The following is a 42,568-nucleotide window of genomic DNA, read 5'->3' as shown; positions in this document are numbered from 1 at the left end:
CATCACGTCCTGCGGGCTGACCGCCATCTCATCGGCTAACCGCGCACAGAGCCGACGATAAAGCCTCTGTTTCTGCGCCCGGCTGCGCGGTTTTCCGGCGAAAATATGAAACAGCACGAAGTAATAGCTAACTGAGATATTTTTAATCGGGCAGGGTGCGAGTGAATTTAAACAAAAAAGAGTAAAGTCAATATTACTATCAAGACCATCTTTTTATAAGTACATTGAAAGGCCAGATGATCATAAGAAATATATGCAGGAACAATGAATAATCTAATAAAGGAAGGGTCTGATTATGTATTATAGGGATTTCATTATTACCTCTATCGAGGCAGAGCGTATTCTGGCCATGAAATTTGATGAAGTATTAGTTCCTTATTTAAATCCGATGATTATTTCTGATGATGAACTTGCTGAATTACTTATTAAATTAATGAGGTGAATGGATGGGTTTCTTGAAAAGATGGTTAAAGGAAGAATTCATTCTTTTTTTATGGGGGTGGGGCATTGTATTATTAATCATTGTATTTAGCATGATTGCAGTCTCTCTTTTCCCTGACATTGCCATTAACTTAATAGGACTTTTTATTTTATTAATCATTGGGTTTCACGTTGTTGTTTGGTTTAAAGTTAAAAACTGATATGAAAGAGGAGGGGTAATGTCAAATCCAGCATATTTATGGTTAACTGATGAGAATGATTCGCCTATTATAGGTTCTTGCCTGATGCCCACACGTACAGGTTCCATCGAATTGCGCGCAGTGAATCATCATGTTTGGTTACCTACCGATAATAATTCAGGAAAGCTGACGGGAACCCGTCTTCATACACCGGTTAAAATTCAAAAAGAGTTTGACAGAACAACCCCTTTGTTATTTAGGGCTCTTTGTGAAGGTCGAACCTTAAAATCGGCAACGCTAAAAATGTACAGAATAAATGAGGCGGGACTGGAAATTGAATATTTTAACATAGCGATGGCGAATATTAAGATTACGGCAATCACACCAAATTTACATCCGGCCGGAATGACAAGTACTCACCTTGAAGACATTGATTTCCGTTATGAGACGATCACCTGGAGATACACAGAAGGGAACATCATGTATCGTGATTCATGGAACGATCGCTGTTGTGCCTGGTAGCAAATAATATAGTGCTGAAACGCGGCGCCTCATGCGGCGCCGCCGGCGTTATTCATCCGCCATCTTCCCTGCGCTAAAACTCCAGTCCTCCCGCTGGTTAAACTGGATAACCACCATCACGTCCTGCGGGCTGACCGCCATCTCATCGTCTAACCGCGCACAGAGCCGACGATAAAGCCCCTGTTTCTGCGCCCGGCTGCGCGGTTTACCGGCGAAAATATGAAACAGCACGAAGCGGGTGCTGCGTCCGTCGCTGAGGTAGTTCGGGTCGTAAATGCGCTGCTCGTCGGCGGCCTGCTCGATAAACTGAAATTTATCTGCTGACGGCACGTCGAACTCTGCCACCAGACACTCATGAAAGAGCGCCGACAATTGAGCAAACTCCGTGGGACGCCAGGCCGTGCCAAGCGATATGCGGGTCAGGGGCATGGTGTCTCCTGCTCATTCAGACAGGTCAGGGCGCTGGCCGCCGCCGGCCAGCCGGCATAGAACGCCAGATGGGTGAACAGCTCGACGATTTCGGCCTGGCTCAGGCCATTTTGATAGCCGAGAGCAATATGCCACGGCAGTTGCTGGGTTTTACCCAGCGCCGTCAGGGCAGAAAGGGTGATCAGGCTCCGTTCGCGGGGCGACAGATCGCGGCGAGCCCAGATATCACCAAACAGTACCGTTTCGGTCAGTTCGGCCAGTTTTGGCGCAATGGCGGCCAGGGTGTTGCGATTAACAGCGCTATTTTCCACAGTGACTCCCGTTATTGAGTGTTGAGATGGCAATCACTGTCGCATGCCGGGAAAGAGGTTGAATATCGCAATGTTCAGGATATTTCGTCCTGATAAACAGGATGATTTTTCACCCTGTTCTCCTTATTCATTGCCACGCTTAAGCGCTCATTCCGGTTAGACGTCGATTTTTCGCGCCACGATAAACAACCTGGGGAATCGCAGGAGCACCTTTCCGTTACACTGTAACGGATAGTGTTCGGCCAGTAGTTCGACATAGCGTGTCAGAAATGCGTTTCTGGACTGCTCGTCCAGGCCGGCCAGATAGGGACGCAATCCGGTCCCCTGCAACCAGTCGCTTATCGCCTGATGGGAAGCGAGGGGATGAAAATAGGTGGTGCGCCAGATATCAACTTCACAACCCTGACGGGTCAGCATGTCATACCAGGCGTCCGGCGGGAGTAAGGGCTGGCGCCCGCGGTCCGGTAATCCCTGCTCGTCGGCGACCTGGCGCATCAGGGTATGCGAAGGTTCCTGCCAGTTATCCGGCATTTGCACGGCCAGCGTTCCGTTGACGGCCAGCTGCGCCACCAGATGTGGAAACAGCGTCTCATGATCCGCCAGCCACTGCAGAGAGGCGTTCGCATAGATCACGTCTACCGGTTGCGCAGGCCGCCAGCGGGCAATATCGGCGTCGATGAACTCACAGTCGGGTAAGGCCTGTGCCGCCTGAGCCAGCATGGCCGGGGAGTTATCGATACCGGTGATTGCCGCCAGCGGCCAGGCGGCGCGCAGCAGGCGGGTGCTGTTTCCCGGCCCGCAGCCAAGGTCGACAACGTGCTCAACCTGCAGATGGGCAATACGCGAGAGCAGGTCGGCCGCGGGGCGGGTACGTTCAGCGTCAAATTGCAAATACAAAGAAGGGTTCCAGTCAGCCATAGCGCGGTCCTGTGTGAGGGAAGACTGGGCAAAGCATAGAACGCCACAGGCAGCCTGTCAGCCGCCGAATGTTACCAGCGGTAACCCACTTCGTGACAGTGTCACAAAAAGAATAAACATCAGTGGGGTTTTCGCGTCTGGTCGGTACGCTCAGGGAAGCGGTGGGATGGACAGACACTGCGCCCGCTACGGGCGCAGTGTCTTATTCGGCGTTCTTGAGCGCTTCAGCGCGGCTGGCGGTGGCGTAAACAAAATCCAGCATCGGTTCGAGATCGGTGTCGTAACCGGCCTGAATGATTTTACCTCGCAGCCATTCAATTTCGCTGGTGATATCGGGCGGGAAGATGTTGTTATCCTGCGCCCGGCGCAGCCATTTCAGCAGAAAGTTATTCTTTCCTCTGATACCGCCCGATTTTTTCGACTTTCCGTGCATCTTCAGCGCGACCAGGACGCAGTAATAGAAATGAACGCGCTGATTAAAACTTTGGTGCATGTCTGTGTTTCCCGCCAGAATCAGGAATTCACCGTGTGGGTCAGTGATTCGGATTGGACTACGGCGCCGGGCTGGATCGTTGTGCGATCTCTGTTGTTCTCCGCTACCGTCCTTGCATCTGTTGTCAGACGCTGAGGAGGATGTTGGCATGGAAGCCGAATCGTCGTCAATTGCCGATTCGTTTTTTGCCTGCGGCGATCCGCGGGCCAGGCCTGACTACGTTCCTGAGACGGCTCGCTGTTGTCGCTGGACGCGTAAAATGAGCAGGAAAGCGAACACCACGACAATCGCCGCCAACAGATATAGCGTGGCGAGGTCGTAGAAGCCGGCGACCCATCCGGCCAGCGGCCCGGTGAGTCCCAGCGCCAGGTCAAGAAACGCCGAGTAGGTGCCGAGGGCGGTCCCCTGGTTTTGCTCTTCCACCTGTTTGACTGCCTCGACCCCTAGCGCCGGGAAGACCAGGGAAAAACCCGAGCCGGTGAGAAAGGCGCCGACGCCAGCCACCCAGGCTGACGGCGCCAGCCAGATCAGCAGCAGGCCGAGACACTCGATCACAAAGCAGACCAGCGAGACCGGGACCCCGCCATAGCGGGTAATGGTATTTCCCAGCACCAGGCGGACGCAGATAAAGCCGACGCTGAACAGGGAGAGGGTAAACGCCGCGCCCTGCCAGCTGTGCGCCGCAAAATAGAGGGTGATGAAGGTGGCGATAACGCCGAAGCCAACGGTACCAAAGGCCAGCCCCAGGCCATAAGGCCAAATTTTTCGTACCACTGCGTGAAAGGGCGCTCTGACACCGGCAGTCACGCTGACATCCTGGCGGGTGCGGGCAAACAGCAGGCCGATGGCGGCCACCACCACTACCACCGTGGCAAATCCGCTAATGCCGAAATAGTGGTTAAGAGTGACCCCCAGCGGCGCCCCGATCGCCATGGCGACATAGGTCGCCACGCCATTCCAGGAGATCACCCGCGAGGTATGGATCGCGCCGACGGTTTTGATCCCCCAGAGCGTGGCGCCGGTCGCGGTAAAGCTCTCGCCGACACCAAGAAACACCCGGCCCGCCAGCAGCGCGGCGATGGCCAGCATCGGCGTCGCCTGCAAAAGCACCGCCAGCAGGGTGAATGCTCCGCTCAGCAGACAGCAGATGATCCCGAGACTGACCACTTTTTTCGGGCCCCAGATATCGGTATAGCGCCCGGCGTGCGGTCGACTGATCAGCGTTGAGATGTATTGCAGGCTGATCACAATCCCGGCGACAAAGGTGCTGTAGCCCAGCTGATAGTGAATGTATCCCGGCAGTACGGCCAGCGGCAGGCCGATGGAGAGATAGCAGATACAGGTGAAGACAACGATCGAAATGATGCGCAAATTGAGTTGCGTGGTGCTGACGGAAGTGCTCATAGGGATAAGTGATTAATACAAGGGATGTTTAGCATAGCGCGCCGCGAGGACGCTGGCGAGTCGCGAGGGCGTTTTATCTGTCACCGATGAAGTCGCCGTCTGTCCGAAGGGGCGCAACGGTCTGTACCGTCGATGATGTTGTGCATGCGCCCGCCATTAATCGGGTTTGCCGCTGGCGCCTGCGTACGGGCATGATGGCGTTAGCTTACCACCGCGTTCAGGAGAGAACATGTCCCACGATTTCGCTGATATTGACGTTTTGTTCATTGCGGGCTTCGGTCCCATCACCCGCAGCACGTCGCAAAGCCGTGACTTCTATTGTCAGGCGTTGGGTTTGCCGCTAAAGCCGATGCCGGGTAACGAGGCGTATCTCCTCAGCGAGCAGGATGCCATCGGCGGGGTGAAACATTTCGCGCTGTGGCCGCTGGCGCAGGCGGCGCAGTCCTGTTTTGGTCAGGACCAGTGGCCGGAGACGGAGCCGGTGCCGCAGGCATGGATTGAGTTTGAGGTCCGCGACCTGGCTGCGGCGACGGCGCGGCTGCAGCAGCAAGGATACCGCCTGCTCGTCGCGGCGCGCGACGAACCGTGGGGACAGACGGTCACCCGTCTGCTCAGTCCGGAAGGGCTGCTGGCCGGACTCACGGTGACGCCGTGGCTGCGGGCGGAAGAGCCATAGCGCCCGCGCCGGACGCGGCGCAGGGCATATAGGGGAGGTCATTGATTCTCCTCGTGATGGGAAGCGCTTCGTACTTCCCCCCAGGCGCGGTTTTGCAACACGGTGCGATAGCCGTCGCGGTCGACGAAAGTGACGCCATTGACCTCCCAGTAAGGGTTAAACGCCGTGACCCGCAGAAACCCGGCGGCGTCCATGGCGGCGCACTGTGCTTGCCATTCCGCCTGCTGTGGGTAATACAGCACCAGCAAATCTTCATCTCCTGGCGAGGGAGTGACGGGATGGTGGCGACAGTGGGTGAATTCCAGATGCCAGCCCGCGTCGGGCGCGCCGAGCATAATCCCGCTGAATCCTTCATGATCGGTAAAGCTGCCGAGCTGCTGAAGCCCCAGCCCGGCGCAATACATGCTGGCGGTGGCGTCCAGTTCACTGACCGGTCTGGCAATACGCATATGGCTGAACAACATAATGGCTCCCGTAAGCAAAAGCTCAAGTTGATACTGTACCGGTAAATCGGCCCGGCGTGTGTTAAGACGTGCCCGGGCGCCATTTTCTCTCTGTCAATACCATAGCGGATTAACGTCCGCCTTGCGCCGACATTCTCTCTTACTCATAATAAAAAAAGAATTATAAAATACTATTGTTCTTAATATGAGAATCATTGTGAGGTGGTGGATGAATAACAGATCGCGCCAGGCCATATGGCTGGCACTGGCTGGGTCGATAGTACTGATGATCGGCATGGGCTACGGGCGCTTTGCCTTCACCGGCGTGCTGCCGCTGATGCTTAATGAAGGTCTGTTGACCCTGCACCAGGGCAATCTCGCCGCGTCGGCCAATTACGCTGGTTATCTGGTCGGCGCGTTGCTGCTGGCGCGGGTGCAGCCTGGGGCCGCCAGCCGACTGAGCATTATCTCCGCCGGGTTGACCATCGCCAGCCTGGCGCTGCTGGCCTGGGTGAGCTCGCCGTGGACCATTATTGCGCTGCGCGCCGTCGCCGGCGCGCTGAGCGCGATAACGCTGATTGCCGGTTCGCTGTGGCTGCTGGAACATATGGGCCATCATCACGGGGCGCCGTTGCTGTATGCCGGGGTGGGGCTGGGGATATTTTTCTCTGCGGAGGGGATCGCCCTTGGACATGCCCTGAGCCTCACCAGCCAGCAGATCTGGCTGCTCTGCGCATTATGCGCCGGTCTGCTGCTGGCGCTGGCGATCCGTTGGCTGCTGACTCCGCCGGCTGCACTGGTGAGGGTTTCCCATGTTGAGACCTCCTTGCCTGAGGCCGGGAGCGATACGCGTCGCGCGGCGTGGCGACTATTGATGGTTTACGGCCTGGCGGGTTTCGGCTATATCATCACCGCCACTTATCTGCCGTTGTTTCTGTCCGGTTCGCTGCAGAGCGTTGACCCGGTCCATCTGTGGGCGCTGTTTGGTCTGGCGGCCGCGCCGTCCTGCCTTATCTGGCATAAGCTGGTGCTAAAGTGGGGGTACCGGCAGGCGCTGACCCGCAACCTGATCGTCCAGGCGCTTGGCGTGATCCTTCCAGCCTGCAGCGCTTCACTGCTGTTTTGCGTGCTAAGCGCGCTATTGGTGGGCTTTACCTTTATGGGCACCGTCACCATTGCGCTGCCGAAGGCAAAAAGTCTCAGCCATCAGGTGAGCTTCAATATGATTGCCGCGATGACTGCACTGTACGGCGTGGGACAGATTGCCGGGCCGCTTATCGCCGGCGCGCTGTATCAGATCGCGGCTTCATTTAACCCGGCGCTCTATGCCGCGGCGCTGGCGCTGCTGATTGCCGCAGGGCTGGTCTTTACCGAACGCCGGGCTTAGCCAATCGCCACGCTTTGCAGCAGCTTGCGCCACTCGTTAAGCGCGGGGGCGTTCAAGCCGCTGCGCCAGATAAGCTGGGTGGTCGCCTCGCACAGCGGTTCGCTAAGGCAGTTTTCGGGAAGCGTCATCTGCGACAGCACGCTCTGCGGCAGCAGGCAGGCGTAGCGTCCGGAAGCCACGCAGGCGAGCATGCTGTGATAGGAGTTGACCTCATGCACCTCGACGGCCGCCTGCTGCTCCGCCAGCCAGCGTTCGCCCAGCGCGCGGTAGCTGCAGCCGCTGGCGAATGCCGCGAACCGCAGCGGGCCCGGGGTCTGCGGACGGACCAGCATCAGCGTTTCATAAAACACCGGGGTGCATGCCAGCTCGGCGGGACAGGCCGGTTGACCATCGGCCCCAGGCGGCAGGCAGACCAGCGCGGCATCGAGGGCGGCGGTTAACACTCCCTCGGTTAACTGGCGGGTCGGTTGGGTGATAAGGGTGATATCCACCTGCGGGCACCGTTGTTGAAAGCGGGTAAGCAGCGGCGGCAGCCGGCTGGCGGCGGTCGCCTCCATCGCGCCCAGACGCAGACTGCCGCCTGGGGTTGTCGGATGCAGAGCCTGCTTTGCCTCTTCCGCCAGGCTCAGGATCCGCCGGGCATAGCTGAGAAACTGCACGCCTGCCGGGGACAACACCATTTTTTTGTTGCCGCGAACGAAGAGCTCAACGGCAAGTTCCTCTTCCAGCTGCTGAATGCGGGTCGTGATATTGGACTGTGCGCGGCCCAGCCGTTTTGCTGCCTGGGTGACGCTCTGCGTTTCTGCCACCTGAATGAAGATCTCTAGTGTGCTGTGGTTCATATTTTTCTTCTCAATACGATAATGATGTTGATCTTACCATCTTTAAAGGAGATGGTAAGCCTCCGACACCGCTAATGCATGAGGAAACCATGAGCAACCCGCTGCTTTCGCTTATTGATATTGATTATCCCCTGATTCAGGCCCCGATGGCGGGCGTCTCCACCCCCGCGCTGGCTGCCGCGGTAAGTCATGCCGGCGCGCTGGGCTCACTGGGGCTGGGTGCTTCAACCGTTACCCAGGCGGAAGCGATGATAGTCGCCACCCGCCAGCTGACGGACCGTCCGTTCAATGTCAATCTGTTCTGCCATGCGCCCCCCCGGCGCGACGCCCGGCGGGAAGCCGACTGGGCAACAACTTTACGACCCCATTTTGCCCGCTATGGCAGTACGCCACCGGATTCGTTAAGCGAGATCTACCAGACATTTATCGGTCATGCGCCGATGCTGGAGCTGCTTCTCGACCTGTCGCCAGCGGTGGTGAGTTTTCATTTTGGTCTTCCTGAACGTGAGACGATCCAGCGTCTGCGACAGCAGGGGATTGTCACCCTGGCGACGGCAACCTCGCTCCAGGAGGCGCTGCTGATTGAACAGCAGGGGATCGACGTAGTGGTCGCTCAGGGCTATGAGGCGGGCGGGCACCGGGGGATCTTTGCTCCGCAGGAGCCTGATGCCCAGCTGAGCACGTTCACCCTGGTGCAACTTCTGCGGCGTCGGCTAACCATTCCGGTGGTAGCCGCCGGGGGCATCATGGACGGGGCGGGGATCACCAGCGTAATGCAGTTGGGGGCGCAGGGCGTTCAGCTCGGTACAGCGTTTTTATTGTGTCCGGAATCGGCCGCCGACGCCGGTTATCGCGCGGCGATCAACAACAGCATTGACGGACGTACGGTGCTGACCTCCGCGATATCCGGGCGTCCGGCACGCTGTCTGGCGAATGCCTTCTGTGCGCTGGGGGAAGCCTGTCCGGCGAGCGCCGTGCCGGATTATCCGCTGGCGTATGATATCGGCAAAGCGCTGGCCGCCGCCGCGAAAGCCCAGGGCGTTCATGAGTATGGCGCCCACTGGGCCGGGCAGGGTGTGGGGTTGATCCGCGAGTGTGACGCCGCCAGTCTGGTTCGTCAGCTGGCGGCAGAGTGCGGCTGGAACTAGTGTCTGACGGTTAGCGACGGTGGGCCAGGCTGCGCACCAGCCGATCGCCGGCCATTTGCACGCCCTGCACCATCGCCACCAGGATCAGCACCGTGCCAAACATGACTTCATTATTAAACCGCTGATAGCCGTAGCGGATGGCGAGGTCGCCGAGTCCACCGCCGCCGATCACACCGGCCATGGAGGAGAAACCAATCAGCATCACGATGGTCAGCGTGATCCCGGCCAGCAGCGTTGGCAGGGCTTCCGGCAGCAGGGATTTAAAAATCACGTGCCAGACGTTACCGCCCATCGACAGAATGGCTTCGATTCTCCCGTAGTCCACCTCGTCGAGCGCGTTTTCCGTCAGACGGGCAAAGAACGGAAAGGCGCCGATGGTCACCGGCACGATGGCGGCGGTGCTGCCCAGCGTGGTGCCGACGATCAGGCGGGTAAAGGGGATCAGGGCGATCAGCAGCACGATAAACGGCAGCGACCTGCCGATGTTGATCACCGCGCCTAACAGCGCGTTCAGTTTCGGCATCGGCGCCAGCCCGTTGGCGCGGGAAATAAATAACAGCACGCCGGTGGGCAGCCCGATCAGCACGGTAAACAGGGCCGCCAGGCCCACCATATAAAGCGTATCCAGCGTGCCGTCGAGTAATAACGGCCACAAATCTTCCCAGCTCATGCTACTCCGCATAATGGCCTCCCCTGAACGCCGTGACGGGTAAGAAAATCTTGTTCAGCCTGCGGGTCGTGCAGCAACGACTGGCGCAGCCGCGACCATGGGGTCACCAGCAGGTCGGCGAGTTTACCGCTCTCGACAATCTCGCCCTGTTCCAGCAGCGCCGCGTGGTCACAAATGGTTTTCACCACCTCCAGCTGGTGCGTAATCAACACGATGGTCAGATTGAGGCGCTGGTTAATATCCGCCAGCAGGGCCAGCACCGAGGCGGTGGTCTCGGGATCCAGCGCACTGGTCGCCTCATCGCACAGCAACACTTCCGGCCGGGCGGCCAGCGCCCGGGCGATGCCGACGCGCTGTTTTTGCCCACCGGAAAGCTGCGACGGGAAGGCGGCGGCCTTTTCGCTGAGATCCACCAGCTCCAGCAGTTCGCGCACCCTGGCCTCGCGAGCGGCCCTCGGCACTCCGGCAATCTCCAGCGGCACCGCGATGTTGTCAGCGACGGTGCGGGCATGCAGCAGATTGAAGTGCTGGAAAATCATCCCGGTGCGCAGGCGATAATCCCGCAGCGCCGCCTTGTTCAACTGGGTAATATCCTGTCCGTTCACCAGAATGCGGCCCGAGGTGGGCCGCTCCAGTAAATTGAGACAGCGGATGAGCGTACTTTTGCCGGCGCCACTGCGCCCGAGAATGCCGTATATTGCCCCTTTCGGTATCTGCAACGCGATATCGTTCAGCGCCGGTCGGCCGGTTCCGGCGTAGGTTTTGCTCAGCCCTTCGATGGTTATCATGACTGAGGGGCCACCGGGATCACCGAGCCGTTGTAGGTTTTACGGATAAACTCCGCCACCTGCGGTGACGTCAGATCTTTCGCCAGCGCCTTAATGCGCGGGTCATTCGCCAGGGCTGGGGTGGTCACCAGAATATTGGCGTACGGATTATGCTCGGCGCTTTCCAGCCCCAGGGCATCTTTCGCTGGCACCAGGCCGGCTTCCAGCGCGTAGTTACCGTTAATCACCGCCAGGTCGACATCGTCGAGGGAACGCGGGATCTGCGGTGATTCAATCTCCAGAATCTTCAGGTGTTTCGGGTTCTCGACAATATCCTTCGGCGTCGCCAGGGTGGTGGCCGGGTCGGTAAATTTGGGATCCAGCTTAATAAGCTTCTGCGCCTGCAGCAGGAACAGCGCCCGGCTCAGGTTGGTGGTGTTATTCGGCACCGCCACGGTGGCGTTTTCCGGCAGTGATGAGAAATCTTTATGCTTATGCGAGTAAATTCCCAGCGGCTCAATATGCACGGTGGCCGCGACGGCAAAGGTTTTACCCAGCGCTTTTTCCTGATCCTTCAGATAGGGAACATGCTGGAAGTAGTTGGCATCCACATCGCCACTGGCCAGCAGTTCATTGGCGTTGACCCCGCTGGTCAGCTCCACCACCTTCAGATCGAGGCTGGGATCGATTTTTTTGATGTAGTTGAGGATCTCCGCGTGGGGAACCGGGTCCGCGGCGACGCGCAGCGCGGCAGCCTGGGCAGACGTCCATGCCAGAGAAAGAGACAGTGCGACCCCTGCCAGTTTAAAAGCGGCATATTTCATGGTGTGTTCCTTTTTAGTTATGGTTAAACGATCAATTGCTCGGCGCGTTCGCGAAACACGTCCTGATAGTAGCGTTCCGCCACGTCCGGATGGGAACGCAGACGGCCCTTGAGATAATTCCAGCCGACATCGCGTAGCAGCGGATTGTGCGGGTCGCTGTCCGGACCTCGCGCTTCACGCGCCAGTTCGGGCGGCAGGGTGTAAACCGGCACCACCGCGTCAAGCTGGGCGCCGAGGAAGAAAGCGATGGAGAGGCGCTGCTGCTGCGCCGGCGGCGACACCACGCGATGGACGGTGGCGCGCAAATACCCGTTGGTCGCCAGCTCCAGCAGTTCGCCAATATTGACCACAAAGCTGCCGGCCAGCGGCACGGCGTCGATCCATTGTCCAGGCGCGACCTCTACCTGCAGTCCTTTCTGTTCGTCCTGCAGCAGGAAGCTGAGGAAACCGGAATCTTTATGGGCGCCGACGCCCTGGCTGCTTTGGGTCTCCTGCTGGCCGGGATAGCGGATCAGTTTGATATGCTCGTTGGGTTTCTCGCCGTAGAGCCGGTCAAAGGCATTCTCCGGGAGCTGCAGGGCTTCGGCAAAAGCGCGCAGCAGGCGGATGCCCACCTGGGTCATCTGCTGTTGCCAGTGAAGTAACACCGGTTTAAGCGACGGCAGGGCGGCAGGCCACAGATTCGGACCCTGCAGGCGCTGCCAGCGCGGGGCGTCGTCGCTGAGGGTCAGCGCCGGACGTTCGGCGCCGATATCAAACTGCTCTCGCCAGTCAGGCTGGCCGCGCGTCAGCTCTGAGGCCGCGCGGTTATAGCCGCGAAAATGGGGGGAGTGGATCATTGCCACCTGCTGTTTCTGCGCCTCATCGAGAGCAAAAAAGCGTTGAGACTGGCGCTGAACTTCATACTGAAGCGCGTCGTCCACACCGTGGTTGATCAAATAGAAGAAGCCGATGTCGCGGGCGGCGTGACGCAGGTCGGCCAGGAAGGCCGCTTTATTCGCGGGGTCCGCGTAGCGGGCCAGGTCGAGAATCGGCAGGGTGGTCGCGTTCATTGTGTTCTCCGAAAACGGGGTAATAAGTTATGGGTTGATTCAGGTTCAGGGTTCGGGCACAACAGCAGCGCATGGTGATTTCCTCTGTCCGGGGCTGAACACAGCTTGCCTCAAGGCCAAATAAGCAACCAATAACGTTATTTTCTAATTTATGACCGCGCGGGGTTCAGTGCTTTTGCGTTAAATAGATATAGGCGCAAAGCGCGTAATGAAGCCGGTTGCGCCCGTCGGTCAGAGCCAGTAAGGTAGGCGCACTTTTTTAATGCGGAACGGACGTATCGTAATGCACAGCTCGAAAGATCCCCTGCACGGCGTGACGCTGGAAGCGCTGCTCAATGCCCTGGTGGCGCGCTATGGCTGGGCGGAAATGGCCCGCCAGGTCAACATTAACTGCTTTAAAAGCGATCCCAGCATTAAGTCCAGCCTCAAATTTCTCCGCCGGACGCCGTGGGCGCGCAAAGAGGTGGAGGCCATGTATCTCGCCTCCCTTGATGATGACGCGCCGGTGGAGAAAGCGGATCCCTGGGCAAACTGGCAGAAAAAATAACCCTTACCACAGGACACCATCATGCAGAGCTGGAGCAGTAAAGATTTCACCGCCGACCGCGCGTGGGGCGCGCTGGATATCGCCAATTTTTCCGGGACCACCGTGCGTCTGCACTGGACCGACCAACCCTATATCTGGCACATCAACGATGGTCAGGAGGTGTTTGCCGTGATGGATGGTCAGGTGGCGATGCATGTGAAAGTCGACGGCGAGGAACAGGTCATCATGCTGAACGCCGGCGATATCTTCTACGCCGGGGTGGGATGCGAGCATGTCGCCCATCCGCAGGGGGCGGCGCGTATTCTGGTGATCGAGAAAGAAGGGTCGGTCTGATCCCTCCGGCGGGCGGTTCTTAGCCCGCCGTTTCATCACCGGTTAGACTCAACATACCGCGTTGATATAAATCACTTATCCAGCTTTCGATATATTTAATTCTTGTTTGCCATTCCCTTCACCCCAGCACTATCTTTTGCCGCAGGCGCCTGAACAGGCACAATCGCGGGAGAGATCATGGCAACCTTGCAGTGGGACCACGCAGTACAGTTTGTGAATCAGCCGGAAGCGGCCATTCAGACCTTTGCCGACCAGCAGCTGCGGGCGGTGGCCGGAGGGCGACATCCGGGGTGGGGAACCCGCAATGCGCTGAGCTATTTTGGCCTGACCTATATCGAATTCCTCGCCATTTCCGACCCGGACGAACTGCGCGCCGCGACGGACAGGTTCCTGCTTTCGCGGGATGCCGAGCGGTTGCTGCCGGAGAACGAAGCGCTGTTTCGGGTGGCGCTGCGCAGCGACGACATCGAGGCCACTCATGACCAGTTGCGTCGCAAGGGGTTGGCGGTATCACCGATTGTCGATGGTCAGCGCAACGATCCGCAGGGCAATATCATCCGCTGGCGGATCTTCACCATCGATGGCGACACTGACGGGCTGGTCTATCCATTTGTGCTGCAGTGGGGAGAAGACGATACCACCCGGCTGGCGCGGCTGCGCGCTCAGGAACTGGACGTGCCGCACCCGCTGGGCGACATTGCGCTTGAGCAGGCGGTGTTCGAGGTGGTCAATCCGCAGGCGGTACGCGATCGCTGGCAGGCGCTGCTGGGCTTCCCGCCACAGGGGGAGCAGGGACTGGACGTGGGCGGCCAGTGGTTTACTTTCCGCGAAGGACCCGCTAACCAGCTGACCGAACTGGTGTTTCGCGTCGCCAACCCGGCGCTTAAGGGGCAGCGCTTTCGCGTCGGCAACGGCGTGTATCGCTTTACATAAAAGCTGAATCTAGCGTGCTGTGGCGCGCAGGGCCCCCGGCGGATGGCCGGTGATGCGTTTGAAGGCCCGGCTGAAGGCCGCCAGCGATTGATACCCGAGGCTGAAGGCGACCGTTTCCAGCGCCTGGCCTTCGTGGGTGATGTACTGCACCGCCAGCCGCATACGCAGCTCGGTCAGATAGCGGGCGGGGGTGGTGTCTGTCGCGGCGAGAAAACGTTCCGCGAACAGCGAGCGTGAAAGCCCCGCCTCCCGCGCCAGATCTTCCACTTTCCAGTTGACCCCCGGGCGCTGATGCATGGCATAGATCGCTTTTGCCAGCCGGGGATCGCGCAGGACCTGTACCCAACCGGTGGCGTTGCCACATCCGCACTCTACCCAGCCGCGGACAATCAGCGCGGCCACCACGTCCGCCAGCCGGGCGAGGATCCCGGCATAGCCTACCTGGCGGGTGAGGGATTCCCGCTCCATCGCTACCAACAGCGGCTGGATCTCCGGCCAGGTGTTTAGCAGGCTGCTGACCCGCATCACCTCGGGCATGGCCTTCACCAGCGGCTGCATGCCGCCGAGCTCAAAATCCATACAACCGCTGAAAATGACGGCGCGCTCCGGGCAGTCCGGGCGGCCGCCGGCGTTGATACAGCTTACCGTGCTGCACACCGTTTCGCTGGGCAGCTGGGCCACATTGACCACCGTGGCCTGCGGATCAGAAAGCAGGGCGTGCCCGTCGCCGTTGGGAATAAACAGTGCATCGCCGCTCTCGAGGGTGAACTGTTCTCCGCTGGCCATGCGCAGCAGCACCGGCCCGCGGCTGATGAAATGGAACTGGGCTTTACCCGCCACGGCGCTAAAGCCGACGCCGAACGGGCGTGCGGTTTCGATGCGCCGGTAGTTAACGCCGGAGAGGCGCATCCCGCGCAACAGTTCGCTGGTCAGGTCGATGCCAGGCTGGCTCATGGTAATTCCGGACGAATAATCAATAACTGAAGAGTATGCATCATATATCGTCCGAAAGTAAGGCCCTAAGATGACCAGGATGTTAATAAACCTGGAGAGTTGTATATGAGTTCCTGCATAGCTGCTGACGCGAGCCTGTCACCCGCCAAACCTGCCTGGCGCGCCGTCTATGCCCTGGCCCTCGGGGTGTTCGGCCTGATCGTGGCCGAGTTTCTGCCCGCCAGCCTGTTAACGCCGATGGCCAGCAGCCTCGGCGTCAGTGAAGGGATGGCCGGACAGGCGGTCACCGCGACGGCGCTGGTGGCGTTAGTCACCGGCCTGCTGATCGCCACCGCCACCCGCAATATTGATCGCCGCTGGGTGCTGATGTTCTTTTCCGTGCTGCAGATAGTCTCCAGCCTGATGGTCGCTTTTGCCGATTCGCTGGCGTTTCTCCTGCTGGGCCGTCTGCTGCTGGGGGTCGCCATCGGCGGCTTCTGGGCGATGTCCACTGCCACGGCGATGCGTCTGGTGCCGGCGGCCCATGTGCCGAAGGCGCTGGCGATCATCTTTTCCGCGGTGTCTGTCGCTACGGTGGTAGCCGCGCCGCTCGGCAGCTATCTTGGCGAGCTGATCGGCTGGCGCAACGTATTTATTCTCTGTGCGATACCCAGCCTGCTGGCGCTGCTCTGGCAACTGTGGGTGCTGCCCTCCATGCGTCCGGAGAGCGTCGGGACTTTCTCCACGCTGTTCAGGGTGCTGCGCCGTCCCGGTATGCTGGGCGGCATGCTGGCGACAATCCTGATTTTTAGCGGCCATTTCGCCTTCTTTACCTACCTGCGGCCGTTCCTTGAGACCGTGGCGCAGGCCAGTGTCGAAGGGGTCTCGCTGATATTGCTCGGCTTCGGTATCGCTAACTTTATCGGCACCTCGGTGGCGAGCTATCTGCTGAGCCGTAGCCTGCGCCTGACCCTGGCGCTGGTGCCGTTGATGATGAGCGTTCTGGCGCTGCTGATGGTGACGTTTGGCCATCTGACCATGCTGGACGGGCTGCTGGTCGCCCTGTGGGGATTTGCCTTCGGTCTGGTGCCGGTGGCCTGGTCCACCTGGCTTGCCACCACCGTGCCGGATGAAGCAGAAAGCGCGGGCGGTCTGCTGGTCGCCTCTATTCAGCTGGCCATCAGCGCCGGGGCCGCCGGCGGCGGGGCGGTGTTTGATTTGCACGGCGCCAGCGGCGTCTTCACCGGCAGCGGTCTGCTGCTGTTGAGTGCGATGGTGATTGTCTTCGCCGCCGTGCGGGTGAAACCGGTCGCCAGCGCTGACCAGCCGGAGACGGGCCGCTTATCCCGCGAGATCGATAACTAAATTGGCCGACAGGCTGCGGGAGCAGCACAGCGCAATATGCTGCTCTGCGGCCTGTTTTTCCGCCTCCGACTGCACGGTATCCCGGTGGTCGACGGTTCCCTCCCGCACCGGCGTCAGGCAGGCGCCGCAGATCCCCATCTCGCAGGAGAGCGGCACCGCGACGCCATGCTCCTGTAGCACCTGGGCGATGGTTTTGTTCCCCGGGACCGGCCAGCGTTCCCCGGTGGAGGCGAGGGTGATGGTGAAGGTTCCGTCCGCCGCCGACGCTGCCGTCGGGGCGGGCGGCTGGAACGCTTCGCTGTGCAATTGCGCCTCCTCCCATCCGGCCGCCCGCGCGGTATCGCGAACCCGGGCCATAAATCCGGGCGGACCGCAGAAGTAGACCCGGGTGTCGGCGTGCGGAGCCCCCAGATCCTGCGCCAGCCGCTGGCGCGGACTCTGCCCCTCGTCTGAGCAGTGGATCTGGCAGATTCCACCGGTTAGCTGGCGGGCGATCTCGGTGGCGAAGGCGGCCTCCTGCGCACGGCTAACGTAATAGTGCAGCGTAAAGCTGGCGCCGGACGCCGCCCGGGCGTGGGCCATAGCCAGCAGTGGCGTAATGCCGATCCCGGCGGCGAGAAGCACCACATGGCCGCCCTCGTGCAGCGGAAAGTGGTTGCGCGGGGCAGAGATCATCAGCGGTTGTCCCGGGCGCAGGGTGTCGTGGACATAGCCTGAGCCACCGCGGGACTGCGCCTCGCGGGCGATGCAGAGCAGATAGTGATCCCGTTCGGCCGGGCTGCCGGTCAGGGAGTACTGGCGGATCAGCCCGCAGGGAAGATGGAGATCGATATGGGCGCCGGGTGTCCACGCCGGCAGCGGTTGCCCCTCGGCGCTCACCAGACGAACGGCCAGATTTTTCGCGCCCTGACGCCACAGGCCATCGACCACCACGGGGAATATGTCGCGCATATGACCTCCACTCATACCAGAAAGAAATCGCCAAAACCCATCTTCTTCAGCCCGCGCCGGTAGGCGATGGAGCTACGGTCTGCCGGAATATGCGCCTCAAGGGTCAGATCCAGCGGCAGCCGCTCCGGACGCTGGGTTTCTACCATCAGGCGGTCCTCTTCGAACACTCGCAGGTTGAACGCATGTACGTCTTCCACCGGCACGTGCAGGTCGAAATTGCGGGCAATAGGGGCAAACATCCGCGTCACCCGTGACGACACCGGCGAGGCGGCGTTCATGATCACCAGCCTGGCGTCGGCGGGAAAATGGATGGTCAGCGTAGCGGTGAACGGCAGATGCATTTCAAAGTGACGCAGCCACTGGAATCCTTCCGGCGCGCGGAAATCGGAGCTGGCCGGGTAATTGCCCACCGAGCTCCAGTAGTCGGCAACAAAGCCGAACGGCGTCTCCTGCGGGGTGTAGTCCGGCACCTGCTGGTTGTCCGGATCGGCGAAGGTGTCGGTGTGGATCCACGCGAAGTGGGCGACATCGAGAAAGCCTTCGACCTGGCGGCCGGCAAATCCCTTCACCTCGAAGGCCGGGCAGTTGATTTGCTGAAATCCCGCGTCGTCCCAGTGCGGCATGGTCGGTAACGGCGGCGGATTGTCCGGATCGCAGGCCAGGCAGGTCCAGATCAGCCCGTAGCGCTCCTCCACGGCGAAGCTGGTGAGATGCAGTTTGGCCGGAATGGGTTGCCCCGGACTGGAGGGGATACGGTTGCAGCGGCCATCCTCGCCAAAGCGCAGGCCATGATAGGGGCAGACGATACCTTCCTCTTCATGAAACCCCAGGGTCAGCGGCACCCCGCGGTGCGGGCAGACGTCGCGGGCGACCACCACCTGGCCTTTAATACGGTAGATAACCAGCTGTTCGTCCAGCAGGGTGGCTTTCACCGGGGCGCCGGTAATATCGCAGGCGCGGGCCACCGGGTGCCAGCAGCGGGCCAGCCGCAGCCAGTCCTCTGGATCAAAGGTGCAATGGGCGGGGGGCGTGGGGGTGATTGTCTTCATGATTTCTCTTCCTGCTCACATCGGTGATTGTTTTATTGTTGTGAGATTATTGTTGTCATATTAGGGTGTTCACATCCATCACCATTAATTCACTCTGCTGTTGCAAAAAAGAGTACAGAGGTGCCATGAGTCCTTTTTCCCGTTTCGCCCACTATTTTATCGCCGTGGCCCGCTGCGGCAGCTTGCGCCGGGCCGCCGAGCAGCTGCATATCTCCGCCTCGGCAATTAACCGCCAGATCCTGCAGGCCGAGGAGGCCTTCGGTACCCCGCTGTTCGAGCGCCTGCCGGAGGGACTGCGGATGACCACCGCCGGTGAACTGCTGTATGACAATCTGCTGCGCTGGCAAAAGGAGTTTCGCCAGACCCGGCAGAAATTTGATGAGCTGCAGGGGATGAAGCGCGGGAGCGTCAGCGTTGGGATGGTGCAGGCGCTGGCGGAAGGGGGCTTCGCCGCCGCGCTGGCGGAGATCATCGCCAGCTGGCCGTGGCTGGAGCTGGATCTGCAGGTGGCGGACAGCCACACCGTCAGCCAGAAAGTGCGTCAGGCGGACCTGGACGTCGGCCTGATCCTTGATCCGCAGGGGCAGGCCGGACTCAGCGTGCTGGCCTTTGCCGAACTGGAGGTGGGGATTGTGATGCGCCCGGACCACCCCCTGGCGGGGGCGAAAGCGCTGTCATTGGGTGAGCTCAGCCTGGAGCGGCATATCGTGCCCGGCGCGCCGCTGATCGTCCATGAGCGGGTGGCGCTCCTCTATCGCCACCATGACTTTGCGCCGGAGAATACCATCAGCTGCAATGATATCCGGCTCATCAAGTCGCTGGTGCTGCGCGGCAGCGGCGTGACGCTCCTCAGCCTGCTCGACGTGCTGGACGAAGTCCAGCGCGGACAGCTGGCCTTTATCCCGCTGCGCAGTACGCTGCTGCGACCGCTGACCCTGGCGCTGTGTACCGCGCCCTCGCGTCAGCTTTCGCGGCCCGCGCAAATGGCCATTCAGACGCTGAGTGCGGTGATTGAATCCATGGCGACGGTCAGCCCAGCGGCCCGCTGAGGATGGTGTCGCACATGCCGTTGATAATGCGCTCCCCGGTCTCCTCGCGCAGCTCCTGGTACCAGGCTTCGGTGAGCTGCATATCCTTCCCGTGGGTAATATCGCAGCGCTTGCGCGCCTTCAGCACCAGGTCACGAACCCGGTCGCAGCGCTGGGCCTCGTACTCGCGCAGCGCGGCCGCAATATCGTGGGTCTGGCGGAAAACGGCGCCCAGCACCACCGCATCTTCCATCGCCGCGCAGCCTCCCTGGCCAATATCCGGGGTGGTGCTGTGTCCGGCGTCGCCGAGCAGCGCGACGCGGCCGCGCACCAGGCGGCTGAACGGCTCGATATCATGGATTTCAATACGGTTGGTGGTCTGCGGGTCGAGGGTGGCGATAAGCTGCTGCACCGGCGGCGCCCAGCCGGCAAAATAGCGGCTGAGGTCGGCGCGCAGAGTGTCGCGATCCTCCGCCAGACCCGCCGGCAGCGGCACATCAAAGAAAAAATAGAACCGGCCGGCGGAGACCGGCATCAGCGAGACGCGCTTGCCTTCGCCGACAAAGGTGGTCCACTGGTCGCCGGGCGCCAGCGCTTCATCTATTTCCACCAGACCGTTCCAGTTGACGTACCCGGCGTAGCGGCGCTGCGGGGTAAAGCCCAGCACCCACGGACGCAGTGCGGAATGGCTGCCGTCGGCGGCAATCAGCAGATCGCCGCTGGCGCTGCTGCCATCGGTAAACCACACCGTCACGCCGTCGGCATCTTCCTCACAGCGGGTGACGCGTTTGCCGAACTGCACGCTTTCCCGTCCCCAGAAATCCAGCATTTCCCGCTGCAGCTCTGCCCGGGAGACCGGGCAGGGGCGGCTGCCGGTGCGTTCGATCAGCGGGGCGAGACTGAACTGGGTCATGTTCTCGCCGCTGCGGAAATCACGATACGCCATCCGGCGCAGCGGCCCGCCGAAAGTCTCCATGATGTCACCCATGCCGAGGTGGGCCATGCACTTCACGCCGTTGGGCCACACGGAAATCGCCGCGCCGACCGGTTTGATCTCTTTCACCGCTTCATAGACGTCGCAGTCGATCCCCGACTGTTTGAGCGCCACTGCCGCACTTAAGCCGCCGATGCCGGCGCCAATCACGATTGCTTTCATTTTATTCTCCTTATCCAGATGTCGTGACTGACTCCAGCAATTTACGTACCAGTTCGCCGGAGGGAGGAAAACCGCCTGCTCAAAGCACAGCGATAGCTCACGGCGCACCGCATTGGTGCAATGTGACGTATTGGTTGCCTTTTTATGAATCAAAAGTTTCTTAATATTGCATCAGGAATCTATCGTTTCAGCGTGCTGATTTTCAGCGGTGCGGGGGTATACGTTAACAGAGTAATGTAAGCTAATGATTTTGCAGCATTAATGAAATTTTCTGGTCGCTTTTGTCGTCTCTGGCCTGCTTTGTGCACTAGCCCATGCACTTCTCTTTGCTATGGGATTACACCATGTCTGACGAACATCACAGTGGCTTGCTTTACGGCCTTGAACAGCGGATCCCACCGCTTCCGGCCTTTTTCAGCGCTCTCCAGCATGTGCTGGCGGGCCTGGTGGGGATCATCACGCCGCCGCTGATTATCGGCGCTACCCTCGGGCTTGGCGACTGGCTGCCGTATCTCATCAGTATGTCGCTGCTGGCCTCGGGCATTGGCACCTTTCTGCAGTCCAATCGGGTATGGGGCGTTGGCGCCGGGATGATCTGCATGCAGGGCACCAGCTTCGCCTTCCTCGGCGTGACGGTGGCCGGAGGGATGTGGGTAAAAGCGCAGGGTGGCGGGCCGCAGGATATGATGGCGATGCTGTTTGGTGTTAACTTTGTCGCCGCTCTGGTGCCGGTGATTGTCAGCCGTTTTATTGAGCCGCTGAAGAAAATCTTTACCCCCATTATTACCGGCAGCGTGATTGCGCTGATCGGCATCAGTCTGATCAAAGTCAGCGTCATCAACTGGTGCGGTGGGGAAAAGGCCGAGGATTTCGCCAGCATGAGCAATATCGCGCTCGGGGCGGGCACCCTCGGGGTTATCGTCCTGCTGAGCTGCGCCAAAAACCGCTGGCTGCGGCTCTCCTCGGTGGTGGTGGGCATTGCCGTGGGCTGCGTCGCGGCAGGGCTGAGCGGTCAGTTCCATCTTCACAGCCTGGGCGACACTCTGTTTCGCCTGCCGACGCTGTTTCCGTTCGGCTTTCAGTTTAACAGCGCGATATTTCTGCCGGTCGCCCTGGTGTCGCTGGTTTGTATTCTGGAGGCGGTGGGCGATCTGACGGCCAACTCGCTGATTTCGCAACAGTCTATTGATGATCACGCTTTTCGTAACCGGCTGAAGGGCGGTATCCTGGCGGACGGCGTCAGCTGTATGGTGGCCGCCATGCTCTGTGCTTTTCCGAACACCACCTTCGCGCAGAACAACGGCGTGATCCAGATGACCGGGGTGGCCAGCCGCTATGTCGGACGCTACATTGGCGTGATTCTGATCCTGCTTGGACTGTTTCCCCCGGTGGGCGAACTGCTGCGGCAGATCCCGGCGCCGGTGCTGGGGGGCGCCACGATGGTGATGTTTGGCTGTGTAGTGGCGGCCGGGATCCGGATTATTACCCAGACCCCGCTGAGCCGTCGCGATGTGCTGATTGTGGGGCTGGCGTTTGGTGCTGGCCTTGGCGTGGAGTCAGTGCCGGCGTTTCTCAGCCATTTTCCGCCGATGGTCGGCGATCTGTTCGGTTCGGCAGCCACCAGCGGTGGGCTGGTAGCGATAGCGCTGAACCTTATTCTGCCGCAGGAGCAGGCGGCGACGAAAACGATAAGGAGTCAGGATGATCGCGCTGAGTCAGTTTAACGGCCTGAGTAAAGATGAGGCAGTGGGGCTGCTGGCCCCCTGCGTGGCGATCCCGGCCTGGGGCGAGACGCTGGTGAACTTGCGACCTTTTGCCAGCCGTCATGCGCTACTGCAGACCGCCCGTGAGGCGATGGATTACTGGGGAGAGGACGAGCTGAACGCGGCGCTCAGCGCCCATCCGCGGATCGGTGAAAAGCCGACCGGCGGCCAGGCGCACGCGGCGCTGTCGCGCCAGGAGCAGTCGGCGGTGGACAGCGAGAATGAGCGGCTCGCGCAGGCCCTGCAGGAGGGCAATGCCCGCTACGAGGCCCGTTTTGGCCGGGTGTTTTTAATCCGCGCCAAAGGGCGCAGCGGCGAAGCGATTTTACAGGCGCTGACGCGCCGACTGCAGCATACCGCCGACGAAGAAGTGGCCGAGGCGCTTGCCCAGCTGCGAGAGATTACGATGTTAAGACTGGAAGGAGTGATTGGCGAATGAGTACCCTGAGCACCCATATTCTGGATATTTCCACCGGCAGGCCGGCGGAAGGCGTGACGGTCAGCCTGAGTCGGGAGGGCGAGACGCTGGTGACCCTGGTGACCAACGCCCAGGGGCGTATCGCCACCTTTAGCGCCGCACCGCTGCCGGCGGGGAGCTATTGCTTAACGGCGGAAACCGGGGCGTGGTTTGCCCGCGCCGGGCGGGAGAGCGTCTTTACCCGGGCGCAGATTGATTTTGTTATCGGCGAGGCGGCAGATGACCATTTCCATCTGCCATTTCTCATCGCCCCGGGCGGGTGGTCGACCTACCGCGGCAGCTAAATCCGGTTGCCCGTTGCCGGGCGGCGCTGCGCTTGTCCGACCTGGATCGTAACGGAGCAGGGAGAGACAGCTCGTAGGCCCGGTAAGGCGCAGCCGCCACCGGGCATGTAAAGGTGTCTCCGGCCACCATCCTTCCTGTTTTATCCCCACTCAAGGATAATCACCCACCTATCCCCACCAGGGGATAATCTTGACATTATCCCCTGCGGGGTATAAAACCAAATTTATCCCGATAGGGGGATAAATGATGGTGAGGAACAAGGCGATGAATTCCCCGCAGATATACAGTCCCGTGCAGCTGGCCAATTATCTGAAGCTGCTGCGCCAGCAGAACCACTGGACCCAGGATGCGCTGGCCAGGCGGATCGGCATTAAGCAGGCCACACTGTCCAATTTTGAAAATCACCCCGACAAAACCACCTTAACCACGCTGTTTAAGATCCTCCAGTCGCTAGGGGTGGTGATGACGCTGAACGCCAAAGCCACAGAGACGGCGCCGGCTCCCGATAACAACACGGACCTTGACTGGTAATGGCGACGCTTACCACCTGGATGAACAATGTGCGCGTGGGCACCTTAACCCGCCAGGCTAACGGGGCGCACAGTTTTCGCTATGACGAAGAGTGGCTGCGCAGCCCGCGCGCCAGACCGCTCTCCCTCTCGCTGCCGCTGCAGTATGGCAATATCACCGCCGACGCGGTGTATCACTATTTTGATAACCTGCTACCCGACAGCCCGCAGGTCCGCGATCGGATCGTCAGGCGCTATCAGGCGCGCTCGAAGCAGCCGTTCGATCTGCTGGCCGAAGTGGGACGGGATAGCGTAGGGGCGGTGACTCTGCTACCGCCGGGGGAAGAGGCGCACCTCGAGGGGTTGCGCTGGCAGACGCTGGACGAGGCGCAGCTCACCGCTTTGCTGACCGCCTACCAGTCGGATATCCCTCTCGGGATGATTACCGGCCAGGATGATTTCCGTATCTCGGTGGCCGGCGCCCAGGAGAAAACGGCGCTGCTGCGGATGGGCGGGCACTGGTGTATTCCGCAGGGCACCACGCCGACCACGCATATCATTAAACTGCCCATCGGCGAGATAAAGCAGCCTAATGCGACGCTGGATCTGCGTGAAAGCGTGGATAACGAGTTTCTGTGCCTGGCGCTGGCCAGGGAACTGGGCCTGGCGGTGCCGGAGGCAGAGATTATCACCACGCCGCGGATCCGCGCGCTGGCGGTGACCCGCTTTGACCGGCGCTGGGCGCAGGAGGGACGGGTGCTGCTGCGTCTGCCGCAGGAGGATCTGTGTCAGGCCTTTGGCATCCCGTCGTCGATGAAATATGAATCTGACGGCGGGCCGGGTATTGCGGCAATCATGGCCTTTCTGCTGGGCTCCAGTGAAGCCCTGAAAGATCGCGCAGACTTTATGAAATTCATGGTCTTTCAGTGGCTGGTTGGGGCAACGGACGGGCATGCGAAGAACTTCTCGCTCTTTTTGCTGCCCGGTGGCAGCTACCGTCTAACGCCGTTCTACGACATCATTTCGGCGTTTCCGGTGCTGGGAGGTACGGGACTGCATCTGCGCGACCTGAAGCTGTCGATGGGGCTCAATGCCACAAAAGGGCGGAAAACAGAGATTAACGCCATCTATCCGCGTCATTTTCTGGCAACCGCCAAAGCGGTGAACTTTCCTGGGGAGCAGATGCTGGCGATCCTCCAGGAGTTTGCCGGGCATGTGCCGCAGGCAATCGAAAGCGCTCGCCGGACGCTGCCGGCGGACTTTTCCACCCACGTCTGGCGGGCCATTACGGAAAATATGCTGAAGCTGCACGCCCGCCTGCAGCAAGGGCTGCAGGCGTTATAGCGAAGCCGGCTGGCGGTTAGCTCTGCGGTTGCCCCCAGCGGCTGCGCAGATAGTTGACCGCCTGCCGGGTTTGCGGCTGATTGAGATTGTTTTCGCGGAACAGGATCGTGCCCTGGATCTGCGGCAGAGTTTCATTGAGGTCGAGCTGCTTTTTCAGCTCCGGCACGCCGCCATCCACCGTCCAGTCAGGCTCATTTTTGGACGGCTCACCCACTTTGTACAGCGCCACGCCGATATACAGCCGGGTATGCGTCGGCTTAACCACCTCGGCCCACCAGTTGGCCAGCACATCATAGCGCGCGGCATCGCGGGCAAACGGCCAGTAGATCTGCGGAGCGATGTAGTCGAGCAGTCCCTGCTGCACCCAGCTGCGGGTATCGGCATAGGACTCATCATAGGCGGCCGCGCCACGGGTATCCGACCCCGCCGGATCGTGCGAGCGGTTGCGCCACACCCCGGCCGGGCTCACGCCAAACTCGACGTTCGGATTGAGCTTTTTGATGGTGGTGGAAACCTGGGCTATGAGCTGCTGGGTGTTATGCCGGCGCCAGTCGCCCTTCGAGGCGTAACCCTGTCCGTAACGGCGGAAGGTTTCATTGTCGTTAAGCGGGGAAGAGGCGGTTTCGGTGTAGAAATAGTCGTCGAACTGCACGCCGTCAATCGGGTAGTTCTGCACCACTTCAGCGACGATGCTGGTGATCCAGTCCCGTGCTTCGGGAATGCCCGGATCGAGGACAAAGCGATCGCTGGCGGTGCGGATCCAGTTACGGTGCAGGACGAACACGCTGGCCGGCACCTGCGTGAGGGTGTTATTCAGCTCGGCAACGGTCGACGGTTTGGTGTTGACCGAGACACGATAGGGGTTAAACCATGCGTGAACCTTCATACCGCGCTTGTGCGCTTCATCCAGCATAAACTGCAGTGGATCGTAGCCGGGGTATTCGCCGATTTTGCCGGTCAGCATATCGGACCACGGCAGAATGTCCGACCGCCAGAGCGCCGTGCCGTCGGGTTTCACCTGGAAAAAGACGGTGTTGATACCCAGGCGCTGCAGGTTATCGAGTTTGGCGATCAGCGCCAGCTTCTGCTGCGTGATGCGGCTTTCCGGCGTGCTGGCGATAATCGACCCGACCGGCGGCCAGTCAAGGCGCGACACGGTGGTGAGCCACACGCCGCGTACCGGCTCCCGGTGCGTCTGGCTGGCTTTGACGGCGGTAGTGTTCGGTGCCGTGACAAGGGATTTAGGGGCCTTACTGGTGCAGCTGAACAGCATGCCCACGGCAATGACGGCCGCACCGGCCAGCGCCACTTTGCTGGCTAAGGGGAATCGACGAGAATGGCTGATGATGAACTCCCGTGTAATCAGATCGTCGCGTGTAGCGGCTATTCTCTTACGATTCGTGGGTCAGAGCAATTCCTTCATCCGTCGGTTCGCCACACCTAGTCATAATGTAAGGTATAGGTCGCGACGGCCGACACCTGACCGGAGGTGATCCGGGGACGGGTCTGGTAGTAGCGGGCAGTGAGCGGCAGGATAAACCGGCCCGCACTCGCGCTGCCCAGCGTCATCTCATGATTCAGGGAAACCGGCAGGCGATGGTAAAGCAGTTGCACGCCGATACCCTGCGCCCGATCGTCCGTGGCGTCATTGCGCAGAACGCCATGCCCCCGGGCGGTGAGGGGCTCCGCGCCGTCAACACGCAGGGAAATAGTCACAGCGCTGTTGCAATCCAGTTGCAGCGCGAAAGGCGTGTCGCCGGTGGTTTTGCCGACGCCGCCGAAGTGGTCAAGCATCGCGGCGGGCAGCTTAATCAGCGCTGGCGTGGCGTCATTCACTGAACATCCCGCGGTGTTGACCCTGCCGCTTAAGTCTAACGCGGCCAGCGGGGTATGCTCTGCCATTAAAAAGTGCTCGCTGTGATACTCAAGCTCGCCCGGTGTCGCCGCGGGACCGGTTTTAACAAGCTCAATCGTCAGGCGGAAATAGCCCAGTTTCCACACCGCATCAGGCAATATGGCCGGATTGTTCACCCGTTGGCTAAACGGCGAGGGCGTCGGCCGGTCAGGAAAACCGCCATAGCCGCCGATAGCGCGCAGCGATACGCGAACGCCAATGCCGGCGAGATTGGTTTGATAAACCGTCGGTCGCGTCGCTCCCCCGGACAGCAAACTGTTCAGCTGTAGCGGCGACAGCCCACGCGGGTCGTCCGCACAGCGGATCCACTGTTCGCCGCCGTCGCTAAGGTGGTTCCAGGCGAAACTTTTGTGATACAGCGGGGTGCCCGGTCTGGCGTCAGCCGGCACGGTGAGTTGCCCTACGTTCAGCCGAAGGGTGGTGGCCTGGCCGCGGACAAACACCGGCGTACAGGCCCATCCGCTGGCGGGGGGTAACAGGGCGAGTAACAGCGTCAGGGCGGCCCGACGCAGGAGAGTTAAAAAGGACATGTTAACGTCTGCTGTAAAATGAGGGGATGGGGTGTCTGCGCCAGCGTCGGGGTGAGATCGTAGCGGGCAGTACAGTGCTGCTGAGGGCCTGGCCCCCATTGTGCATACAGGGTGCCTTTCGGCGCCAGGCCGGCGAGGTACACCTGACCCTCGCTGGCAACGATGCTGCTGGTGTCTTTGGCGTGCACTTCGCTGCCAAAGGGCAGCGGTTGTCCCTGCGACTGCAGCGTAAACAGCGCCTTATAACCAACGTGGGTGTGAAAACGCGCCAGCACCACCGCGTCCTTAGTGGGAACCCGCGTCACGGTGCTGTTGGCCAGATCCACATTCTCCGGCAGCGAGTGGCTGTCGAGGGCGACGTCGTTGCGGTGATAGGCGGTAGCGAAGGGCAGCACGGCATATCCATCGCGATTGGTGGCGATGGTTCTCTGGTTGGCGAGGGTCACACCGCCGGCGCCACCGGCGTCAATCAGAACGACAGCGCCATTCATTTCCGGCGTAAAGACCACCCCGTGGCGGTGAATCAGGATACCTCCGCTGGCGCCGTAGTTCAGGCGAGTGGCCTGCGAGTCACGGCTGTAGCCGATATTCAGATCGCCTCTTCCACTGCTGTAGCTGGCCGTCAGGCTGCCGCTGTGCCCGTTTTGCTGATCGAGGGTTTGGCTGACGGCGTAGCTGAGCGCGTGATTATCCAGCATGGTGCCATTGAGACTGACCATCTGACTGTCGGCGCTGTGGCGGGAGGAGGTCAGGGTATAGCCGGCATAGCTCCCCGGTAGCAGGTGGCTCAGTGCTACTGAAAGTGACAACGTCACCACTTTATCGGAATGCGGCTCGTCATTCTCCTCTTCTCCGTCGCTACTGTGCGCATCGCTGTAGCTGAGCGACCACGCGATACCGTGAACCTGGCTGCTGATCCCCATATTGGCGGTATGCTGTGGGGCGCCCCCTGACCAGTAGCTGTCCTGGTCGAGACTCAGATAGAGGGTTATATCGTACGGCAGGCTCTGGCTGGCGGTGATTTGCAGGGTCGTTTTTTTGTTGTCGTTATCCCGCGAGTCGGCGTCGGGATCCGGGCTGGAATACGCCTCGCTCAGCGTGGCATAGCGCTGATGCGAATAACGCCAGCCGGTGAAGGTGAACTGCGTGCCAAGACGATCAAAACCTTTGCTGTACTGGAGCTGCCAGGCCCGGCCATCGATCGGATCCTGCTGGTGCCGGTCGCGGGCGTTTAACAGCTGCAGCGAGAGCGCCCCGGCATCACCCAGCCCCTGTCCCACGCCGAGCGAGAGGTTGTGGTATTGCGCCGCGCTCTGCAGTCCGCCAAACAGTGTCAGGTTGTGGGCGAACCCGCGCATCAGCGACAACTGCATCATCAACGGCCGCTGGCTGGCATCGTCGCTATGATAGCGCCCGGCGACCAGGTTGTATTTCAGGCTGCCTTCGCGTTGCATGCTGGTGACCGATGCATACGGCTGGGTGAAGCGGCGGATTTCGCCATCCGACTCTTTGACGGCAACCTCAAGATTGCCGCTACTGGCGGTGGGATAAAGATCGTCAATCACGAACGCGCCAGGGGTGACGTAGGTTTGATACAGCACGTAGCCATTTTGCTGAACCGTGACCTGGGCGTTAGTTCTGGCTATCCCACGGATGGTCGGGGCAAAACCTTTCTGCGAGTCCGGGAGCATCGCATCACTGGAGGCGAGGGCAATTCCCTGAAACTGTACCGCGTCGAACACATCGCCCGACGTAAAGGTATCCCCGAGCGTCAGTTCACTCCGCCAGCGCGTCAGATCGCGCTCAAGCCAGGCGCCGCTGGTGGTCCAGTGGGGCTTATCGTCGCTGTTGGCGGTCAGGCTGTTGCTGGCGCGCAGGCGCCAGGCGCCGGCGTTCACGCCACTTTTCAACATCAAATAGTTATCGCGCTCAGTGTTGCCCTCGCGGGTTCGCTGGCTGGCGCCTGAATAGCGGTAATTGCTCTGAAAGGCGCTGATACCTTCATCCCACAGCGCAGAAGGAACATTATCCCTCGCCTGGCGCGTCATCAGCGCCTGGGGAAGGGTCATTGCCAGCCGCTGATGGGCAAAATCGAAATTGACCGTACTGCCCGGCAGCAGCGTGGCGAGTTCGGGACATGAGCGGGAGGTTGCGCCGGACGCCTGGGATAGCACGGCCGGATTAACACCGGCCTGCAGCAGATCTTCCGGCTTAAGGCAGGGCGTCAGCTGCCCGCGGTCATTCTGGCGAAACGTGATGATCTTACGGGCATCCAGGGTGACGCCGTTGACCTGCCAGCTGACCGGATAGTCGCCAGGCGGCTGGCTCGTTTGCTGATTGAAGCGCTGCAGATCCACCGCCGGCAAATGGTCGTTTTTTTCCAGCAGATCCATATTAAAGGTCGCCTGGGCGTGCAAGGGCGCGCTCTGTCCGCCCAGCAGGATGGAGAGGCTGACGACGGTAACGGTATGAGCCGGGCCGTGGCGCATCGCGACATCAGGCTTTTAGTGCGCCGAAACGGGAGCGCTAAACGTCTGCACAGCGCCAAAATCATCCAAAATGCGCCAGCTCACCTGGCGGGTGCAGGCCTCGCCGGGCAGGGCGTACTCTTCACGGCTGTGAGGGGCAATCACGCTGTGCTCAAGCGGTGTTTTCTGGTTCTGGCCCGCGCAGGTGAGCGTGGTGATAGTCACATAATAGGGGGAGGCATTCTCCGCCTGCAGGTGGTTGCCACTGACGTGCCAGCGCAGGTGCTGCGCCGCGTCGAGCGCCGAGCCCGGGAGTCCTGCCGGGCGATAAATGAGCTTAAGTTGATTCTTAATAGCAAATTGCAGAATGTTCTCGCCAGCCGGCGCGGTATTGGCAGGAATCACTTTGATATTCAGGGTGAACAAACTTTCCCGATCGTTTGGCAGTTGCGCCGAGGTTAATAACACGCGCAAATCGTTGCTGTCTCCGGCATCCAGACGGAACAATGGCGGGGTGACGATAAACGGTGATTTATTATTATCAGCCAGATCGTCTACCCAGCTCTGAATAAGTACCGGATCGTGAGGATTGGTGTTTTTTACCGTGATGTCGGCCTCATGACTTTGTTCATTATAAATGACACGCGTGCCGGCAATGGCAACCCCGGCAGCAGACGCCAGGAGCGGACAAAAGAGAAGGCTCAGGAAAAAAGCCATTTTATAACACTGCATAATTGAGGATCCGGTCACGAGGAATGAAAATAAGGGAAGGGGATGCTGCCCTCGGTAAAAGCGGCAATCAGCACATTCTATTCATATACAATATCAATATTGGCCGTGGCATTAATATTGCCGGCGGTGACATCCAGGGAGGAATCGCTCTTCAGATCGGCAATAAAATTAAAGGCAATATCACCGTTTTCGTCGGCTTGCGAAACCGCCGTTTTGCTCTGTTTGTCAAAGGTCAACTGAGTGCCTTCCGTTGAGCCGTCAGGGGAAGAGAAGACTTCAATGCCCACCCCTTTGGCGGTATCCGCGGCATCGGAGAGCGCCAGCACGGCGGCGGTGGTGCCGTTAGCATTGGTGTCCGGGGTACCCTCCAGGCTAATGCTGATATTCTGCGCCAGCGGGCAGCCGGTCAGGTTGATAGTAAACGGTGTTTCTGCGGTTTTCGCTTCATGTGATTTCAGCGCCGACATATCGACGTTGCCAAAATCGACATTCACATCGCCACCGTTGTTGGCGATCTGGCACGACTCGTTAATAATTTTACCGGTGAAATTCAGTGTGCCCGCCGCGCGGGCGGGGGTCACAGTAGCCAGACTGAAGGCCAGCAGTGAACCCACAACCAGCAGGGTGCCTTTTTCTTTCATACTCAAACCTTATTAAATAATCACAAGTTAATTAAATCGTTTAACATTTTTAAAGCATGTTTTTTATTTCTGTTCACAAAAAACAGTAAGCATCACTAATGTATCTTGCCGTCGGGGGCGGGATTATACGGAGAACGTCGTAAAGGCCCATGGATAAGGTGTGTTAAGCTGTAACAATCTTTATTTTTTGGTGTAAGTATAATCTCATTTAATATTGTAATTGGGTTCTATATACAGAATGTATTATTTCCCGGGGACGCCTGTTTTGGCAAAGTTCTGGCAAAAAGTTGCTGTTATTCCCGGCAGTTGACCGGAGAGGGCAGAATAATCGTTTACGCTGCCGCTATTTTGCCGTAGCGTGAAGATCGCGGCAGGAAGCCGCAGGTTGGATGGCACAGAACGATTCTGTGCCGCGCAGTGTCACTCGCTATCAAGGAAGATTGCTATGTCTCCGCTCCGTCTCGCTCTAATATGTCTGTGTCTGGCGCCGCTGGCGTCGTCTGCTGCGCTCTCCGGTCAGGTTCATTTTTCGGGACGTGTCATCAATCCGGCCTGTCTTATCGCGCCGCAGCGCAATCGTATCGATGTTTCGTGCCAGCACCGTTCACCGGAACAGGTCGCCTTGACAGACAACCCCCCTCGCTATGCCATGCCGGATGATCGCGGTGAGGTCAGTCTCCACTGGCGAAATGCACAGCACAGTGAAGCGGATGTCATTATTCGCTATCGCTAAGGTAAGAAAAACGCGGTGAAGGGTAAGCGGATGCAGGACGTAAAGGGTAACGCGGTGGGCGGTTTCAGCGCGCGTCAGCAGTGACTACTGGGGTGACGCGCACGTAGAGTACATTTCATGAAAACAATCCTTGCCGTCGTCCGACAGCAGAGTATCGCCTCAGTCGGGTTCCCAGGCGAGGATATCACCGGGCTGACATTCCAGCGCCTCGCAGATGCGGGACAGGGTATCAAAACGGATGCCTTTGACTTTTCCCGACTTGAGCAGCGACAGGTTCTGTTCGGTAATGCCTACAAAGGCCGCCAGCGCCCTGGACGTCATCTTTTTTTCCACCAGCAGTTTGTCCAGATTCACCACCACAGCCATCGTTAAATAAACTCCTTATTCTCTTCTTCCGCACGGATCCCGTGGAGCATGGCGTGAAATGTCACAAACAGCAAGCTTCCTGTCAGAAGCAGCACCCCGTCGCTGAGCAGAAACACCACCTGATAATAAGGCTGCGGCCACCAGGCGAGCAGCGGGATCAGAAAGCGGCACACCGGCAACAGGATCCCCATGCCCACCATGGCCAGAGCGATGTAACGAACGCTGTGCGCCAGGGAGAGGCTGAGCACGCTGCGCTGGCGGACGCTGCGGGTTACCTTCATGCCCTGCCAGATAGCGAACGCGAACAGCCCGGCCGGAAGATACAGCAGGGCCAGCAGCAGCAAACGTCTCGCCATCCCCGGCGCCTGGGCCGGGTTGTCGGTTAACGGCACTTCAGCAAAGTGCAGCAGGGTGGAAAGAAAATATCGTTCGCCGGTAAAGAAAATCCACAGCGGCACGATCAGGGCGAGCATAAAAAAGAGGGGCAGTATGCCGCTAATAATAGCCAGACTCAGCCGGGTTCTGGATTGCTTCACAATTTACCTTCCTGATTGATGAGAATAATTAAAGCACCAGCCGCGCCAGGCATGACATAAGGGTCACGGCGAAGACAACGCTCATCGCCCGGACGCCGCGACGACGGCTGGCAAACCACGGACGGGTCCAGACGCGGTAGAGGCTGAGGGTGATGAACGACGCCTGGATGGTCCAGGTCAGCATCCGAAACAGGTAGCCCATTTTGCCGAGATTCTGCAGGGTCTGGAAAACCTCGGCGAGATAAATAACCCCGGTCGCCAGCAAAACATAATTGAGCAGGCGTATTTTTCGCTGCGCCAGCCAGTCGCCGGAAATAAACAGGATCACCGACAACAGCGTTAACAGCGCCCAGAGGATGTCAATTCCGTTCATTACGCGCCTCCTGTTCATCAGGGGTGGCAGCCAGTAAGAGCTTGATGGCAGGTCCGATCACCGGCCAGGCGGTATCGGAGAGGATCACTACCGCGGTCTGTCGCTGTCGGTCGAAGGCCATCATTGCCGCAAAGCCGCCACTCTGCCCGTCATGCCAGACGATCTCCCGTCCGCGGACGCGGGTAGTGAACCAGGCATAACCCACCCGGGAATCGGGATCATCGGTGGCGAACAGGGAGTGCATGCCTTCACTGCCCGCCAGGTTTCCTGCCAGCAGCGCCTGGGCATATTTCGCCATATCGACAATCGTGGCGCGGACGCCGCCGGCGGGGGCGAAGGCGTCCATCACCCATGGCTGCTGAGGGAAACCAGAGGCTGACCAGCCCATGGTAAACGTCGGCGAGGCTGGAGTATTGTGCCGGGCCACTTCCGCGCCCTGCATTCCGGTGGGGGCAAAGACCCGTTGCGCCATCAGTGTGGCAAAATCGCGATGGGACGCCCGCTCCAGCGCCAGTCCGAGCAGGGCAAACCCGGCGTTGGAATAATCAAACCATTTCGTCGGCTGCAGGGTGGCCTGGTTCATCATCGCGATCAGCGCGGGTCGATCGTAGCGCCAGGGATTCTGCCGCCGGGCAATATCGCTCATAATAGCCAGCCGCTGCCCAACCGACGCGGTGAGCGGTGGCAGTCCTGAACGGTGAGAAACCAGTTGCTCCAGGGTAACATCCCGCACCGGGCTGACAATCTCCGGGACCAGCGCCGACACCGGCGTCTGCGCGGTGACTTCGCCGCGGCGAATAGCCTCCAGCAGCAGGCTGGCGGTCATGGTTTTGCTCAGGCTGGCGATCTCATACTGTGTCGTATACTCGCTCCCCCACAGACCGTAGCGCACCCCCTGAGGCGTAATCAGCGCTGCGGCGACCTGTCCGCGGGCGCCATTAAGCAGGGGCGTTAATATCGAGACCAGCTGTTTATCCCCCGTCGTCCGGGAGCTGGGGGGATGAAAGCCGGGCTGCAGGGCGATCCCCGCCGCCACGATGACGGTAAAAACCAGCACGGCGGCAATGATCTGTCTGTCCCGGCGATAGCGGTTCCAGCGCATGTTTTCTCCTTAACGCGGTACGACATCCAGGTGAGGGAATACCGCTTCTCCCTGGTGTTAAAGTGAGCGCAGGTTAGCCTGGTGTTTATCGTTTTACAATAAATTTTTATCGTTTTATGATTAACTTTATGAGGAGTAAAGCAGACACTCCCGGCGCGGTGTGGAGAACGCGGGGGGCAATAGAGGCCAGGGGATAAAGTGCGCTGACGAAGGGAGGTACTCGCCAGCGAGAAATGTCGGCTATGCCGGTATACCGGGAGAAGAAAACTTAGCGGATCCGCGACTGCTCGTCGTCGCGTAGCGTCAGCACCTCAAATCCGTTGGCGGTAACGGCCACGGTGTGCTCCCATTGCGCGGAGAGTTTTTTATCGCGGGTGACGACCGTCCAGCCATCTTTTTTGGTTTTGATGCGGCTGTCGCCCTGGTTCACCATCGGCTCAATGGTGAACACCATTCCTTCGCGCAACACGGCGCCTTCCCCGGGGCGGCCGTAATGCAGCACCTGCGGTTCCTCATGCATTTCCTGGCCGACGCCGTGACCGCAATATTCTCTGACCACGCTGTAGCCATGGTCCTCGACCCAGCGCTGAATAGCGTGGCCAATATCGCCCAGCGTCGCGCCAGGTTTCACCACCTCAATGCCTTTCCACATCGCTTCATAGGTGGTCTTTACCAGCCGGCGGGCCAGCGGGGAGACGTCGCCTATCAGGTACATCTTGCTGGAGTCGGCAATCATGCCCGCTTTCTCCAGGGTGATATCGACGTTAACAATCATCCCGGCGCGCAGATGTTCGGTCGCTTTGGGGATCCCGTGGCACACCACATCGTTAATGGAGGTGTTCAACACATAGGGAAAATCGTATTGCCCCTTGCTGGCCGGGCGGGCATGCAGTTGGTTGACGATAAAATCTTCCACTCGATCGTTAATCGCCATCGTCGTTACGCCGGGAACGATAAAGGTATCCAGCATATCAAACACCGACGCCAGCAGCTGGCCGGCATGGCGCTGACGTGCGAGTTCATCGGCGGTTTTAATGATTATTGATGGCATTGATTACCTCCAGCAGACGGTCAGAGCCGGATTTCAGCATCAGCAGTTTGATCTGCTGGTGGTTAAGCTCGGGGTAGAGCTCGCTCATCATGCCCAGACGGATCCAGTATTCCGCCTGGGCATTGACGGAGCGGGACATAGCTTTGCTGGCATCACGAATATCATCGTGCAATAGATCGGAGATTTTGACGATTCCCATAGAGACAGTCCATATATGATTCGTATATGCATCGTATACAGACCGGCACGGGATGTCATGGGCATTTTGTGTCGTGACCGGGGGGGAGGCGAGAGGCCCACGCAAAAAAGCCCGACCAGCGGGCTTATTTTCAGCATTTTTTTCGGGTTAATCATTCGCGCCATTCACCATGGCGAAAATACCCATTAGATTATCGGTATGCAGAATGAAAATAACATGACGGCGGCGAAGCGCGGCGCATCAATATATTTAATGCAGGTGTTAATTTTGCGTATGAATATTCTCCCGTCAGGCCGGGAATCCGGGGGAGTTACAGCGCGTCAGTGAGTTTATCCACCACCACTTTACCCGCATTATCGAACTGCGTAATGCGAAAGCTGTCGCTCCAGGAGCGGCGGGTGGTGAAACGGTCGAACAGGGATACCCGACCTTTACGCTGACCATCTTTACTCAAAATAACCCATTCAGTCACCGCAGAATAATGCTGGCTATTGTCATGACGGCTCTGTTGTTCAACAAGCTGGTCTTCTTTTTCCACTTTTAAATAATCACGCAACATATTTAACCTCCATAGAAAGTATTATTAACATTACTCCTTTTATTTATTCTTTCAATCAAACTTTTTAATCAATAAAAGTAACTATTAGTGGGCGACCTAAGTGCAAAAATCGTCAGATTGTCATTACCCGGCGCAGTGGATTCCACTACGCTTAACAGAGCTGTCTGGCGCGCTATCTGCGGTTGCCAGGGCCAGAAAGGCGGCAACAAAACGTCTTAACCTTGTATTCATCATGGGCGTTGTTCTGCTATATCTAGTGCGTTTTGCCACGACCGAGCCACAGAGAGCGCTGTACCATGAGTAACGATCACCTGACGGATATCGCCTATCGTCACTTTATTGAAAGTGTTAAAGATTATGCAATATACATGCTGAGCACTGACGGTACGGTCATCAGCTGGAACGAAGGTGCCCGCCGGGCAAAAGGGTACCTGAGCGACGAGATCATCGGTTGCTACTTCGGTCTCTTCTATAGCGAAGCTGAGCAACTCTCCGGTGTACCGGCGAAAAACCTGGAAATCGCCCTGCGTAGCGGGCAGTTCGAAGGGGAAGGCTGGCGTTACCGCAAAGACGGCTCCCGATTCTGGGCGCATGTCATGATCGATACCATCCGCGATGAGCAGAACACCCTGCTGGGTTTTGCCAAAATCACCCGCGATATCAGTGAACAAAAAGCGATTAATGACCGCATCGCATGGATGGCGCGCTACGATGCGCTGACTGGTTTACCTAACCGGGTGGAGTTCTTTGAGCGGGTGGAAAAGCTGATCACCGGTAATGATGCCCGCCGCTTTGCCATTTTCACCATCGATTTAGACAAGTTTAAAGAGATTAATGACCTGCAGGGCCATCTGATTGGTGACCAGCTGCTGCAGCGTGTGGCAGGCGCCGTGCTGAAAACGCTGCAGAAGGAGGAGATGGTCGCGCGCTTTGGCGGCGATGAGTTTGTGGCCGTTAAACCTTTTGCCGATGAGGGTGAAGTGGATGCCTTTGCTGCGCGCCTCTGGCACTGCTTCAGCGGTAAGCAGACGTTTGCCGCGACGGAAGTGGTTCTCTCCGCCAGCATTGGCATCTCGGTCTACCCGGAGGACGGTACGGATATTAACACGGTACTGAGCAATTCCGATCTGGCCATGTATCGGGCAAAGAGCAGTCTCGACCACAAGATTTGCTGGTACGAACGTGAAATGGATGACAAGACGCGGCAGCGCAATATGATGGCCGCCGACATCCGGCGCGGTATTCACGCAGGAGAATTTTCGCTCCACTATCAGGCTATCCGCAACATCAAAGATCGCCGGATCACCGGTTACGAGGCGCTGCTGCGCTGGCAGCATCCGCAGCTGGGGCCGATCCCGCCTGACGTGTTTATTCCCATCGCCGAAGAGAGCGGCGCCATCGTGCCCTTAGGTTACTGGGTGCTCGAGCAGGTGTGTAACGAATCGCTGGAAAAGGGTCTCAACAGAAAAGTTTCGGTCAATATCTCGCCGGTGCAGTTGCGTCACCGCAGCTTTATCGAAAAAGTCCGCGAGATCCTGATGCGTACCGCCTATCCGGTCAGCCTGCTTGAGTTTGAAGTGACGGAGACGGCGTTCATCATCAATAAGCAGCTGGCCTTTAGCGTCCTGCATCATCTGCAAAAAATGGGGATCAGCATCGCACTCGATGACTTCGGTACCGGCTACTCCTCCCTGAGCATGCTGCGCGATTTCCATTTCGACGTGATTAAACTCGACCGCAGTTTTATGCTTGATGTGGAGAGTAATCCCCAGGTCCGCTCATTCGTGCGGGCCATCATTTCGCTGGGAAATTCAATTAATACACCGCTTATCGCCGAGGGGGTGGAAACCGCCGGGCAACTGCAGATCCTCGAAGAGGAGGGGTGTGACGAGATGCAAGGCTTTCTGTTCGGCGAGCCGGTGGATATTAAACACCTGCCTCCGTCGTCCTGATACGCCCACCGGCTGCGGGTGGGCGCTGCGTCATTACTGATGCGCCAGCGGAGCCTGCCCGGAAAGATGCAGCAGAGCCGACTGCAGCGAGACGTCAAACATCTGACCGTGCGTCATACCAGGGTAGCGCCAGAAAGCCACCGTCAGGCCTTTGTCGGCCAGCTGCTGCTGAGTGTGTCGCAACAGACTCAGGGAGGCCACGTGGCCGGTGGGTTCCCGGGCAGCTTTGCCATCACCTTCCAGCAGATACAGCGATTTCCCGATGAAGGCGGTGGCGCTTAAAGCTTCGCTGCCCTTCAGCGGAGATTCCTGCGCCTGGCCCAGCGACGGGCTGGCCGAATAATAGAGGTGAAACAGCGAGGTCTTCCGCCACGCGTCGAGCACAAACAGCCCGCCGTAGGAGTGGCCCCAGATCGCGCGCTGGTGGGGATCTATTTTCAGGTGAGCTTCCGTTTGCGGCACCATTGTTTCGGTCAGCAACTGACGAAACAGGTCATTACCTCCGGTTTTTCGCGGCGGCAGCGCGGGTTTCCCGACTTGCGGTTTGAAGGCCTTTAGCGGAGGAGTGTAATCCCAGGCCCGGGCGGCGGTATCGAAGGGCAGCGTTGTCTGGTAACCGATAGCGACGATCACCGGCGGGGAGCCGGCGGAGAGCTGCTGCAGAAGGGCGTCGTTAAGCTTATCCATCACCGCGTTACCATCCAGCATATACAGCACAGGATAGCCGGCGGCGGGCGGGGCTTTGTCCGGCACGGCAGTCCACACCCGGTAGTGGCGTTCGCCATCGGCGGAGTCATACTGACGTTGCGTAAAATGATAGTACGCTGACCCTTTATCGGCGATGTTTGGCCCCAGCGGCTGAAGATCCGGTCGGGCGGTGCTACCGCTACTGTAGAAGAGCACGCCAACCGCCAGCGTCAGCAGCCCGCGCGCCCGGATGCTCCTTGAATTCCGCTTCACCTTGTCTAACCCCCTGTATTCTTTGAGCTGTCATTTTGTTGGGCTGACACGGTAACACAGCTTGTTTGATAATGGTTCTCATTTCTTTTGTGCGCTTTGGATCTGCGTGGGATACCGGACGGGGCTGGTGGGGGGGCGAAGCGAAAACGCAGGATACATGGCCGCCTGTCGGCGGCCATCAGGACACGGTCAGGGATCGCCGTTGATGCTACGCAACAGCCTTTTTACCAGCGGGATGAGCGCAATAAGCACCAGCGCAATAACCACGATCAGTAACAGCGTCAGCCCTTTATGATGACTGATAAGCACCCACAGCATCGCCAGCGTCATGAGATGATCCTTGCATTAACAGCGTTAACCACCGCCAAGGTGAATGAAATTTAACAGAATGGTGATGACCACCCAGGCCAGCAGCATAAAGCGTCGTTTATCGCGTCGAGCTTCCAGCGCAGCGAAATAATTAGCGCTGTACCAGGTTGATATAATAATAGCCAGCGTGATGATGACCTGCCAGACCACTTCGCTAAAGCCCGTCACGATGCTTATCGCGCGAAAGCAAAGCACAATCGCGATGCCGTTAAGCGCGTTACACATCAACCATCCCCACAGGCTTGAGGGACGGCTAAAGAAATATCCAAGTCGTAAAACCAATGTCGTATACACCTTGCCAAAATAATCGCGCTGTAAAATGCAGTTTAATGCCCGACGAGGTATTGATATAAATCAAAATTTATGGAATAGCGCAGTAATCACTGGCATGCAGCGATCGCAGCATGGCAATGGAAAGGCGTAGAGAATGGTGGGTAAAAAAAACGAAATCACTTGTTTTTATAGGTGTTTTTTAAAATTTATTGTGGCAGTGAAATATTCTCCATGGCCCATTTAACAATATGACGGTAATTTCCATTGTTATTATTTTATGTGGCTCTATCACCAGCTAAATTAAAACCTATTCACTATTCACCGCTGGCCGCTTGCGGGAGTGGTCTGAAACAGCCGGAGCCAAGGCTCCGGCTGGCGTCATACCTAATGAGGCAAGGCATTATGTTGCAGAATTTTCAGGAAGTCATTTTTGTCTGAAATTAATGACAGCGCGTTAGCGATCAGTTCATCGCTAAATATCGAGGCAATTTCTTTGAGCACATCAATATGCTCTTTTTCTTTCGCGATGACGCCGATGGCAATAAACATCACGTTGCTGCGATCCCAGATAACGCCATCAGGGAACTGAAAGATCTCAATGCCGGTTTTGAGAATGATATCCGTCGCGGATTTCGGCAAATGTGGCAAGGTGATGCCATTCCCCAAAAAAGTGGAAACCTGATGTTCACGCTCCAGCAGAAAGTGAACGCACTCCTGATTCACATATCCTTTGGCTTTACACTCCGCGCCAATCATAGCGATCACTTCCGCTTTATTACTGGCCTTGCAGCCGATATGCAGATTATCCAGCGTGATGTTATCGATCATAGCCAACCTCCCTGGTGAGACGCGTAGATTTTTTACCCTCATGATTCGCTGACAGCTCTTCTTCTAACTGCTCGAGCGATTTATTGGAGGTCTCCGGTAGGGCGAAGACCACGAACAGAATCGCTAAGTAGTTGATGGCTGCGAAGATGAAGAAGACCGGCCCAAGGCCCAGTTTCGCCTGCAGCAGCGGGAACAGGTAGCTGACCACCGCGTTCATGATCCACATGAAAAATACCGAGATCCCCATCGACAGCCCGCGGAATTTCAACGGGAACAGCTCAGCTAATACCACCCAGGTAATAAAGCCCATGGAACCCTGCATCACACCGACGAACAGCGCGCCCAGCAGCCAGATGGCGGTGGCTTTCAGATCGCCCACCAGGGTGTAATCGACAGCGGCGATAATCAGGTGCAGCGTGGCCATAATGGCAAAGCCGTAGATAATGATCGTCTTACGTTTGAAACGGTCGACAAGGAACAGCACGCCAATCAGCATACCGCCGACGGAGAAGACACCGTTCAGCACGTTACAGATCAGCGAGGTACGCTCTGAGAAGCCGGCAGCATTCAGAATTTCCGTGCCGTAGTACATAATGACGTTAACCCCAGTAGTTTGCTGCAACGCGGCCCAGGTAATACCGACCAGCAAAATTTTGAGGATCCATGGCGTTTTGAGGATAGTCGTGAAGGTGCCCTGAGCGCTGTACTTATTGCCGGCTTCAATTTTGATCAGGGTGGAGATGTCGTCATACTCCTTCTGCGCGCGTTCCGCCGGGCGGATCTGTTTGAGAATATGCAGCGCTTCCTCGTGGCGATTTTTGCTGATCAGCCAGCGCGGGCTTTCCGGCGCGCGCCACATGCCAACAAAGAGGCAGACAGCGGGAATGGCCTGTACCAGCAGCATATAGCGCCAGACGTCCGGCAGATGGCCCCAGATGATGCCAATGATCGCGTTGATGGCAAACGCCGCCAACTGGCCAATGACGATGGCGACTTCATTCAGGCCGGTCAGCTTACCGCGCATCTCGGTAGGCGCCACTTCCGAAATAAAAGTGGGGGCAGTGACCGACGCGCCGCCGACGGCGTAGCCCAGCAGGGCGCGGGCAATCAGCAGGGTGGTGATATCGGGAGCTGCGGCGGAAAGCAGGGCGCCGATAAGAAAAATAAAGGAGAGGAAGAGTAAATATTTGCGCCGGCCGAAGAAGTCGGCAAACTTGCCGCCAAACACGCTGCCCAGCGCGGCGCCGATCAGCAGGACGCTCATCACCAGCCCTTCGGTAGTCGGGGTCAGCGCCATGTACTGCTTCAGTGAGGAAAAGGCGCCGTTGATAACGCCGGTGTCGTAACCGAAAAGCAGGCCGCCGAAGGTGGCCACTAAGGTGATCTGATGAAGTCGTTTTCTCTGTTGCTGGTTCAGGTTTGTTATAAATGACATGGTAGTCCCTTTATTTTATTGAACGACACAAGATAAAAATACATCTCCCCAGTCAGGATTTATTACGCCTGTGTTGTCGTATCTAACTGAACTAAATGATTTTTCTTCTTTGTGTAATTGCTCAGCACATGGCAGGGTACGCTCAGCAATGGCGGTCAAAGAGGTTTACGGCTTGGTGTTGACATGGATGTAGTCGATATCCGTTCTCCTTTTCGGGTTAGCGGTCTTCAGTGCGTCGGCAGCGCCGACGTCTGCCGGTGGACAGCGCCCTGGTGTGGCACGTTGCTGTCGTTGCGGCGATTTATCGTGATAAGAATATGGCACAAAGAAATGGAATGAGCATGCTACAAGATCACATTATGAAAA

At 58.5% G+C, this 42,568-nt stretch carries 49 protein-coding genes and 2 pseudogenes; 18 read left to right on the top strand and 33 right to left on the bottom strand.

Annotated elements, in window-relative coordinates; translation table 11 throughout:
- Positions 1 to 120 (bottom strand): annotated as a pseudogene (locus tag HMPREF3142_RS29755) (tautomerase family protein); the annotation flags it as partial.
- 175 nt (positions 121 to 295) lie between these two features.
- On the opposite strand from HMPREF3142_RS29755, the pseudogene HMPREF3142_RS29750 reads away from it, so the two are divergent.
- From HMPREF3142_RS29750 to HMPREF3142_RS27350, 3 genes and pseudogenes are all read left to right on the top strand, one after another.
- Positions 296 to 364, top strand: a pseudogene (locus HMPREF3142_RS29750) (hypothetical protein); the annotation flags it as partial.
- An 82-nt stretch (positions 365 to 446) separates the two neighbouring features.
- Entirely contained in the window at positions 447 to 641 is a 195-nt protein-coding gene (locus HMPREF3142_RS04085; RefSeq protein WP_004184000.1) for a hypothetical protein, read from the top strand.
- Between the two features lie 18 nt (positions 642 to 659).
- Positions 660 to 1,142 carry an Hcp family type VI secretion system effector gene (locus HMPREF3142_RS27350; protein WP_077270018.1) on the top strand — a complete coding sequence of 161 codons (483 nt, stop codon included), beginning with the start codon at positions 660 to 662 and terminating at the stop codon, positions 1,140 to 1,142.
- Between the two features lie 48 nt (positions 1,143 to 1,190).
- Here the strand turns inward: HMPREF3142_RS27350 and HMPREF3142_RS04080 are convergent, their stop codons facing one another.
- The 5 genes from HMPREF3142_RS04080 to HMPREF3142_RS04060 all read right to left on the bottom strand — a co-directional run bounded on the left by HMPREF3142_RS04080 (position 1,191) and on the right by HMPREF3142_RS04060 (position 4,697).
- Positions 1,191 to 1,571 (bottom strand): tautomerase family protein, encoded by a 381-nt coding sequence (locus tag HMPREF3142_RS04080; protein ID WP_023322594.1) that lies wholly within the window; start codon positions 1,569 to 1,571, stop codon positions 1,191 to 1,193.
- Positions 1,562 to 1,882 (bottom strand): carboxymuconolactone decarboxylase family protein, encoded by a 321-nt coding sequence (locus HMPREF3142_RS04075; protein ID WP_008804942.1) that lies wholly within the window; start codon positions 1,880 to 1,882, stop codon positions 1,562 to 1,564. The genes HMPREF3142_RS04080 and HMPREF3142_RS04075 overlap by 10 nt, the downstream gene beginning before the upstream one ends.
- A gap of 156 nt (positions 1,883 to 2,038) precedes the next feature.
- Complete coding sequence (gene tam / locus HMPREF3142_RS04070; RefSeq protein WP_012541762.1) at positions 2,039 to 2,800, bottom strand: trans-aconitate 2-methyltransferase; 762 nt, start codon at positions 2,798 to 2,800, stop codon at positions 2,039 to 2,041.
- A gap of 202 nt (positions 2,801 to 3,002) precedes the next feature.
- Positions 3,003 to 3,293, bottom strand: coding sequence for a hypothetical protein (locus HMPREF3142_RS04065; RefSeq protein ID WP_008804940.1), 291 nt, complete (start codon positions 3,291 to 3,293; stop codon positions 3,003 to 3,005).
- A gap of 216 nt (positions 3,294 to 3,509) precedes the next feature.
- Positions 3,510 to 4,697, bottom strand: coding sequence for an MFS transporter (locus HMPREF3142_RS04060; protein ID WP_008804939.1), 1,188 nt, complete (start codon positions 4,695 to 4,697; stop codon positions 3,510 to 3,512).
- Positions 4,698 to 4,926: 229 nt separating this feature from the next.
- On the opposite strand from HMPREF3142_RS04060, the gene HMPREF3142_RS04055 reads away from it, so the two are divergent.
- Positions 4,927 to 5,373: a VOC family protein gene (locus HMPREF3142_RS04055; protein WP_008804938.1), complete on the top strand. Its 447-nt coding sequence runs from the start codon at positions 4,927 to 4,929 to the stop codon at positions 5,371 to 5,373.
- Between the two features lie 38 nt (positions 5,374 to 5,411).
- On the opposite strand, the gene HMPREF3142_RS04050 is transcribed toward HMPREF3142_RS04055, so the two are convergent.
- Entirely contained in the window at positions 5,412 to 5,837 is a 426-nt protein-coding gene (locus HMPREF3142_RS04050) for a VOC family protein (protein ID WP_047666556.1), read from the bottom strand.
- 208 nt (positions 5,838 to 6,045) lie between these two features.
- On the opposite strand from HMPREF3142_RS04050, the gene HMPREF3142_RS04045 reads away from it, so the two are divergent.
- Positions 6,046 to 7,203, top strand: a complete 1,158-nt coding sequence (locus tag HMPREF3142_RS04045) for a YbfB/YjiJ family MFS transporter (RefSeq protein WP_042947419.1) — start codon at positions 6,046 to 6,048, stop codon at positions 7,201 to 7,203.
- On the opposite strand, the gene HMPREF3142_RS04040 is transcribed toward HMPREF3142_RS04045, so the two are convergent.
- A complete protein-coding gene (locus tag HMPREF3142_RS04040) occupies positions 7,200 to 8,045 on the bottom strand; it encodes a LysR substrate-binding domain-containing protein (RefSeq protein WP_012968254.1) in 846 nt (281 codons plus the stop codon). The genes HMPREF3142_RS04045 and HMPREF3142_RS04040 overlap by 4 nt on opposite strands.
- A gap of 89 nt (positions 8,046 to 8,134) precedes the next feature.
- Between HMPREF3142_RS04040 and HMPREF3142_RS04035 the strand changes: the two genes are divergently transcribed.
- The gene (locus HMPREF3142_RS04035) at positions 8,135 to 9,193 is read left to right on the top strand and encodes an NAD(P)H-dependent flavin oxidoreductase (protein WP_022066158.1); all 1,059 of its coding nucleotides are present in this window, start codon (positions 8,135 to 8,137) and stop codon (positions 9,191 to 9,193) included.
- Positions 9,194 to 9,203: 10 nt separating this feature from the next.
- On the opposite strand, the gene HMPREF3142_RS04030 is transcribed toward HMPREF3142_RS04035, so the two are convergent.
- From HMPREF3142_RS04030 to HMPREF3142_RS04015, 4 genes are read right to left on the bottom strand one after another with little or no spacing between them, the layout of a single operon-like run.
- Positions 9,204 to 9,863 carry a methionine ABC transporter permease gene (locus HMPREF3142_RS04030; RefSeq protein WP_004217626.1) on the bottom strand — a complete coding sequence of 220 codons (660 nt, stop codon included), beginning with the start codon at positions 9,861 to 9,863 and terminating at the stop codon, positions 9,204 to 9,206.
- Positions 9,860 to 10,651, bottom strand: a complete 792-nt coding sequence (locus HMPREF3142_RS04025; RefSeq protein ID WP_008804932.1) for a methionine ABC transporter ATP-binding protein — start codon at positions 10,649 to 10,651, stop codon at positions 9,860 to 9,862. Before HMPREF3142_RS04025 ends, HMPREF3142_RS04030 begins: the two co-directional genes overlap by 4 nt.
- Entirely contained in the window at positions 10,648 to 11,454 is an 807-nt protein-coding gene (locus HMPREF3142_RS04020) for a MetQ/NlpA family ABC transporter substrate-binding protein (protein WP_002904638.1), read from the bottom strand. Before HMPREF3142_RS04020 ends, HMPREF3142_RS04025 begins: the two co-directional genes overlap by 4 nt.
- Before the next feature lie 23 nt (positions 11,455 to 11,477).
- Positions 11,478 to 12,506 (bottom strand): isopenicillin N synthase family dioxygenase, encoded by a 1,029-nt coding sequence (locus tag HMPREF3142_RS04015; RefSeq protein WP_016161003.1) that lies wholly within the window; start codon positions 12,504 to 12,506, stop codon positions 11,478 to 11,480.
- A 283-nt stretch (positions 12,507 to 12,789) separates the two neighbouring features.
- Here HMPREF3142_RS04015 and HMPREF3142_RS04010 point away from each other — a divergent pair, with 283 nt between their 5' ends.
- From HMPREF3142_RS04010 to HMPREF3142_RS04000, 3 genes are all read left to right on the top strand, one after another.
- Positions 12,790 to 13,053, top strand: coding sequence for a VF530 family protein (locus HMPREF3142_RS04010; RefSeq protein WP_002904643.1), 264 nt, complete (start codon positions 12,790 to 12,792; stop codon positions 13,051 to 13,053).
- A gap of 21 nt (positions 13,054 to 13,074) precedes the next feature.
- A complete protein-coding gene (locus tag HMPREF3142_RS04005) occupies positions 13,075 to 13,386 on the top strand; it encodes a cupin domain-containing protein (protein WP_004143501.1) in 312 nt (103 codons plus the stop codon).
- Positions 13,387 to 13,563: 177 nt separating this feature from the next.
- Positions 13,564 to 14,319, top strand: a complete 756-nt coding sequence (locus HMPREF3142_RS04000; RefSeq protein WP_023297599.1) for a VOC family protein — start codon at positions 13,564 to 13,566, stop codon at positions 14,317 to 14,319.
- Between the two features lie 9 nt (positions 14,320 to 14,328).
- Here HMPREF3142_RS04000 and HMPREF3142_RS03995 read toward each other — a convergent pair whose 3' ends face one another.
- The gene (locus tag HMPREF3142_RS03995) at positions 14,329 to 15,273 is read right to left on the bottom strand and encodes an AraC family transcriptional regulator (protein ID WP_012968250.1); all 945 of its coding nucleotides are present in this window, start codon (positions 15,271 to 15,273) and stop codon (positions 14,329 to 14,331) included.
- A 105-nt stretch (positions 15,274 to 15,378) separates the two neighbouring features.
- On the opposite strand from HMPREF3142_RS03995, the gene HMPREF3142_RS03990 reads away from it, so the two are divergent.
- Positions 15,379 to 16,617 carry an MFS transporter gene (locus HMPREF3142_RS03990; protein ID WP_022066161.1) on the top strand — a complete coding sequence of 413 codons (1,239 nt, stop codon included), beginning with the start codon at positions 15,379 to 15,381 and terminating at the stop codon, positions 16,615 to 16,617.
- On the opposite strand, the gene hpxE is transcribed toward HMPREF3142_RS03990, so the two are convergent.
- Positions 16,594 to 17,568, bottom strand: coding sequence for a molybdenum cofactor-independent xanthine hydroxylase subunit HpxE (hpxE, locus tag HMPREF3142_RS03985; RefSeq protein ID WP_032700970.1), 975 nt, complete (start codon positions 17,566 to 17,568; stop codon positions 16,594 to 16,596). The two genes, HMPREF3142_RS03990 and hpxE, sit on opposite strands and share 24 nt — an antisense overlap.
- A gap of 11 nt (positions 17,569 to 17,579) precedes the next feature.
- On the bottom strand, positions 17,580 to 18,617 hold the full coding sequence (gene hpxD, locus HMPREF3142_RS03980) for a molybdenum cofactor-independent xanthine hydroxylase subunit HpxD (protein WP_004148366.1): 1,038 nt from the start codon (positions 18,615 to 18,617) through the stop codon (positions 17,580 to 17,582).
- 125 nt (positions 18,618 to 18,742) lie between these two features.
- Between hpxD and hpxR the strand changes: the two genes are divergently transcribed.
- On the top strand, positions 18,743 to 19,666 hold the full coding sequence (hpxR, locus tag HMPREF3142_RS03975) for a LysR family hpxDE operon transcriptional regulator HpxR (protein ID WP_008804925.1): 924 nt from the start codon (positions 18,743 to 18,745) through the stop codon (positions 19,664 to 19,666).
- Here the strand turns inward: hpxR and hpxO are convergent.
- The gene (hpxO, locus tag HMPREF3142_RS03970; RefSeq protein WP_008804924.1) at positions 19,647 to 20,801 is read right to left on the bottom strand and encodes an FAD-dependent urate hydroxylase HpxO; all 1,155 of its coding nucleotides are present in this window, start codon (positions 20,799 to 20,801) and stop codon (positions 19,647 to 19,649) included. The genes hpxR and hpxO overlap by 20 nt on opposite strands.
- Before the next feature lie 344 nt (positions 20,802 to 21,145).
- Between hpxO and HMPREF3142_RS03965 the strand changes: the two genes are divergently transcribed.
- The 5 genes from HMPREF3142_RS03965 (at position 21,146) to HMPREF3142_RS03945 (ending at position 25,180) form a co-directional block, all read left to right on the top strand.
- The gene (locus tag HMPREF3142_RS03965; RefSeq protein WP_012968246.1) at positions 21,146 to 22,525 is read left to right on the top strand and encodes a nucleobase:cation symporter-2 family protein; all 1,380 of its coding nucleotides are present in this window, start codon (positions 21,146 to 21,148) and stop codon (positions 22,523 to 22,525) included.
- Entirely contained in the window at positions 22,503 to 23,003 is a 501-nt protein-coding gene (uraD, locus tag HMPREF3142_RS03960) for a 2-oxo-4-hydroxy-4-carboxy-5-ureidoimidazoline decarboxylase (RefSeq protein ID WP_064170224.1), read from the top strand. Before HMPREF3142_RS03965 ends, uraD begins: the two co-directional genes overlap by 23 nt.
- Positions 23,000 to 23,326, top strand: a complete 327-nt coding sequence (uraH, locus tag HMPREF3142_RS03955; protein WP_008804921.1) for a hydroxyisourate hydrolase — start codon at positions 23,000 to 23,002, stop codon at positions 23,324 to 23,326. Before uraD ends, uraH begins: the two co-directional genes overlap by 4 nt.
- Positions 23,327 to 23,591: 265 nt before the next feature.
- Positions 23,592 to 23,858 carry a type II toxin-antitoxin system antitoxin HipB gene (gene hipB, locus HMPREF3142_RS03950; protein ID WP_008804920.1) on the top strand — a complete coding sequence of 89 codons (267 nt, stop codon included), beginning with the start codon at positions 23,592 to 23,594 and terminating at the stop codon, positions 23,856 to 23,858.
- Positions 23,858 to 25,180, top strand: a complete 1,323-nt coding sequence (locus HMPREF3142_RS03945) for a type II toxin-antitoxin system HipA family toxin (RefSeq protein WP_008804919.1) — start codon at positions 23,858 to 23,860, stop codon at positions 25,178 to 25,180. Before hipB ends, HMPREF3142_RS03945 begins: the two co-directional genes overlap by 1 nt.
- Before the next feature lie 16 nt (positions 25,181 to 25,196).
- Here the strand turns inward: HMPREF3142_RS03945 and HMPREF3142_RS03940 are convergent, their stop codons facing one another.
- From HMPREF3142_RS03940 to HMPREF3142_RS03920, 5 genes are all read right to left on the bottom strand, one after another.
- A complete protein-coding gene (locus HMPREF3142_RS03940; protein WP_016161010.1) occupies positions 25,197 to 26,489 on the bottom strand; it encodes a glycoside hydrolase family 10-like protein in 1,293 nt (430 codons plus the stop codon).
- A 131-nt stretch (positions 26,490 to 26,620) separates the two neighbouring features.
- Positions 26,621 to 27,625 (bottom strand): fimbrial protein, encoded by a 1,005-nt coding sequence (locus HMPREF3142_RS03935; RefSeq protein ID WP_070611646.1) that lies wholly within the window; start codon positions 27,623 to 27,625, stop codon positions 26,621 to 26,623.
- Complete coding sequence (locus tag HMPREF3142_RS03930) at positions 27,613 to 30,114, bottom strand: fimbria/pilus outer membrane usher protein (protein ID WP_070611643.1); 2,502 nt, start codon at positions 30,112 to 30,114, stop codon at positions 27,613 to 27,615. The genes HMPREF3142_RS03935 and HMPREF3142_RS03930 overlap by 13 nt, the downstream gene beginning before the upstream one ends.
- 15 nt (positions 30,115 to 30,129) lie before the next feature.
- Entirely contained in the window at positions 30,130 to 30,825 is a 696-nt protein-coding gene (locus HMPREF3142_RS03925) for a fimbrial biogenesis chaperone (RefSeq protein ID WP_008804915.1), read from the bottom strand.
- Positions 30,826 to 30,902: 77 nt separating this feature from the next.
- Positions 30,903 to 31,466, bottom strand: coding sequence for a fimbrial protein (locus HMPREF3142_RS03920; RefSeq protein ID WP_070611642.1), 564 nt, complete (start codon positions 31,464 to 31,466; stop codon positions 30,903 to 30,905).
- 445 nt (positions 31,467 to 31,911) lie between these two features.
- Here HMPREF3142_RS03920 and HMPREF3142_RS03915 point away from each other — a divergent pair, with 445 nt between their 5' ends.
- Entirely contained in the window at positions 31,912 to 32,199 is a 288-nt protein-coding gene (locus HMPREF3142_RS03915) for a type 1 fimbrial protein (RefSeq protein ID WP_008804913.1), read from the top strand.
- Between the two features lie 159 nt (positions 32,200 to 32,358).
- Here the strand turns inward: HMPREF3142_RS03915 and HMPREF3142_RS03910 are convergent, their stop codons facing one another.
- The 7 genes from HMPREF3142_RS03910 to HMPREF3142_RS03880 form a co-directional block, all read right to left on the bottom strand.
- The gene (locus HMPREF3142_RS03910) at positions 32,359 to 32,565 is read right to left on the bottom strand and encodes a helix-turn-helix domain-containing protein (protein WP_004205917.1); all 207 of its coding nucleotides are present in this window, start codon (positions 32,563 to 32,565) and stop codon (positions 32,359 to 32,361) included.
- 2 nt (positions 32,566 to 32,567) lie between these two features.
- The gene (locus HMPREF3142_RS03905; RefSeq protein ID WP_004205916.1) at positions 32,568 to 33,101 is read right to left on the bottom strand and encodes a DUF2975 domain-containing protein; all 534 of its coding nucleotides are present in this window, start codon (positions 33,099 to 33,101) and stop codon (positions 32,568 to 32,570) included.
- Between the two features lie 28 nt (positions 33,102 to 33,129).
- Positions 33,130 to 33,474, bottom strand: a complete 345-nt coding sequence (locus HMPREF3142_RS03900; protein WP_070611640.1) for a hypothetical protein — start codon at positions 33,472 to 33,474, stop codon at positions 33,130 to 33,132.
- The gene (locus HMPREF3142_RS03895; RefSeq protein WP_070611638.1) at positions 33,461 to 34,576 is read right to left on the bottom strand and encodes a serine hydrolase domain-containing protein; all 1,116 of its coding nucleotides are present in this window, start codon (positions 34,574 to 34,576) and stop codon (positions 33,461 to 33,463) included. Before HMPREF3142_RS03895 ends, HMPREF3142_RS03900 begins: the two co-directional genes overlap by 14 nt.
- A gap of 268 nt (positions 34,577 to 34,844) precedes the next feature.
- Positions 34,845 to 35,627: a type I methionyl aminopeptidase gene (map, locus tag HMPREF3142_RS03890; RefSeq protein ID WP_008804909.1), complete on the bottom strand. Its 783-nt coding sequence runs from the start codon at positions 35,625 to 35,627 to the stop codon at positions 34,845 to 34,847.
- Positions 35,608 to 35,826 carry a ParD-like family protein gene (locus HMPREF3142_RS03885; protein ID WP_002904808.1) on the bottom strand — a complete coding sequence of 73 codons (219 nt, stop codon included), beginning with the start codon at positions 35,824 to 35,826 and terminating at the stop codon, positions 35,608 to 35,610. Before HMPREF3142_RS03885 ends, map begins: the two co-directional genes overlap by 20 nt.
- Before the next feature lie 310 nt (positions 35,827 to 36,136).
- A complete protein-coding gene (locus HMPREF3142_RS03880; protein ID WP_008804908.1) occupies positions 36,137 to 36,385 on the bottom strand; it encodes a hypothetical protein in 249 nt (82 codons plus the stop codon).
- Positions 36,386 to 36,681: 296 nt separating this feature from the next.
- Between HMPREF3142_RS03880 and HMPREF3142_RS03875 the strand changes: the two genes are divergently transcribed.
- Positions 36,682 to 38,337 (top strand): putative bifunctional diguanylate cyclase/phosphodiesterase, encoded by a 1,656-nt coding sequence (locus HMPREF3142_RS03875; RefSeq protein ID WP_008804907.1) that lies wholly within the window; start codon positions 36,682 to 36,684, stop codon positions 38,335 to 38,337.
- A gap of 33 nt (positions 38,338 to 38,370) precedes the next feature.
- Here HMPREF3142_RS03875 and HMPREF3142_RS03870 read toward each other — a convergent pair whose 3' ends face one another.
- The 5 genes from HMPREF3142_RS03870 to HMPREF3142_RS03855 all read right to left on the bottom strand — a co-directional run bounded on the left by HMPREF3142_RS03870 (position 38,371) and on the right by HMPREF3142_RS03855 (position 42,202).
- Complete coding sequence (locus HMPREF3142_RS03870) at positions 38,371 to 39,297, bottom strand: alpha/beta hydrolase (RefSeq protein WP_032739906.1); 927 nt, start codon at positions 39,295 to 39,297, stop codon at positions 38,371 to 38,373.
- Between the two features lie 189 nt (positions 39,298 to 39,486).
- Positions 39,487 to 39,627 carry a hypothetical protein gene (locus HMPREF3142_RS29250; RefSeq protein WP_012541739.1) on the bottom strand — a complete coding sequence of 47 codons (141 nt, stop codon included), beginning with the start codon at positions 39,625 to 39,627 and terminating at the stop codon, positions 39,487 to 39,489.
- Between the two features lie 24 nt (positions 39,628 to 39,651).
- Complete coding sequence (locus HMPREF3142_RS03865) at positions 39,652 to 39,891, bottom strand: hypothetical protein (RefSeq protein ID WP_012541738.1); 240 nt, start codon at positions 39,889 to 39,891, stop codon at positions 39,652 to 39,654.
- A gap of 432 nt (positions 39,892 to 40,323) precedes the next feature.
- The gene (locus HMPREF3142_RS03860) at positions 40,324 to 40,767 is read right to left on the bottom strand and encodes a PTS sugar transporter subunit IIA (RefSeq protein ID WP_008804904.1); all 444 of its coding nucleotides are present in this window, start codon (positions 40,765 to 40,767) and stop codon (positions 40,324 to 40,326) included.
- Positions 40,757 to 42,202: a sugar porter family MFS transporter gene (locus HMPREF3142_RS03855; protein WP_044612847.1), complete on the bottom strand. Its 1,446-nt coding sequence runs from the start codon at positions 42,200 to 42,202 to the stop codon at positions 40,757 to 40,759. Before HMPREF3142_RS03855 ends, HMPREF3142_RS03860 begins: the two co-directional genes overlap by 11 nt.
- Between the last annotated feature and the right edge of the window lie 366 nt (positions 42,203 to 42,568).

Origin of the sequence: Klebsiella sp. HMSC16C06 (assembly GCF_001808325.1) — a bacterium.
Classification (GTDB): Bacteria; Pseudomonadota; Gammaproteobacteria; order Enterobacterales; family Enterobacteriaceae; genus Klebsiella; species Klebsiella variicola.
The sequence above is the reverse complement of the archived record's forward strand: the minus strand, read 5'-3'. Positions and strand labels throughout refer to the sequence as shown.

Excerpts from the sequence above, each read along its gene's own strand:
- HMPREF3142_RS04085 (WP_004184000.1), top strand. The coding sequence starts at position 447 with ATGGGTTTCTTGAAAAGATGGTTAAAGGAAGAATTCATTCTTTTTTTA.
- HMPREF3142_RS27350 (WP_077270018.1), top strand. The coding sequence starts at position 660 with ATGTCAAATCCAGCATATTTATGGTTAACTGATGAGAATGATTCGCCT.
- HMPREF3142_RS04080 (WP_023322594.1), bottom strand. The coding sequence starts at position 1,571 with ATGCCCCTGACCCGCATATCGCTTGGCACGGCCTGGCGTCCCACGGAG.
- tam (WP_012541762.1), bottom strand. The coding sequence starts at position 2,800 with ATGGCTGACTGGAACCCTTCTTTGTATTTGCAATTTGACGCTGAACGT.
- HMPREF3142_RS04065 (WP_008804940.1), bottom strand. The coding sequence starts at position 3,293 with ATGCACCAAAGTTTTAATCAGCGCGTTCATTTCTATTACTGCGTCCTG.
- HMPREF3142_RS04060 (WP_008804939.1), bottom strand. The coding sequence starts at position 4,697 with ATGAGCACTTCCGTCAGCACCACGCAACTCAATTTGCGCATCATTTCG.
- HMPREF3142_RS04055 (WP_008804938.1), top strand. The coding sequence starts at position 4,927 with ATGTCCCACGATTTCGCTGATATTGACGTTTTGTTCATTGCGGGCTTC.
- HMPREF3142_RS04050 (WP_047666556.1), bottom strand. The coding sequence starts at position 5,837 with ATGTTGTTCAGCCATATGCGTATTGCCAGACCGGTCAGTGAACTGGAC.
- HMPREF3142_RS04045 (WP_042947419.1), top strand. The coding sequence starts at position 6,046 with ATGAATAACAGATCGCGCCAGGCCATATGGCTGGCACTGGCTGGGTCG.
- HMPREF3142_RS04040 (WP_012968254.1), bottom strand. The coding sequence starts at position 8,045 with ATGAACCACAGCACACTAGAGATCTTCATTCAGGTGGCAGAAACGCAG.
- HMPREF3142_RS04035 (WP_022066158.1), top strand. The coding sequence starts at position 8,135 with ATGAGCAACCCGCTGCTTTCGCTTATTGATATTGATTATCCCCTGATT.
- HMPREF3142_RS04030 (WP_004217626.1), bottom strand. The coding sequence starts at position 9,863 with ATGAGCTGGGAAGATTTGTGGCCGTTATTACTCGACGGCACGCTGGAT.
- HMPREF3142_RS04025 (WP_008804932.1), bottom strand. The coding sequence starts at position 10,651 with ATGATAACCATCGAAGGGCTGAGCAAAACCTACGCCGGAACCGGCCGA.
- HMPREF3142_RS04020 (WP_002904638.1), bottom strand. The coding sequence starts at position 11,454 with ATGAAATATGCCGCTTTTAAACTGGCAGGGGTCGCACTGTCTCTTTCT.
- HMPREF3142_RS04015 (WP_016161003.1), bottom strand. The coding sequence starts at position 12,506 with ATGAACGCGACCACCCTGCCGATTCTCGACCTGGCCCGCTACGCGGAC.
- HMPREF3142_RS04010 (WP_002904643.1), top strand. The coding sequence starts at position 12,790 with ATGCACAGCTCGAAAGATCCCCTGCACGGCGTGACGCTGGAAGCGCTG.
- HMPREF3142_RS04005 (WP_004143501.1), top strand. The coding sequence starts at position 13,075 with ATGCAGAGCTGGAGCAGTAAAGATTTCACCGCCGACCGCGCGTGGGGC.
- HMPREF3142_RS04000 (WP_023297599.1), top strand. The coding sequence starts at position 13,564 with ATGGCAACCTTGCAGTGGGACCACGCAGTACAGTTTGTGAATCAGCCG.
- HMPREF3142_RS03995 (WP_012968250.1), bottom strand. The coding sequence starts at position 15,273 with ATGAGCCAGCCTGGCATCGACCTGACCAGCGAACTGTTGCGCGGGATG.
- HMPREF3142_RS03990 (WP_022066161.1), top strand. The coding sequence starts at position 15,379 with ATGAGTTCCTGCATAGCTGCTGACGCGAGCCTGTCACCCGCCAAACCT.
- hpxE (WP_032700970.1), bottom strand. The coding sequence starts at position 17,568 with ATGCGCGACATATTCCCCGTGGTGGTCGATGGCCTGTGGCGTCAGGGC.
- hpxD (WP_004148366.1), bottom strand. The coding sequence starts at position 18,617 with ATGAAGACAATCACCCCCACGCCCCCCGCCCATTGCACCTTTGATCCA.
- hpxR (WP_008804925.1), top strand. The coding sequence starts at position 18,743 with ATGAGTCCTTTTTCCCGTTTCGCCCACTATTTTATCGCCGTGGCCCGC.
- hpxO (WP_008804924.1), bottom strand. The coding sequence starts at position 20,801 with ATGAAAGCAATCGTGATTGGCGCCGGCATCGGCGGCTTAAGTGCGGCA.
- HMPREF3142_RS03965 (WP_012968246.1), top strand. The coding sequence starts at position 21,146 with ATGTCTGACGAACATCACAGTGGCTTGCTTTACGGCCTTGAACAGCGG.
- uraD (WP_064170224.1), top strand. The coding sequence starts at position 22,503 with ATGATCGCGCTGAGTCAGTTTAACGGCCTGAGTAAAGATGAGGCAGTG.
- uraH (WP_008804921.1), top strand. The coding sequence starts at position 23,000 with ATGAGTACCCTGAGCACCCATATTCTGGATATTTCCACCGGCAGGCCG.
- hipB (WP_008804920.1), top strand. The coding sequence starts at position 23,592 with ATGAATTCCCCGCAGATATACAGTCCCGTGCAGCTGGCCAATTATCTG.
- HMPREF3142_RS03945 (WP_008804919.1), top strand. The coding sequence starts at position 23,858 with ATGGCGACGCTTACCACCTGGATGAACAATGTGCGCGTGGGCACCTTA.
- HMPREF3142_RS03935 (WP_070611646.1), bottom strand. The coding sequence starts at position 27,625 with ATGTCCTTTTTAACTCTCCTGCGTCGGGCCGCCCTGACGCTGTTACTC.
- HMPREF3142_RS03930 (WP_070611643.1), bottom strand. The coding sequence starts at position 30,114 with ATGCGCCACGGCCCGGCTCATACCGTTACCGTCGTCAGCCTCTCCATC.
- HMPREF3142_RS03925 (WP_008804915.1), bottom strand. The coding sequence starts at position 30,825 with ATGCAGTGTTATAAAATGGCTTTTTTCCTGAGCCTTCTCTTTTGTCCG.
- HMPREF3142_RS03920 (WP_070611642.1), bottom strand. The coding sequence starts at position 31,466 with ATGAAAGAAAAAGGCACCCTGCTGGTTGTGGGTTCACTGCTGGCCTTC.
- HMPREF3142_RS03915 (WP_008804913.1), top strand. The coding sequence starts at position 31,912 with ATGTCTCCGCTCCGTCTCGCTCTAATATGTCTGTGTCTGGCGCCGCTG.
- HMPREF3142_RS03910 (WP_004205917.1), bottom strand. The coding sequence starts at position 32,565 with ATGGCTGTGGTGGTGAATCTGGACAAACTGCTGGTGGAAAAAAAGATG.
- HMPREF3142_RS03900 (WP_070611640.1), bottom strand. The coding sequence starts at position 33,474 with ATGAACGGAATTGACATCCTCTGGGCGCTGTTAACGCTGTTGTCGGTG.
- HMPREF3142_RS03895 (WP_070611638.1), bottom strand. The coding sequence starts at position 34,576 with ATGCGCTGGAACCGCTATCGCCGGGACAGACAGATCATTGCCGCCGTG.
- map (WP_008804909.1), bottom strand. The coding sequence starts at position 35,627 with ATGCCATCAATAATCATTAAAACCGCCGATGAACTCGCACGTCAGCGC.
- HMPREF3142_RS03885 (WP_002904808.1), bottom strand. The coding sequence starts at position 35,826 with ATGGGAATCGTCAAAATCTCCGATCTATTGCACGATGATATTCGTGAT.
- HMPREF3142_RS03880 (WP_008804908.1), bottom strand. The coding sequence starts at position 36,385 with ATGTTGCGTGATTATTTAAAAGTGGAAAAAGAAGACCAGCTTGTTGAA.
- HMPREF3142_RS03875 (WP_008804907.1), top strand. The coding sequence starts at position 36,682 with ATGAGTAACGATCACCTGACGGATATCGCCTATCGTCACTTTATTGAA.
- HMPREF3142_RS29250 (WP_012541739.1), bottom strand. The coding sequence starts at position 39,627 with ATGACGCTGGCGATGCTGTGGGTGCTTATCAGTCATCATAAAGGGCTG.
- HMPREF3142_RS03865 (WP_012541738.1), bottom strand. The coding sequence starts at position 39,891 with ATGTGTAACGCGCTTAACGGCATCGCGATTGTGCTTTGCTTTCGCGCG.
- HMPREF3142_RS03860 (WP_008804904.1), bottom strand. The coding sequence starts at position 40,767 with ATGATCGATAACATCACGCTGGATAATCTGCATATCGGCTGCAAGGCC.
- HMPREF3142_RS03855 (WP_044612847.1), bottom strand. The coding sequence starts at position 42,202 with ATGTCATTTATAACAAACCTGAACCAGCAACAGAGAAAACGACTTCAT.